Annotated in this window: 61 protein-coding genes (2 of these 61 cut by a window edge); 43 read left to right on the top strand and 18 right to left on the bottom strand. The window is 69.0% G+C overall.

Annotation, left to right across the window (positions count from 1 at the left end; genetic code table 11):
- Window positions 1-350: the start of an O-acetylhomoserine aminocarboxypropyltransferase/cysteine synthase family protein gene (locus KE274_RS13200; RefSeq protein ID WP_211544440.1), read on the bottom strand. 946 nt of this gene lie to the left of the window's left edge; the window shows 350 of its 1,296 coding nt (coding positions 1-350); the start codon lies at window positions 348-350; its stop codon lies off the left edge, out of view.
- A 187-nt stretch (window positions 351-537) separates the two neighbouring features.
- Here KE274_RS13200 and leuC point away from each other — a divergent pair, with 187 nt between their 5' ends.
- The 6 genes from leuC to KE274_RS13170 all read left to right on the top strand — a co-directional run bounded on the left by leuC (window position 538) and on the right by KE274_RS13170 (window position 6,883).
- Complete coding sequence (gene leuC, locus KE274_RS13195) at window positions 538-1,983, top strand: 3-isopropylmalate dehydratase large subunit (RefSeq protein ID WP_211544438.1); 1,446 nt, start codon at window positions 538-540, stop codon at window positions 1,981-1,983.
- A gap of 2 nt (window positions 1,984-1,985) precedes the next feature.
- Window positions 1,986-2,582 carry a 3-isopropylmalate dehydratase small subunit gene (gene leuD / locus KE274_RS13190; RefSeq protein WP_211544436.1) on the top strand — a complete coding sequence of 199 codons (597 nt, stop codon included), beginning with the start codon at window positions 1,986-1,988 and terminating at the stop codon, window positions 2,580-2,582.
- A 61-nt stretch (window positions 2,583-2,643) separates the two neighbouring features.
- Window positions 2,644-4,011: a UDP-N-acetylglucosamine 1-carboxyvinyltransferase gene (murA, locus tag KE274_RS13185; RefSeq protein ID WP_211544434.1), complete on the top strand. Its 1,368-nt coding sequence runs from the start codon at window positions 2,644-2,646 to the stop codon at window positions 4,009-4,011.
- 5 nt (window positions 4,012-4,016) lie between these two features.
- The gene (locus tag KE274_RS13180) at window positions 4,017-4,772 is read left to right on the top strand and encodes a lysophospholipid acyltransferase family protein (RefSeq protein ID WP_211544432.1); all 756 of its coding nucleotides are present in this window, start codon (window positions 4,017-4,019) and stop codon (window positions 4,770-4,772) included.
- Window positions 4,762-5,895, top strand: a complete 1,134-nt coding sequence (locus KE274_RS13175) for an NAD(P)H-dependent glycerol-3-phosphate dehydrogenase (RefSeq protein WP_249186321.1) — start codon at window positions 4,762-4,764, stop codon at window positions 5,893-5,895. Before KE274_RS13180 ends, KE274_RS13175 begins: the two co-directional genes overlap by 11 nt.
- Window positions 5,801-6,883 carry a D-alanine--D-alanine ligase family protein gene (locus KE274_RS13170; protein ID WP_211544430.1) on the top strand — a complete coding sequence of 361 codons (1,083 nt, stop codon included), beginning with the start codon at window positions 5,801-5,803 and terminating at the stop codon, window positions 6,881-6,883. The genes KE274_RS13175 and KE274_RS13170 overlap by 95 nt, the downstream gene beginning before the upstream one ends.
- An 18-nt stretch (window positions 6,884-6,901) precedes the next feature.
- Here the strand turns inward: KE274_RS13170 and KE274_RS13165 are convergent, their stop codons facing one another.
- Complete coding sequence (locus KE274_RS13165) at window positions 6,902-7,384, bottom strand: DUF3515 family protein (RefSeq protein ID WP_211544428.1); 483 nt, start codon at window positions 7,382-7,384, stop codon at window positions 6,902-6,904.
- Between the two features lie 23 nt (window positions 7,385-7,407).
- Between KE274_RS13165 and thiL the strand changes: the two genes are divergently transcribed.
- The gene (gene thiL / locus KE274_RS13160; protein WP_211544427.1) at window positions 7,408-8,403 is read left to right on the top strand and encodes a thiamine-phosphate kinase; all 996 of its coding nucleotides are present in this window, start codon (window positions 7,408-7,410) and stop codon (window positions 8,401-8,403) included.
- Here the strand turns inward: thiL and rsmD are convergent.
- Window positions 8,373-8,987: a 16S rRNA (guanine(966)-N(2))-methyltransferase RsmD gene (gene rsmD, locus KE274_RS13155; RefSeq protein ID WP_211544425.1), complete on the bottom strand. Its 615-nt coding sequence runs from the start codon at window positions 8,985-8,987 to the stop codon at window positions 8,373-8,375. The two genes, thiL and rsmD, sit on opposite strands and share 31 nt — an antisense overlap.
- Window positions 8,988-9,048: 61 nt before the next feature.
- Here rsmD and KE274_RS13150 point away from each other — a divergent pair, with 61 nt between their 5' ends.
- The 6 genes from KE274_RS13150 to mutM all read left to right on the top strand — a co-directional run bounded on the left by KE274_RS13150 (window position 9,049) and on the right by mutM (window position 14,138).
- Window positions 9,049-11,223, top strand: a complete 2,175-nt coding sequence (locus KE274_RS13150; RefSeq protein ID WP_211544423.1) for an ATP-dependent DNA helicase RecG — start codon at window positions 9,049-9,051, stop codon at window positions 11,221-11,223.
- A 30-nt stretch (window positions 11,224-11,253) separates the two neighbouring features.
- Window positions 11,254-11,751 (top strand): pantetheine-phosphate adenylyltransferase, encoded by a 498-nt coding sequence (coaD, locus tag KE274_RS13145; RefSeq protein WP_211544421.1) that lies wholly within the window; start codon window positions 11,254-11,256, stop codon window positions 11,749-11,751.
- A 121-nt stretch (window positions 11,752-11,872) separates the two neighbouring features.
- Complete coding sequence (locus tag KE274_RS13140) at window positions 11,873-12,367, top strand: YceD family protein (RefSeq protein WP_211544966.1); 495 nt, start codon at window positions 11,873-11,875, stop codon at window positions 12,365-12,367.
- Between the two features lie 2 nt (window positions 12,368-12,369).
- Window positions 12,370-12,579, top strand: a complete 210-nt coding sequence (gene rpmF, locus KE274_RS13135) for a 50S ribosomal protein L32 (protein WP_013586329.1) — start codon at window positions 12,370-12,372, stop codon at window positions 12,577-12,579.
- 10 nt (window positions 12,580-12,589) lie between these two features.
- Window positions 12,590-13,282, top strand: coding sequence for a ribonuclease III (gene rnc, locus KE274_RS13130; protein ID WP_211544419.1), 693 nt, complete (start codon window positions 12,590-12,592; stop codon window positions 13,280-13,282).
- Window positions 13,275-14,138: a bifunctional DNA-formamidopyrimidine glycosylase/DNA-(apurinic or apyrimidinic site) lyase gene (mutM, locus tag KE274_RS13125; protein ID WP_211544417.1), complete on the top strand. Its 864-nt coding sequence runs from the start codon at window positions 13,275-13,277 to the stop codon at window positions 14,136-14,138. The genes rnc and mutM overlap by 8 nt, the downstream gene beginning before the upstream one ends.
- Window positions 14,139-14,147: 9 nt before the next feature.
- Here the strand turns inward: mutM and KE274_RS13120 are convergent, their stop codons facing one another.
- From KE274_RS13120 to KE274_RS13105, 4 genes are all read right to left on the bottom strand, one after another.
- The gene (locus KE274_RS13120; protein ID WP_211544415.1) at window positions 14,148-15,470 is read right to left on the bottom strand and encodes an FtsX-like permease family protein; all 1,323 of its coding nucleotides are present in this window, start codon (window positions 15,468-15,470) and stop codon (window positions 14,148-14,150) included.
- Window positions 15,467-16,162, bottom strand: coding sequence for an ABC transporter ATP-binding protein (locus KE274_RS13115; RefSeq protein ID WP_211544413.1), 696 nt, complete (start codon window positions 16,160-16,162; stop codon window positions 15,467-15,469). The genes KE274_RS13120 and KE274_RS13115 overlap by 4 nt, the downstream gene beginning before the upstream one ends.
- Window positions 16,163-16,260: 98 nt before the next feature.
- Entirely contained in the window at window positions 16,261-17,340 is a 1,080-nt protein-coding gene (locus KE274_RS13110) for a GNAT family N-acetyltransferase (protein ID WP_211544411.1), read from the bottom strand.
- A gap of 131 nt (window positions 17,341-17,471) precedes the next feature.
- Window positions 17,472-17,756 carry a hypothetical protein gene (locus KE274_RS13105; protein WP_211544409.1) on the bottom strand — a complete coding sequence of 95 codons (285 nt, stop codon included), beginning with the start codon at window positions 17,754-17,756 and terminating at the stop codon, window positions 17,472-17,474.
- 529 nt (window positions 17,757-18,285) lie between these two features.
- On the opposite strand from KE274_RS13105, the gene smc reads away from it, so the two are divergent.
- Window positions 18,286-21,831 carry a chromosome segregation protein SMC gene (smc, locus tag KE274_RS13100; protein WP_211544407.1) on the top strand — a complete coding sequence of 1,182 codons (3,546 nt, stop codon included), beginning with the start codon at window positions 18,286-18,288 and terminating at the stop codon, window positions 21,829-21,831.
- A gap of 7 nt (window positions 21,832-21,838) precedes the next feature.
- On the opposite strand, the gene KE274_RS13095 is transcribed toward smc, so the two are convergent.
- The gene (locus KE274_RS13095) at window positions 21,839-22,519 is read right to left on the bottom strand and encodes an alpha/beta hydrolase (protein ID WP_211544405.1); all 681 of its coding nucleotides are present in this window, start codon (window positions 22,517-22,519) and stop codon (window positions 21,839-21,841) included.
- A 28-nt stretch (window positions 22,520-22,547) separates the two neighbouring features.
- Between KE274_RS13095 and ftsY the strand changes: the two genes are divergently transcribed.
- Together ftsY and KE274_RS13085 are read left to right on the top strand one after the other, a co-directional pair.
- Window positions 22,548-23,420: a signal recognition particle-docking protein FtsY gene (gene ftsY, locus KE274_RS13090; protein ID WP_211544403.1), complete on the top strand. Its 873-nt coding sequence runs from the start codon at window positions 22,548-22,550 to the stop codon at window positions 23,418-23,420.
- 43 nt (window positions 23,421-23,463) lie between these two features.
- Entirely contained in the window at window positions 23,464-23,964 is a 501-nt protein-coding gene (locus KE274_RS13085) for a DUF2004 domain-containing protein (RefSeq protein WP_211544401.1), read from the top strand.
- Between the two features lie 21 nt (window positions 23,965-23,985).
- Here the strand turns inward: KE274_RS13085 and lipA are convergent, their stop codons facing one another.
- Both lipA and lipB read right to left on the bottom strand, forming a co-directional pair.
- On the bottom strand, window positions 23,986-24,975 hold the full coding sequence (gene lipA / locus KE274_RS13080) for a lipoyl synthase (protein ID WP_211544399.1): 990 nt from the start codon (window positions 24,973-24,975) through the stop codon (window positions 23,986-23,988).
- Complete coding sequence (lipB, locus tag KE274_RS13075) at window positions 24,972-25,625, bottom strand: lipoyl(octanoyl) transferase LipB (RefSeq protein WP_211544397.1); 654 nt, start codon at window positions 25,623-25,625, stop codon at window positions 24,972-24,974. Before lipB ends, lipA begins: the two co-directional genes overlap by 4 nt.
- Window positions 25,626-25,718: 93 nt before the next feature.
- Between lipB and KE274_RS13070 the strand changes: the two genes are divergently transcribed.
- Both KE274_RS13070 and ffh read left to right on the top strand, forming a co-directional pair.
- Window positions 25,719-26,306, top strand: a complete 588-nt coding sequence (locus KE274_RS13070; protein WP_211544395.1) for a TetR/AcrR family transcriptional regulator — start codon at window positions 25,719-25,721, stop codon at window positions 26,304-26,306.
- Window positions 26,307-26,342: 36 nt separating this feature from the next.
- The gene (gene ffh / locus KE274_RS13065; protein WP_211544393.1) at window positions 26,343-27,899 is read left to right on the top strand and encodes a signal recognition particle protein; all 1,557 of its coding nucleotides are present in this window, start codon (window positions 26,343-26,345) and stop codon (window positions 27,897-27,899) included.
- Between the two features lie 5 nt (window positions 27,900-27,904).
- Here ffh and KE274_RS13060 read toward each other — a convergent pair whose 3' ends face one another.
- Window positions 27,905-28,807: an EamA family transporter gene (locus tag KE274_RS13060; RefSeq protein ID WP_211544391.1), complete on the bottom strand. Its 903-nt coding sequence runs from the start codon at window positions 28,805-28,807 to the stop codon at window positions 27,905-27,907.
- A gap of 78 nt (window positions 28,808-28,885) precedes the next feature.
- On the opposite strand from KE274_RS13060, the gene KE274_RS13055 reads away from it, so the two are divergent.
- The gene (locus tag KE274_RS13055) at window positions 28,886-29,779 is read left to right on the top strand and encodes a LysR family transcriptional regulator (protein WP_211544389.1); all 894 of its coding nucleotides are present in this window, start codon (window positions 28,886-28,888) and stop codon (window positions 29,777-29,779) included.
- Window positions 29,780-29,830: 51 nt separating this feature from the next.
- Here KE274_RS13055 and glpK read toward each other — a convergent pair whose 3' ends face one another.
- The 3 genes from glpK to KE274_RS13040 form a co-directional block, all read right to left on the bottom strand.
- Window positions 29,831-31,345 (bottom strand): glycerol kinase GlpK, encoded by a 1,515-nt coding sequence (gene glpK / locus KE274_RS13050; RefSeq protein ID WP_211544387.1) that lies wholly within the window; start codon window positions 31,343-31,345, stop codon window positions 29,831-29,833.
- 33 nt (window positions 31,346-31,378) lie between these two features.
- Window positions 31,379-32,134, bottom strand: a complete 756-nt coding sequence (locus tag KE274_RS13045; protein WP_211544385.1) for an MIP/aquaporin family protein — start codon at window positions 32,132-32,134, stop codon at window positions 31,379-31,381.
- 90 nt (window positions 32,135-32,224) lie between these two features.
- Window positions 32,225-33,934 carry a glycerol-3-phosphate dehydrogenase/oxidase gene (locus KE274_RS13040; protein WP_211544383.1) on the bottom strand — a complete coding sequence of 570 codons (1,710 nt, stop codon included), beginning with the start codon at window positions 33,932-33,934 and terminating at the stop codon, window positions 32,225-32,227.
- Window positions 33,935-34,037: 103 nt separating this feature from the next.
- Between KE274_RS13040 and KE274_RS13035 the strand changes: the two genes are divergently transcribed.
- Window positions 34,038-35,009, top strand: a complete 972-nt coding sequence (locus KE274_RS13035; protein WP_211544381.1) for a sugar-binding transcriptional regulator — start codon at window positions 34,038-34,040, stop codon at window positions 35,007-35,009.
- A 15-nt stretch (window positions 35,010-35,024) separates the two neighbouring features.
- Here the strand turns inward: KE274_RS13035 and KE274_RS13030 are convergent, their stop codons facing one another.
- Window positions 35,025-36,176: a glutamate--cysteine ligase gene (locus tag KE274_RS13030; protein ID WP_211544379.1), complete on the bottom strand. Its 1,152-nt coding sequence runs from the start codon at window positions 36,174-36,176 to the stop codon at window positions 35,025-35,027.
- 207 nt (window positions 36,177-36,383) lie between these two features.
- Between KE274_RS13030 and rpsP the strand changes: the two genes are divergently transcribed.
- From rpsP to KE274_RS13005, 5 genes are read left to right on the top strand one after another with little or no spacing between them, the layout of a single operon-like run.
- Complete coding sequence (rpsP, locus tag KE274_RS13025) at window positions 36,384-36,818, top strand: 30S ribosomal protein S16 (RefSeq protein WP_211544377.1); 435 nt, start codon at window positions 36,384-36,386, stop codon at window positions 36,816-36,818.
- A 6-nt stretch (window positions 36,819-36,824) separates the two neighbouring features.
- On the top strand, window positions 36,825-37,055 hold the full coding sequence (locus KE274_RS13020) for an RNA-binding protein (RefSeq protein ID WP_136034588.1): 231 nt from the start codon (window positions 36,825-36,827) through the stop codon (window positions 37,053-37,055).
- Window positions 37,039-37,665: a ribosome maturation factor RimM gene (rimM, locus tag KE274_RS13015; RefSeq protein WP_249186318.1), complete on the top strand. Its 627-nt coding sequence runs from the start codon at window positions 37,039-37,041 to the stop codon at window positions 37,663-37,665. Before KE274_RS13020 ends, rimM begins: the two co-directional genes overlap by 17 nt.
- A gap of 12 nt (window positions 37,666-37,677) precedes the next feature.
- Window positions 37,678-38,385, top strand: a complete 708-nt coding sequence (gene trmD, locus KE274_RS13010; RefSeq protein WP_211544373.1) for a tRNA (guanosine(37)-N1)-methyltransferase TrmD — start codon at window positions 37,678-37,680, stop codon at window positions 38,383-38,385.
- 39 nt (window positions 38,386-38,424) lie between these two features.
- Complete coding sequence (locus tag KE274_RS13005; RefSeq protein ID WP_211544371.1) at window positions 38,425-39,159, top strand: class I SAM-dependent methyltransferase; 735 nt, start codon at window positions 38,425-38,427, stop codon at window positions 39,157-39,159.
- A 20-nt stretch (window positions 39,160-39,179) separates the two neighbouring features.
- Here KE274_RS13005 and map read toward each other — a convergent pair whose 3' ends face one another.
- Window positions 39,180-39,962 (bottom strand): type I methionyl aminopeptidase, encoded by a 783-nt coding sequence (gene map, locus KE274_RS13000; RefSeq protein WP_211544369.1) that lies wholly within the window; start codon window positions 39,960-39,962, stop codon window positions 39,180-39,182.
- Window positions 39,963-40,070: 108 nt separating this feature from the next.
- Here map and KE274_RS12995 point away from each other — a divergent pair, with 108 nt between their 5' ends.
- The 9 genes from KE274_RS12995 (at window position 40,071) to KE274_RS12955 (ending at window position 47,151) form a co-directional block, all read left to right on the top strand.
- Window positions 40,071-40,559 carry an MFS transporter permease gene (locus KE274_RS12995; RefSeq protein ID WP_211544367.1) on the top strand — a complete coding sequence of 163 codons (489 nt, stop codon included), beginning with the start codon at window positions 40,071-40,073 and terminating at the stop codon, window positions 40,557-40,559.
- 170 nt (window positions 40,560-40,729) lie between these two features.
- Window positions 40,730-41,077, top strand: coding sequence for a 50S ribosomal protein L19 (gene rplS / locus KE274_RS12990; RefSeq protein ID WP_136034604.1), 348 nt, complete (start codon window positions 40,730-40,732; stop codon window positions 41,075-41,077).
- A gap of 118 nt (window positions 41,078-41,195) precedes the next feature.
- The gene (lepB, locus tag KE274_RS12985; RefSeq protein ID WP_211544365.1) at window positions 41,196-41,921 is read left to right on the top strand and encodes a signal peptidase I; all 726 of its coding nucleotides are present in this window, start codon (window positions 41,196-41,198) and stop codon (window positions 41,919-41,921) included.
- Entirely contained in the window at window positions 41,918-42,577 is a 660-nt protein-coding gene (locus tag KE274_RS12980; protein WP_211544363.1) for a ribonuclease HII, read from the top strand. Before lepB ends, KE274_RS12980 begins: the two co-directional genes overlap by 4 nt.
- Window positions 42,578-42,631: 54 nt before the next feature.
- Window positions 42,632-42,958 carry a DUF2469 family protein gene (locus KE274_RS12975; protein WP_017204525.1) on the top strand — a complete coding sequence of 109 codons (327 nt, stop codon included), beginning with the start codon at window positions 42,632-42,634 and terminating at the stop codon, window positions 42,956-42,958.
- A 149-nt stretch (window positions 42,959-43,107) separates the two neighbouring features.
- A complete protein-coding gene (locus KE274_RS12970; protein WP_211544361.1) occupies window positions 43,108-43,470 on the top strand; it encodes a YraN family protein in 363 nt (120 codons plus the stop codon).
- Window positions 43,467-44,996, top strand: coding sequence for a YifB family Mg chelatase-like AAA ATPase (locus KE274_RS12965; RefSeq protein WP_211544359.1), 1,530 nt, complete (start codon window positions 43,467-43,469; stop codon window positions 44,994-44,996). The genes KE274_RS12970 and KE274_RS12965 overlap by 4 nt, the downstream gene beginning before the upstream one ends.
- Entirely contained in the window at window positions 44,993-46,171 is a 1,179-nt protein-coding gene (dprA, locus tag KE274_RS12960) for a DNA-processing protein DprA (RefSeq protein ID WP_211544357.1), read from the top strand. The genes KE274_RS12965 and dprA overlap by 4 nt, the downstream gene beginning before the upstream one ends.
- A 77-nt stretch (window positions 46,172-46,248) precedes the next feature.
- A complete protein-coding gene (locus KE274_RS12955; protein ID WP_211544965.1) occupies window positions 46,249-47,151 on the top strand; it encodes a tyrosine recombinase XerC in 903 nt (300 codons plus the stop codon).
- A 102-nt stretch (window positions 47,152-47,253) separates the two neighbouring features.
- Here KE274_RS12955 and KE274_RS12950 read toward each other — a convergent pair whose 3' ends face one another.
- The gene (locus tag KE274_RS12950; RefSeq protein ID WP_307872209.1) at window positions 47,254-47,883 is read right to left on the bottom strand and encodes a M23 family metallopeptidase; all 630 of its coding nucleotides are present in this window, start codon (window positions 47,881-47,883) and stop codon (window positions 47,254-47,256) included.
- Between the two features lie 306 nt (window positions 47,884-48,189).
- Here KE274_RS12950 and rpsB point away from each other — a divergent pair, with 306 nt between their 5' ends.
- The 9 genes from rpsB (at window position 48,190) to KE274_RS12905 (ending at window position 54,915) form a co-directional block, all read left to right on the top strand.
- Window positions 48,190-49,131 (top strand): 30S ribosomal protein S2, encoded by a 942-nt coding sequence (gene rpsB, locus KE274_RS12945; RefSeq protein WP_211544355.1) that lies wholly within the window; start codon window positions 48,190-48,192, stop codon window positions 49,129-49,131.
- 43 nt (window positions 49,132-49,174) lie between these two features.
- Window positions 49,175-50,002 (top strand): translation elongation factor Ts, encoded by an 828-nt coding sequence (gene tsf, locus KE274_RS12940; protein WP_211544353.1) that lies wholly within the window; start codon window positions 49,175-49,177, stop codon window positions 50,000-50,002.
- A gap of 90 nt (window positions 50,003-50,092) precedes the next feature.
- The gene (gene pyrH / locus KE274_RS12935; RefSeq protein WP_136031812.1) at window positions 50,093-50,809 is read left to right on the top strand and encodes a UMP kinase; all 717 of its coding nucleotides are present in this window, start codon (window positions 50,093-50,095) and stop codon (window positions 50,807-50,809) included.
- 66 nt (window positions 50,810-50,875) lie between these two features.
- A complete protein-coding gene (gene frr / locus KE274_RS12930; protein ID WP_211544351.1) occupies window positions 50,876-51,430 on the top strand; it encodes a ribosome recycling factor in 555 nt (184 codons plus the stop codon).
- Window positions 51,431-51,436: 6 nt separating this feature from the next.
- Window positions 51,437-52,579 (top strand): phosphatidate cytidylyltransferase, encoded by a 1,143-nt coding sequence (locus tag KE274_RS12925; RefSeq protein ID WP_211544349.1) that lies wholly within the window; start codon window positions 51,437-51,439, stop codon window positions 52,577-52,579.
- A complete protein-coding gene (locus KE274_RS12920) occupies window positions 52,579-53,160 on the top strand; it encodes a DivIVA domain-containing protein (protein ID WP_249186317.1) in 582 nt (193 codons plus the stop codon). Before KE274_RS12925 ends, KE274_RS12920 begins: the two co-directional genes overlap by 1 nt.
- Window positions 53,161-53,224: 64 nt before the next feature.
- Window positions 53,225-53,899, top strand: coding sequence for a transglycosylase SLT domain-containing protein (locus KE274_RS12915; RefSeq protein ID WP_211544347.1), 675 nt, complete (start codon window positions 53,225-53,227; stop codon window positions 53,897-53,899).
- A 9-nt stretch (window positions 53,900-53,908) separates the two neighbouring features.
- Window positions 53,909-54,196, top strand: coding sequence for a hypothetical protein (locus KE274_RS12910; protein ID WP_211544345.1), 288 nt, complete (start codon window positions 53,909-53,911; stop codon window positions 54,194-54,196).
- Window positions 54,193-54,915, top strand: coding sequence for an alpha/beta hydrolase (locus KE274_RS12905; RefSeq protein WP_211544343.1), 723 nt, complete (start codon window positions 54,193-54,195; stop codon window positions 54,913-54,915). The genes KE274_RS12910 and KE274_RS12905 overlap by 4 nt, the downstream gene beginning before the upstream one ends.
- Window positions 54,916-54,942: 27 nt before the next feature.
- Here the strand turns inward: KE274_RS12905 and KE274_RS12900 are convergent, their stop codons facing one another.
- A protein-coding gene (locus KE274_RS12900) for an AI-2E family transporter (protein WP_211544341.1) crosses the window boundary here: on the bottom strand, window positions 54,943-55,070 show its 3' portion. It continues 934 nt past the right edge of the window; only the last 128 of its 1,062 coding nucleotides appear in the window; the start codon falls outside the window, past its right edge; the stop codon is at window positions 54,943-54,945.

Below are 55,070 nucleotides of genomic sequence, written 5' to 3'. Positions count from 1 at the left end.
AACAGCCCGCGCGTGCCCTCGTAGATGTGCGTCGACGAGACGATGTGGTCGCCCGTGCCGACCACGGAGAGCACCGCGGCGGACACCGCGGCTTGACCGCTCGCCACGAGGACCGCGTCGGCCCCCGACTCGAGCGAGGCGAGCTGGCGCTCGACCGCGTGCACGGTCGGGTTGCCCGTGCGGGTGTAGCCGAAGCCCGTGCCGGTGCCGAAGTGGTCGGCGGCATGGTCGAAGTCGTCGAACTCGAAGCCGGCGGTGAGGTAGATCGGGGTCGCGCGCGACGCGGCGGTCTCGCGGCCGCGCGCGGCGTGGACGGCACGGGTGGCGAAGCGGGCGGTGTCGACGGTCATGCAGGGCCTCTCGATCGGGCGGGTGAGCAACAGAGTGTCACGGCGCGTCGCGGCGTGTCCGACCGGTGGTAACCTGACGTCATGCGGACCGTGCTCCTTCTTAGCGGCCGCGGCGAGACCTCGATCTGAGCCCCTCCTCGTCGCGGAGTCCATCGTGGGCCGAACCGCCAGCCACAGGAGACACGCCATGACCAGCCCCGCTTCCGGAGCCCCTTCCGCACGCCGCAGGACCCTCGCCGAGAAGGTCTGGGACGACCACCTCGTCGTGAAGGGCGAAGACGGCCAGCCCGACCTCATCTACATCGATCTGCACCTCGTGCACGAGGTCACCAGCCCCCAGGCCTTCGACGGCCTGCGCAGCGAGGGTCGCCCGCTGCGCCGCCTCGACCTCACGATCGCGACGGAGGACCACAACACCCCGACGTGGGAGATCGACAAGCCGATCGCCGATCTCACGAGCCGCACGCAGATCGAGACGCTGCGCCGCAACGCCGCCGAGTTCGGGGTGCGCCTGCACTCGCTGGGCGACGCCGAGCAGGGCATCGTGCACGTCGTCGGACCGCAGCTCGGCCTCACGATGCCGGGGATCACGGTCGTGTGCGGCGACTCGCACACCTCCACGCACGGCGCCTTCGGCGCGATGGCGTTCGGCATCGGCACGAGCGAGGTCGAGCACGTGATGGCCACGCAGACGCTGCCCCTCAAGCCGTTCAAGACCATGGCCATCAACGTGGAGGGCACGCTGCGCCCCGGTGTCACCGCGAAGGACATCATCCTCGCCGTGATCGCGAAGATCGGCACCGGAGGCGGCCAGGGGTACGTGCTCGAGTACCGCGGCAGTGCGATCCGTGCGCTGTCGATGGAGGGGCGCATGACGATCTGCAACATGTCGATCGAGGCCGGAGCCCGTGCGGGCATGGTGGCCCCGGACGAGACGACGTTCGCATACCTGGAGGGGCGTCCGCACGCGCCGAAGGGCCAGGACTGGGAGGATGCGGTCGCCTACTGGCGCACGCTGCCGACCGACGAGGGGGCGGAGTTCGACGCGGAGGTCTTCATCGACGCCGACGAGCTGGAGCCGTTCGTCACGTGGGGCACCAACCCGGGGCAGGGCAGCTCCCTGTCGGCCGCGGTGCCCGACCCCGCACAGATCGCCGACCCCAACGAGCGGGCGGCGGCCGAGCGGGCGCTGGAGTACATGGACCTCACCCCGGGCACTCCGCTGAAGGAGGTCCCGGTCGACGCCGTGTTCATGGGGTCGTGCACCAACAGCCGGATCGAGGATCTGCGCGCGTTCGCGTCGATCATCCAGGGCAAGAAGAAGGCCGACGGTGTGCGCGTCATGGTCGTGCCCGGGTCCGCACGCGTGCGCCTGGAGGCGGAGGCCGAGGGGCTCGACAAGGTCATCACCGACTTCGGGGCCGAGTGGCGCTTCGCCGGCTGCTCCATGTGTCTGGGCATGAACCCCGATCAGCTCGCACCCGGCGAGCGGTGTGCCTCCACGTCCAACCGCAACTTCGAGGGACGACAGGGCAAGGGCGGGCGCACACATCTCGTGTCTCCGCTCGTCGCGGCCGCCACGGCGATCCGCGGCACCCTGTCCAGCCCGAGCGACCTGACGGAAGAGGCCTGACCATGGAGAAGTTCACGACCCACACGGGCATCGCCGCTCCGCTGCGCCGCTCGAACGTCGACACCGATCAGATCATCCCGGCGGTGTTCCTCAAGCGCGTGACCAAGACCGGTTTCGAGGATGCGCTGTTCCACGGCTGGCGCCAGGATCCGGAGTTCGTGCTGAACCAGGCGCCGTACCAGGGGGCGTCGATCCTCGTCGCGGGTCCCGACTTCGGCACCGGGTCGAGCCGCGAGCACGCCGTGTGGGCGCTGCGCGACTTCGGCTTCAAGGTCGTGCTGAGCCCGCGGTTCGCCGACATCTTCCGGGGCAACTCCGGCAAGCAGGGACTGCTCGCCGCGACGATCTCCGAGGACGACCTGGAGCGGTTCTGGGCCGAGATCGAGCGGGATCCCGGGGCGCAGATGACGGTGGACCTCGAGGCGCGGACCGCGTCCATCGCTGGCTTCCAGGCCGACATCGGTATCGACGATTACACTAGATGGCGGCTCCTCGAAGGGCTCGACGACATCGGGCTCACGCTGCGCAACGAAGAGAAGATCGCGCAGTTCGAGGCCCGTCGCGAGTCGTGGCGGCCGCGGACCCTCCCCGTTCAGTGAGACGGAGGGGGCGGGGGAGCCAGGGGTAACCCCGCCCCCGATGAACGAAGTGAGGCCCCGAATGACGACACCCGTGCGCGACGCTCTCCCCGACGCAGTCCCTGCGCTCACCGGAGACGTCCTCGCCATTCGAGGAGGTCGGCCCCTGCGGGGTCGGGTCGACGTGAAGGGCGCGAAGAACCTCGCCACCAAGGCGATGGTCGCCTCCCTCCTCGGTGAGACCACGAGCGTCCTGCGCGATGTGCCCGCGATCAGCGATGTCGCGGTCGTGCGCTCGCTCCTCGAGGTGCACGGTGTGCGCGTGTCCGACGGCGATGAGCCGGGTGCGCTGGTGTTCGACCCGAGCGACGTGGAGTCCGCGCACTTCGAGGAGATCGACGCGCACGCCGGTGCGTCTCGCATCCCGATCCTGTTCTGCGGCCCGCTGCTGCACCGTCTCGGCCAGGCCTTCATCCCCGACCTCGGCGGCTGCCGCATCGGCGACCGTCCCATCGACTTCCACCTCGACGCGCTGCGCAAGTTCGGTGCGATCGTCGAGAAGCTGCCGAGCGGCATCCGTCTCTCCACCGGCGGCACGCGACTGCACGGCGCGAACATCCACCTGCCGTACCCGAGCGTCGGGGCCACCGAGCAGGTGCTGCTGACGGCGGTGCGCGCCGAGGGTGTCACGGAGCTGCGCAACGCGGCCATCGAGCCCGAGATCATGGACCTGATCGCGGTCCTGCAGAAGATGGGCGCGATCATCTCCTACGAGCCGAACCGCGTCATCCTGATCGAGGGCGTCGAGAAGCTGCGCGGATACGACCACCGGTCGATCTTCGACCGGAACGAGGCGGCCTCCTGGGCGTCGGCGGCCCTGGCGACCGACGGTGAGATCTTCGTCGGCGGCGCCAAGCAGCAGGAGATGCTCACGTTCCTCAACGTGTTCCGCAAGGCCGGCGGCTGGTTCGACGTGAAGGAGGACGGCATCCTGTTCCGTCGCGACGGCGAGATCAAGCCGGTCGTGGTGGAGACCGACGTGCACCCCGGCTTCATGACGGACTGGCAGCAGCCGCTCGTGGTCGCGCTGACCCAGGCGCACGGTCGTTCGGTGGTGCACGAGACGGTGTACGAGAACCGCATGGGCTTCACGGATGCTCTCGTGAAGATGGGTGCCGACATCGTCGTGCACCCGCGGGGGCTGCAGGACGGTCCGCGTCGCGTGCCGCGTCGCGATCTGGAGCAGGCGGCCGTCATCACGGGCCCCACTCCGCTGCACGGAGCGGACATCGTCGTTCCCGACCTCCGTGGCGGCTACAGCCACGTGATCGCGGCCCTCACCGCCTCCGGCGAGTCGAAGGTGTCGGGTGTCGACATCCTCGCCCGTGGCTACGAGAAGTTCCTCGCCAAGCTCGACGCGCTCGGCGCCGACTTCGACGTCCTCCGGTGAGCCCGATGGCTTCCCGGTCGCCGGAGAAGACGCGTCCGAGTCTCTTCTGGCCGCTCGCGGTGATTGTCATCCCTCTGGTGTCGCTGCTCGCGAAGATCCGCGTCAGCGGTGGCGAGAAGCTCCCGCGTGAGGGGGCGTTCGTGCTCGCCCCGAACCACTACTCGGAGTTCGATCCACTGATCGTGGCAGTCGCGGTGTGGCGGATCGGCCGGGCGCCGCGGTTCATGGCGAAGGAGAGCCTGTTCCGGGTGCCTGTGCTGGGGTGGGTGCTGCGTCGCACGGGCATGGTCCCGGTTGCGCGCACCTCTTCGGCCACCGCGGCGAAGCAGACGATGGCGCAGTCCGCCGAACTCGTCGAGCACGGCCGCGGGGTCATCGTGTATCCGGAGGGCACGCTCACGCGTGACCCCGACCTGTGGCCGATGCGCGGCAAGTCCGGTGCGGTCCGTCTCGCGCTGGCCGACGGTATCCCGCTCATCCCGATGGCACAGTGGGGCACGCAGGAGATCATGGGGCGGTACCAGAAGGGCCTGAGCCTGTGGCCGCTGCGCAAGCCCGTCCGCGTGCTGGTGGGAGACCCGGTCGATGTGGCCGACCTGCGGGGGCGTGCGAATGAGCCGGCTGCGCTGACGGAGGCGACGAACCGACTGATGAACGCGATCACGGCGCTGCTCGAGGAGCTGCGCGAGGAGAAGGCACCTGCGGAGCGGTGGAACCCCGCGAGCCACGGCCAGAAGGAGACCGGTCGACTTGACTCCTAAGAGGAACACACCCGCGGGCCCGCGGGTCGCAGTGATCGGTGCGGGCAGCTGGGGCACGACGTTCGGCAAGATCCTGGCCGATGGTGGCGCCCAGGTCACGATGTGGGCGCGTCGCGCCGAGCTCGCGCACGAGATCGACGAGGCCAAGCGCAACTCGCGCTATCTTCCCGGCATCAACCTCCCGCGCACGATGGCCGCCACGCACGAGCTGTCGTCGGCGCTCGACGGCGCTGAGCAGGTGTACCTCTCCGTGCCCAGCCAGTCGCTGCGCGAGAACCTGAAGGCGCTGAGGCCGTTGATCGCTTCGGGCGACGCGAAGATCGTCAGCCTGATGAAGGGCGTCGAGCGGGGCAGCGGCCTGCGCATGAGCCAGGTGATCCAGCAGGAACTGCGCTGTGATCCCGAACGCATCGCGGTCGCCTCCGGCCCGAACCTGGCGCTGGAGATCGCGCGCGAGCAGCCGACGGCGGCCGTCATCTCGTCGCTCAGCCGGGAGACCGCGGAGGTCGTGGCCCGCGCGGCGCGCAACAGCTACTTCCGCACGTTCGTGAACACCGACGTGATCGGCACGGAGTTCGGCGGTGTGCTGAAGAACCTCATCGCGGTCGCGATCGGCATCGTCGACGGTGTGGGGTACGGCGAGAACACCAAGGCGTCGATCATCACGCGCGGCCTGGTCGAGATGACCGACTTCGCGGTCGCGAACGGCGCGCAACCCGAGACGCTTCAGGGACTCGCCGGCCTCGGCGACCTGATCGCGACGTGCCAGTCGCCGCTGAGCCGCAACAACACGGCCGGGCGCCTCCTCGGGCAGGGCTACTCGTTCCAGGACGTCGTGAAGCAGATGCAGCAGACGGCGGAGGGGCTCGCCTCGGTCGCCCCGGTGCTGCAGCTCGCGCGCGAGGCCGACATCGACATGCCCATCGTCGAGCAGGTGAAGATGGTGCTCGACGGCAAGATGGATCCCCGGGATATCGCCCCGCATCTCACGACGGACGACGACACCCCGCAGGGGGAGAGGACCAACCATGGACAAGCAGACGGTGGTGGTGCTCTTCGGCGGGCGCTCCAGCGAGCATTCGATCAGTTCCGCAACGGCGGGGGGAGTGCTCGGCGCGATTGATCGCGAACGGTACGCGGTGATCCCGGTGGGGATCACGCGCGAGGGCGCTTTCGTGCTGGAGGATGACGACCCTGCGAAGTTCCCGCTCGATGCGGCGCACCTTCCGGAGGTCGTCGACAACGGCACGCGGGTGCTGTGGCCGGAGCCGGGCGGTGACCGCACGCTCCGCGTGGTGCGTCCCGACGGCACCGTGGACGGGTTCGGCGAGATCGACGTGGTGCTGCCGATCCTGCACGGCCCGCATGGGGAGGACGGCACGATCCAGGGCTACTTCGACACGCTCGAGGTGCCGTATGCCGGCGGCGGCGTGCTCGATTCGGCGCTGTGCATGGACAAGCACTTCATGAAGATCGCTCTGCAGGCCGCCGGGCTCGCGGTGGCGCCCTGGGTGACGGTGCGGCGTGCGGCGTGGGACGGGGACCCGTCCGCGGTGCGGGATCAGGCGGCGGCGCTGGGTCTGCCGGTGTTCGTGAAGCCGGCGCGAGCCGGGTCGAGCGTCGGGGTGTCGAAGGTGAGTGCCCCGGAGGAGCTGGATGCGGCACTCGCGGTCGCTTTCGCGGAAGACGACAAGGTGCTCATCGAGTCGGGTGTCACCGGTCGCGAGATCGAGGTTGCGGTGCTGGAGGCCGCGGAGGGAGTGCGCGCATCGCTGCCGGGCGAGATCGTCCTCACGTCGCGCGGGTTCTACGACTTCGAGGGCAAGTACCTCGGCGGTGACGGCGTCGACGTCGTGTGCCCGGCGGAACTGAGCAAGGCCGAGGTGGCTGCGGTGCAGGCGGCCGGGGTTCGCGCGTTCGAGGCCGTGGACGGACGCGGTCTGGCCAGGGTCGACATGTTCCTCACGCCCTCGGGCGATCTCGTCGTGAATGAGCTCAACACGATGCCGGGCTTCACGCCGATCTCGATGTTCCCCAAGTGCTGGGTGGCCTCGGGCCTGAGCTACCGCGACCTCATCACGGAGCTCGTGGAAGCGGGGCTGCGGCGCTGACGCGGGTTCGCCGTGGGCTCAGCCCGCGGGGAACTCGACGCGGTCGGTGCACTGCGCGGTTGCGGGTGCCAGACCCGACTGGATGCTCGACGACAGGGTGTTCACGATCGACTGGAAGTCGATCTGCTCACCGCGCCGGATGATGAGCTCGACGGCGGGCTCGCGGCCGTACGTCACGAGGCGCTGTCGCTCCTCCTCCTGGTCGAGCACGAGCCAGTCGACGCCGCCGAGGGTGGTGCACACGAGGGCGGACGGGGCGGGAGGCTCCACACCGCAACGCAGCACGATCGTGGGGTCGCCCCATGCGCCGGTGGCCTGCGCGTCGGTCCACACCCGGTCGAACCCGTCGACGCTGTCGGGCAGCAGCACCGAGACGGCCGCGCAACCCGGATCGTTGGCGTCGTCCGCAGGTTCCAGGTGCACGGTGGTCGAGCATCCGGTGACGGCGGTGGCGAGGACGATCGCCCCGGCGGCGGCAGCGAGACGGCGGGAACGGGGCATGTATCCAGGCTACCTTTGACGACATGCACTCCCGACCCGATGCCGACGACCCGCGCCTGGCAGACCTCTCGGAGGGGCGCATCCTTCGGGCGATCCTCAGCCGCACGGAGCCCGGGGCGCACACCCTGCTCGGCCCTGGCGATGACGCGGCCGTGATCGCGGCGCCGTCCGGTTCGGTCGTCGCGACGACGGACACGCTCGTGCACGGTCCGGACTTCCGACTGGCGTGGTCGAGCGGCTACGACCTGGGCTGGAAGGCCGCCGCCGTGAACCTGGCCGACGTCGCGGCGATGGGGGCGCGTCCGACAGCGCTGCTGGTGGCGCTCGCGGTGCCGCGGGACCTGCGGCTGTCCTTCGTGGAGCGGCTGGCCGACGGGTTCCGGGACGCGTGCGCCGCGCTCGCGCCGGGGTGCGCGGTCGTCGGCGGCGACCTGACCGTGTCCGATGTGCTCACCGTGGCGGTGACGGCGCTCGGCGATCTCGAGGGGCGGCCGCCCGTGACCAGGGCGGGGGCACGACCGGGGGATGTGGTCGCGGTGGCGGGTGAACTCGGTCATGCCGCCCATGGCCTGGCCGTGCTCTTCGGCCGCTTCCGCGACGGCGACGTGCCGATCCCGGTCGATCAGACCGCGCTCGGGCCGGGCGAGAGTGCCGCGGTGGCGGCGCAGCTGCGGCCGTCGCCCCCGATCGGGCTCGGCGTGGTCGCCGCGGCCGCCGGTGCGACGGCGATGATGGACGTGTCCGACGGACTCGCTCTGGACGCTCGGCGCCTGGCCGATGCCTCGGGGGTCACGATCGCCCTGGAGCGGGCGGCGCTCGGCGACTCCCCGGAGCGGGCGCTTGCGGGTGGGGAGGACCACGCGCTGCTCGCGACGTTCCCGGAGGGCATCCTCCCGCCGGGCTTCCGGGCGATCGGGACGGTCCGGCCGCGAGGGGACGACGACCTGCTGTGCGACGACCTGCCGGTCGATCTCAGCGGGTGGGACCCCTACCGCGACTGGGATTCCGTGGCAGGCTGAGGCCCCTCCCCGGAGGCGGCATCGGGGTCGCGCTCACACCACCACAGGGCGGTGTCTCCGTAGGTCTTCTGACGAAACACCCGCAGCCCGGCGGCCTCGACGTCCGGCGGCGTGGAGCGGCGGGCGCGTTCGACGATCAGGACCGCATCGTCGCTCAGCAGGCGTGCCACGGCGCTCAGGTCGGCGGTCATGGCGGCGTCGTCGAGGTCGTACGGCGGGTCGGTGAAGACGAGGTCGTACGGTCCTGTGGCGCGGGTCAGGAAGGAGTGCACGCTCGCCTCGTGCACCCGGGCCGGGGGCAGCCCGCTCGACTTCGCGACGGCCCCCGCGTTGCGGCGCACGACGGCAGCGGCGGGGCGACCGCGCTCGACGAGGTCGGCGGTGGCCGCGCCGCGGCTGAGCGCCTCGAGCCCGAGTGCCCCGGAGCCGGCGTAGAGGTCGAGCACCCGGGCGCCGTCGATGGCGTCGAGCGACTCGAGCGCGGCGAACAACGACTCTCGCACGCGATCGCTCGTGGGCCGCGTTCCTGCTCCAGGAACCTCGAGGCGGGTGCCGCGCGCGCGGCCGGCGATGATCCTGGTCACCCGTTCACGATACGACAGGCGGTGACCGCGCCGTGTCGGTCGGGTTCCCTAGACTCGGAGCATGTCGCTCACGCTCGAATCCTCGTTGGAGGAGGCCATCGGCGCGGCGTCGGCCAAGACGCTCGGCCGCGCTTTCGGCATGAAGACCGTGGGCGATCTGCTCGGTCACTATCCGCGCCGCTACGCCGATCCGGGCGAGCTCACGCCGATCCGCGACCTTCCGATCGGCGAGACGGTGACGATCGTCGCCGAGGTCCTGTCGTCGAGCTTCCGGCGTATGCGCAACCGTCCCGGCGCGATGGTCGACGTGGTGATCGGCGACGGTGTCGGCCGCATGTCGCTCACGTTTTTCGCGAAGAACATCGGGGCCGCCGAGTGGCGGTCGAACGATCTGGCGGTGGGCCGGCGCGGTGTCTTCTCCGGCAAGGTGGGGGAGTTCAACGGGGTCACGCAGTTCGCACACCCCGAGTACGAGCTGTTCGACGATGAGGATGCGGCGCGGCGTCGGGCGGACGCCCGGGCGGCGGTGCCGATCCCGATCTACCCCGCCACGTCGGCCATCCAGACGTGGCAGATCGCGCGCCTCGTCGGCCGTGTGCTCGATGGGCTCACCGAGGTGCCCGAGCCGCTGCCGGAAGAGGTGCGTCGCAGTGAGGAGCTGCTCACGGCCCGGGAGGCACTGGAGCACATCCACCGTCCGCGCACGCGCAACGACATCGATCCCGCGGTGCGCACCTTGCGCATGCACGAGGCGCTCACCCTGCAGACCGCCCTGCTCCAGCAGCGCGAGGCGGTGCGGGCGCTGGCGGCCACGTCGCGCCCCGCACGCCCCGGCGGTCTGCTGGAGCGGTTCGACGCGGCGCTTCCGTACACCCTGACGCCCGATCAGGAGTCGGTGGGACGGCAGATTGCACAGGATCTGGTCGGCGCGTGGCCGATGAATCGCCTGGTGCAGGGTGAGGTGGGTTCGGGCAAGACGCTGGTCGCCCTGCGGGCGATGCTGCAGGTGGCGGAGAGCGGTGGGCAGGCGGCGCTGATCGCCCCGACCGAGGTGCTCGCAGCGCAGCATCTGCGCTCCATCACCAAGATGCTGGGTCCTCAGCTTGCGCCATTGCTCATGCCGACGCTGCTCACCGGGCAGCTCCCGGCCGCGGAGCGCCGCAAGGCCGCGCTTCGGGTCGCGTCCGGGCAGTCGCTCATCGTGGTGGGCACGCACGCGCTGCTGGGGGAGAAGACCACGTTCGCCGACCTCGGGCTCGTGGTCGTCGACGAGCAGCACCGCTTCGGCGTGGAGCAGCGGGAGGCGCTGCGCGCCAAGGGATCGAGTCCACACGCGCTCGTCCTCACCGCGACGCCGATCCCGCGCACGGTCGCGATGACCGTGTTCGGCGACCTCGACACGTCGGTCATCCGCACGATGCCCGCCGGTCGTGCGGGCATCGAGTCGTACGTCGCGCCGCTCGCGGAACATCCCGGCTGGTTCAACCGCGTGTGGGAACGCGCGGCAGAGGAGATCGCACAGGGCCGCCAGGTGTTCGCAGTGTGCGCGGCGATCGACACGGCTGCGAAGACCGCGGAGGCAGGGGAGCAGGAGCTGTTGGCGCCGGAGGGCGGCAAGGGTCCGCGCTGGGGTGTCGTGCAGCTCGACGAGGCGCTGGCCACGCATCCGACCCTCGGCGGGCTGCGGCGCGCGGTGCTGCACGGCCGGATGCCGTCCGAGGAGAAGGACGCGGTGATGCAGTCCTTCGCCCGCGGCGACATCGATCTGCTGCTGGCGACCACGGTGATCGAGGTCGGGGTGGATGTGCCCAACGCGTCGACCATGATCGTGCTCGACGCCGACCGCTTCGGCGTCTCCCAGCTCCACCAGTTGCGCGGACGTGTTGGTCGTGGTGGCGTGCCGGGTCTGTGCCTGCTCGTCACCGAGGCGGAGGCCGGTTCGGTCGCACGGGAGCGGGTGGAGGCGGTCGCCGCGACGCTCGACGGCTTCGCGCTGGCCGAAGTCGACCTGGAACTGCGGGGCGAGGGGGACGTGCTCGGCGCGGCGCAGGCCGGGGTGCGGTCGTCGCTCAAGCTGCTGCGCGTGGTCAAGGACGCGGGGCTGATCACGCGGGCGCGGGAACTGGCCGAGGCGATCCTGTCCGATGACCCGGAGCTGGCGCGACACCCGGGGCTCCGCGATGCCATCGGGCGCCGCGTGACGGACGAGGACAGGGCCGCGCTGGCGAAGAACTGACGCCGTTCTGGCGTGCCCTAGGCTGGAGACATGAGCAGCAGGATCGCCGTCGTCCCGGGTTCGTTCGATCCGCCGACGCTGGGTCACCTCGACGTGATCCGCCGTGCGGCCGCCCTGTACGACGAGCTGCACGTGCTCGTGGTGCACAACCCGGGCAAGGAGGCGATGCTGCCGATCGCTCAGCGCTTGTCGCTGCTCGAGCGCTCGATCGCCGAGGATGGCATGCAGGGCAACATCGTGATCGGCTCGTGGAGCATGGGCCTGCTCGTCGATTACGCGCGCGATGTCAACGCGGGTGTGCTGGTGAAGGGCATCCGCTCGCAGGTCGACGTGGCGTATGAGTCGCCGATGGCGATCGTGAACCGCCACCTCGCCGACATCGAGACCGTGTTCCTTCTTCCCGATCCGGCCCATGCGATGGTGTCCAGTTCGCTGGTGCGGCAGGTCGCCTCGCTGGGTGGCGATGTGTCGCCGTTCGTCCCGCCCGCGGTGGCGTCTTTCCTCGACACGGGTGCGCGCGGCATCTGAGGTCCCCGAGCCCCCGTCCGGCCCGGTCGCAGGGAGACCCCGGTAGCATTGTGGGGTGCGTTCCCGACTCAACAGCCCCTTCGTGCTCCCTGTTCGTGACATCGTCCGGCGTCCGGGTGAGATGCGTGAGCACTCCTTCACGGTGACGCTGCCGGAGCAGTGGGGTGAGGGAATCGTGACTTTCGAATCGGGCTCGGAGCTCGATCTCGACGTGCGTCTGGAGTCGGTCCACGAGGGGATTCTGGTGTCGGGGTCGGCTGATGGGGAGTACGTCGGCGTCTGCGGACGGTGCCTCACCGACATCTCCGAGCCTGTCGAAGTCGAGTTCCAGGAGCTTTTCGCGTATCCTGGTGAGGAAGAAACTGACTTCGAGGTTCAAGACGACCACGTGGATCTTGAAACTCTCGTCAGGGATGCGGCCGTATTGTCGCTTCCATTTCAGCCGGTGTGTCAGCCGGATTGCCTCGGGCTCGACCCGGTCACAGGCGAGAGGCTGACCGAGAGCACCGGGACGGAGCAGGCCGCTCCCATCGATCCTCGATGGAGTGCGCTCCAGCAGATCACAGACCAAGACGGCACGGCAGAGAGTCGCGCCGCCGAGAAAGAAGAGAGCTAGTCATGGCTGGTAACCCCCCGAAGCGCAAGGTCTCCCGTTCGAACACCCGCTCGCGCCGCGCGCAGTGGAAGGCGGAGGCTCCGGCCCTCGTCAAGACCATCGAGAACGGCAAGGTCGTCTACAGCCGTCCGCACCAGGCGAAGGTCGTCACCGACTCGCAGGGCACCGAGCTCTTCCTGGAGTACAAGGGCCGCAAGGTCGCCGACGTCTGAGTCTCGTACCGTGACGGAGGTCCCCGGGGGGACGAGACCTCTCCCAGCCAAGCTCCGCGTCGATATCGACGCGGAGCTTCTGGAGTTGGCGCTCACTCACCGCTCGTACGCGTATGAGCACGGCGGCATCCCGCACAATGAGCGCTTGGAGTTCCTCGGCGACTCGGTACTCGGGCAGGCCGTCACCGTCATGCTCTTCACGACGCACCCCGACCTCGACGAGGGCGAGCTGGCCAAGCGTCGGGCGAGTGTCGTCTCGACGGTGGCGCTGGCGGAGGTGGCTCGCAGCATCGATCTGGGCAGTCACCTGCTGCTCGGTCGTGGCGAGGAGCAGACCGGTGGACGCGACAAGGATTCGATCCTCGCCGACACCATGGAGGCCGTCATCGGCGCCACGTACCTCTCGGCGGGGCCGGAGGCGGCGACGGAGCTCGTGCTGCGTCTGACCGAGCCCCTGCTCGCCGATCCGGAGCGGTACGGCGCGGCCATGGATCCGAAGACGAGTCTGCAGGAGCTCGCGGCTCGCGTCGGGGCGACCCCGCCGCAATACTCGGTGGAGGCCGCCGGTCCCGATCACGATCGTCGCTTCACCGCCACGGTCGCCGTCGGAGACGTCGAGATGACCGGCACGGGGAGCAGCAAGAAGACCGCGGAGATGGCGGCTGCGCTCAGCGCGTGGCGCGTGCTCAACGAGCGTGCCTGAGCTTCCCGAGGTCGAGGTCGTCCGGGCCGGACTGGCTCCGGCGGTGGTGGGGGCCACGATCGCCTCCGTCAGCGTGCTCGACGATCGTGCCCTCACGCGCCATCTCGCGGGCCCGACGGATTTCGTGGCGCGCCTGGAGGGGCGGACCGTCACGGCGGCGTCTCGCCGTGGCAAGTTCCTGTGGCTTCCGCTGGACGACGATGCGTCGGCGCTGATGGCACACCTCGGCATGAGCGGGCAGCTCCTGCTGCGCGCCCCGGGGTCGGTGCCTGAGCGCCACGAGCGCGTGCGTATCGCCATCGAGCATCCGCAGCACGGCGAGTTGGCGGTGGTCTTCGCGGATCAGCGCACGTTCGGATCTCTCGCGGTCGATGGCCTGGTCGACGATGGGCCGACCCGCATTCCCACGCAGGCCGCCCACATCGCGCGGGACCCGATGGACGAGCTGTTCGACGACGTCCTGTTTCTCGACTCCTTGCGCCGCCGGGGCAGTGCGATCAAGCGCGCGCTGCTCGACCAGACCCTGGTGAGTGGCATCGGCAACATCTACGCCGATGAGGCGCTGTGGGCAGCGCGAGTCCACCCTGAGACGCCGGCCTCCCGGCTGGGCCGTCCCACCGCGGAACGTCTGCTCGCGGAGGTACGGCTCGTGCTGGCGAAAGCACTGGCCGAGGGCGGCACGAGCTTCGATGCGCAGTACGTCAACGTCAACGGTCAGGCGGGCTACTTCGCGCACTCCCTCAATGCGTACGGTCGCGGCGGCGAACCATGCCCGCGGTGCGGGGGACCGATCACCCGCGTGTCGTTCATGAACCGCTCGTCGCACTACTGCCCGCGGTGTCAGCGCCGCCGCTGAGCCTCCGACTCACGCCGGTGCGAACGCCTTCTTCAACAGCGGTGTCGTCGACCACGTGCTGGCCCAGACGAGGACGACCCCGAGCACGAGCACACCGAGGATGGTTGCCATGGACAGTGGTGCGAACAGCAGGCTCAGCCCCACCAGCGGCAGCACGAGCGCAGCACCGCAGGCGGCGGAGCCGATCGAGGCGACGAGCAGAGGTGACATGACGGCGCGTCGCCGTGCCCGCTGCACCGCGTCCATGGGCACGCCGAGGTAGTGCAGGCTGCGGTGCAGCGCCGTGTTGTCGATGACGTCTGACGCCTGGTTGATGCTGACGGAGACGGCGACCATCACGAACGAGGCGACGAGTGTGATGATCAGCCCGGTCCGGATGTCCGCGAACAGCTCACGGTCTCGGGACGCCAGGTCCGCTCCGCTGGCGAGGCCGAGCAGGGCGACGCCGCTCCCGGCGATCACCGCCATGAAGCTCGTCATGGCCACGCCGCCGACGTGGCGCCAGGCGGTCTTCGGCGACTCGAGGATCATGCGGGCGGCGAGCAGCTTCTCGGTCCTGTCGGCACGGCGGAGTTGCGTGTTGGCTGCCACCCGCACCGCCCACGGGCCGACCAGGTTGAGGACGGCGAGACCGGCACCGAACACGCCGGCGATCGCGATGACGAGGAAGGCGATGCCGCCGCCGGCCGGAAGGAACTGGAGGACCAGGACCCCCGCGCCGACGACCACCACCGCGATGACGCCCCGCAGCCAGTGCACCCGGGGCGCTTCTGTGCGTGTGCGGACGCCGAGGGGCGAGATGACGACCTTGCGCAGCGCGACGGTCGCGCTCACCGCGGCGAGGAGTACGACTCCTGCGCCCACCAGGGCGATCTGCCCCGGTGGGAGGACGACCGAGGCGGTGCCGAGGGGCGCACCTCGGAAGGGGATGAGGCCGATCAGCGGACTGGTGACGAGGTGGACGATCACACCGGCGGCAGCGCCCACGAAGGCGAGCATCGTGGACTCCGCGATCGTGACGCCGGCGACGCCGGCGGGGGAGACACCGAGGAGTCTCAGGGTCGAGAGGCGCTCATCGCGGCGGCGTGCCGAGAGTCGCGCCGCCGCGCCGCCGAGTGTCGCGAGCGGGAGAACGAGGAGCACGAGGGCGATGGCCGCGAACAGCTGATAGAAGCCGGCGTACTCGTCCGTCCATGCCCAGAACGACTGTGCGCCGCCGATCACCGTCAGGATCAGCGCGGTCACGGCGGCGAAGGCGGTGACCGGGAGGACGACGGTGCTCAGCTGTCCGCGCGACGGGCGCAGCAGGACCGCGAGGACGGAGGCGTTCACGCGTTCACCGTCGCCGAGATGAACTGACCGTCGCGCACCATGATGGTCCGCGTGCAGCGTGCGGCGACTCCGGCGTCATGGGTGACCACGACGAGGGTTCGCCCCTGACCCGTCGTCGACCACAGCAGCGCGTCCATGACCTCGACCGACGTGTGAGAGTCGACCGACCCGGTGGGCTCGTCGGCGAACACCAGCTCCGCCTCGTTCATCTGTGCACGGGCGATCGCGACGCGCTGCGCCTGACCTCCGGACAGTTCGCCGATGCGACGCTCCTCCATGCCGCCGAGGCCGAGAGCCTGCAGGCAGGCGGCAGCCCGGTTCTGCGCATCCGGACGCCGGACTCCGTTGATCATCGCTGCCAGCGCGACGTTCTCGACAGCGGTGAGCTCGGGGATGAGCAGTCCCTGCTGGAAGACGAAACCGAACCGCTCCCGTCGGAGCCGTGACCGCGCCGTCTCGCCGAGCCCCGTGACGTCGACCTGCTCGCCGGTCGCGCTGTGGAACGTGACCTGTCCGCTGTCGGGGGCGGCGATACCCGCCAGGACATGCAGGAGCGTGCTCTTCCCGGAACCAGAGGGGCCCATGATGGCGAGGGACTCGCCGCGATGGATCGAGAGACTGACGCCGTCGAGTGCGTGCGCGGAGCCGTAGCTCTTGCGCAGCTGGGCGGCGGTGAGGACTGCGGAATTCATGATTCCATCCTTCGCTCGCGATGCGGCGGACGCGTCGGGCGCACGAACGAGATCGGAGCGCCTTCCGTCATCCTTCAGGATGACGGAAGGCGCCTCGCTCACACGCGCTTCTGCCAGGCGCCCGCATATGAGACGGGACGGAACCCCACTGCCTCGTTGATGTCGAGCATCGGGCGGTTCTCCTCGGCGTTGAACGTGGACACCGCGGGGGAGTCCGGCATCAACTCCCGCCAGCGCAGCAGGTTGGCGCACTTGACGATCGTCCCGAGGCGGTGGCCGCGGTGCGCGGACGACACCAGTGTGCCGAACTGATGTGTGACCCCCGTGCGGTCGGCGCCGATGAGCAGTTCGTTGTACGCGACGAGGTCTCCGCTCGGCACGTGCTCGACGGCGACGACCGAGACGGCCTGACCGGCGGCGGTGAGCCGAGCGTCTCGTCGCTCCACGCGGTCTGCATCCCACACCTCTGCGACGAAGTCCATGTCGCCACTGGGTGCGTCGGTCGAGAGCCGCGCGAGCACGGCTGCATAGCCGGCCCGCAGTTCCGGCGGCGTCGGGAACATCCACTCCCGCACGCGGTAGTCCGGTCCGGCGTGCTCGAGAGCGCTCTCGAGCATGGCGCGCACTGGAGCGGGGTCGGCACGAAGGTCGAACTCGCTGTTGCGCTCGACCTGCTCCAGGGTGAAGCCACGCGCCTCGAGCAGGTCGCTGACCGCCGTGGCGGGGATGCGCCCCCAGCCGGTGCGGGGCACCAGCATGCGGTCGGACTCCTGCGGGCGGTGCAGGCTCCAGAACTGGAGTGTGTCGCGCCCGCGCGCACGCGCCTCGTTCTCCGCGCGTTCCAGCAGGGCGTCCTCGATGCCGCGGCCCCAGTGCTCCTCGGGGACCAGGAGGTCGATCTCGACGGCGCGAGCGTCGGCCTCCTGTGCGAACGCGAGAGAGACCATCCCGGCGATGTCCTCGCCGTCTCGTGCCACGAAGCCGAGGTTGAGCGTGTCGGAGTCGTCCTGCCAGGCCGGCAGCATCTGCGCGGCATCCGGGGCGAGGTCGGGAAGCCCGACCTGTTCGTCGCAGATTCGGCGGTTGAGGTCGCCGAAGACGCGGAACTCCTCGGCGTCGTCGGCGTCGAGCGAAGCCGGAACGATCAGAGGAGAGATGGTCAGTTCCGTGATGGTCATGTCTGGTCCTAGATCAAGGGATGGTCACAGGCGTGGAGGAGAGAACGGGTGGGTGCCCACCGGGGTGTCCCTCCGCTGCGGCGAGCGGAGGGACACCGGGAGCGAGACGTGGTGAGGGAGACACGGTCCCCTCAGCGCATGCCGCGCTGCATGTCGAACATCAACATGGCGTGCGACTCTGCGACCGAGCGGTGGCGCTGCTCGCCGGCCAAGAAGAAGCCGGCGGGGGCGAGCGTCGTGCTCCGGCGCGGGCGGTGGGGTCGCTGTGCCCGCTGGAACAGCCAGAGGCCGATCCGGAGGGAGAGGCGATCCGCGAGTCCGAGCCGACGCAGTTCGTCGTCGCGGGGGATCTGCAGGACCTCGCGGTCCTGGATATCGGGCGGGTGGGAGGTGCTGCGGTACAGCGTGGTGTTCACGATGATTCCTTCGAGGTTGCGTGAGTGGGTGCTGCGGAAGCACCGGCGCAGGCCGAGGATCCGGCCGAGACGGTGCGGACGGAGAGAAGCCGTCGGGCCGCGGAACGCGGACGCCGGTGACGGCGGGAAGGAGCCGTGACCCGGTCGGGTCAGAGGGAGGTGGCACGGACGAACCGGCGCAGAACGGGGCCTCTCAGAGAGGCGCGGTATCTGGCTGCGGTTCTAGCAGGTCGTGCTCAGGCGGACGCCGGCGGTTACCGAGTACGCACGGCGAGACGCAGAGTGCGCTGGCGCGACGAGGCCGTTGGCCTTCGCGGTGTGCTGGGTGATCATCATCGGTAACCTCCTTTCGTGTGGCGATCCGGAGGCCAACCGTAGCGAAACTCACAGCAGATCGTCAAGCATCACGTGCTAGCACCGGCGTGTCGCAGGTCGATGATGTTGGCGTCGTCCCCGCGCGGGATGCCCGCCGATCCGCGGGATTCCGGTAGCGTAGCGGCGTGAATCTCCCCCGACGAGCGGCCACCGCATGCATCTGAAGAGCCTGACGCTCAAGGGGTTCAAGTCGTTCGCGCAGCCGACGAGTTTCGTGTTCGAACCCGGCGTCACGTGCATCGTGGGGCCCAACGGGTCCGGCAAGTCGAACGTGGTCGACGCGCTCGCGTGGGTCATGGGCGAGCAGGGGGCCAAGACGCTTCGCGGCGGCAAGATGGAGGACGTCATCTTCGCCGGCACGTCCACTCGCGGGCCGCTGGGCCGCGCCGAGGTGCAGCTGACGATCGACAACGCCGACGGTGCCCTTCCCATCGAGTACGCCGAGGTCACGATCAGCCGGACGCTGTTCCGCAACGGCTCCAGCGAGTACGCCATCAACGGAGAGAGCTGTCGGCTGCTGGATGTGCAGGAGTTGTTGAGCGACTCGGGCCTGGGCCGGGAGATGCACGTGATCGTGGGCCAGGGCCGCCTCGATACCGTGCTGCAGGCATCTCCGGAGGACCGACGCGGCTTCATCGAGGAAGCGGCAGGGATCCTCAAGCACCGTCGTCGCAAGGAGAAGACGCTCCGCAAGCTCGACGCGATGGAGGCGAACCTCACGCGGCTCAGTGACCTGGCGGGCGAGATCCGCCGGCAGCTGAAGCCGCTCGGGCGGCAGGCCGAGATCGCCAGAGAGGCGCAGACCATTGCGGCGGTGGTCCGGGACGCGAAGGCGCGACTCTTCGCGGACGACGTCGTGGCGTTGCGCACGGCGCTCGCGGACCACACCCGCACCGAGCAGGAGCGTCACACGGAGCGGCTGGTCCTGTCGGATCAGGCGGAGGCCGTGCGCGCGAGCATCGCCCGGCTCGAGAAGGACCAGAACTCGGTCGCGGTCGATGCCGCCCGTGGGGTGGCGTTCGGCCTGGAGCAGGTGCAGGAGCGCATGCGCGGCCTGTATACCCTCGCGAATCAGCGTCTGGCGCTGCTCGGGTCCGAGGAGGATGACGCAGCGGTGACCGCGGTCACGGTGACGCAGGCGACCATCGATGAGGCGAAGGAGGAGATCGAGTCCATCTCCTCCGGCCTCGGTGATGCGCAGGACGCGGCGGTGGCGGCGAGTCGGGAGGTTGTTCACGCCAGGGCCGAGCTCGACACGCTGGACGTCGACATCGCAGAGCAGAGCGCGCTCGTGTCGGAATACGACATGAGGCTGACGGCGCTGCGGGGAGCCGCAGACGCAGCGGCCTCTGCGCTGGCGGCGGTCCGGGGCGCGGTGCTCCGGCAGGAGAACGCGCTGGAGGCGGCCAACGAGCGTCGCAGGGAAGCCGCCGAGGCTTTGGAGGCGATCGAGGACGCGGAGGCGCCGCAGGGCACGGCCGTGGAGCATGTGGCCGCGTACGAGAGCGCCCAGCGCGCAGCGACCGCCGCGGAGGCCGAGCGTGAGACCCTGCGTGAGCGCCTGCATGCGGCCGAGCGTGAGGTCGATTCGCTCACGGCGAAGGCTGCTGCGCTCAGCAGCGCGCTGTCGCTGTCTGGCGGCGCGGCGGAGATCGTGAAGGCGGGCGGCGCCGGCGTGCGCGGCCTGGTCGGCGATGCAGTCCAGGTCCGCCCGGGGTTCGAGGCGGCGATCGCCGCTGTGCTCGGGCCGCTCGCCGAGGGCGTGCTCATCGATACCACCGACGACGCGTTCGCCCTGGCGTCCGAAGCCGCGGAACACCGCCGCGGTGTCGTCGACTTCGTCATCGCTCAGGCGCAGCCTCCGGAGGCCGTGCGTGCACCCGTCGAAGGCGTCACGGCGGCGGTGGACGTGGTCACCGCTCCGGACGGTGTGCTCGGCGTCCTGTCGCATGTCCTTATCGCGGACGACCTCGATGCGGCGCGCGCGGCGAGGGCTGCTCTCGACGCCCTGTCCGACACGGCCACCACGATCGTCACGACCGCGGGCGATGTTGTGACCGCGCAGACGCTGCGCACGGGGTCGGGCGGCGAGCGCTCACGACTCGAGCTCGCGGCGGAGCGCGATGCGGCGACGGAGCGGCTCAGCGAGATCCAGATCGTGGTCGACTCGCTGCGTGAGGCTCGAATCGATGCCGACGAGCTGGTCGAGACGACGCGCCGACAGGCGAAGGAGGCGCTGCGGGCGCTGCGTGAGCACGACGCCGCCCTGGCGACGCACGCCGAGCAGGTCAACCGCGTCACGGTGCGACACGAGTCCGCGGTCGCGGAGTGTGAGCGTCTGGAAGCGGGGCTCGCCCAGGCGCAGTCCGCTGTCGCGGACGCTGAAGCCAAGGCCGAGTCCGCCCGCGCGGAACTCGACGAGGCGGTCGCGGCGCCCCGCCCGGTGCTCGACGCGTCCGCGCGCGACGGCCTGCTGGAGGCGCTGGAGCTCGCGCGTGAGGGCGAGGTGCGAGCGCGGCTCGAGGTCGAGACGTTGCGGGAGCGCGTCCGTGCGGCCCAGGCGCGTGTCACGGCCCTCGAGCGGCAGCGGGAGCAGGAGCGCGACGCTGCTGCGGAGGCCGCTCGCCGTGCCGTGATCCGCCGGGCACAGCGCGAGGCGGCGTCCGGCGTGGCCGCGGAGTTGCCGCGCATCCTCGACTCCCTCGACCGTTCTGTCACGGAGGCTCGGGTGGCGCTGGCCGAGGCGGAGGCAGCGCGGGCGGCACAGAACGAGGAGTTGGGGGAGCTGCGGCGACAGGAGACCTCGCTGCGGGAGCGCCTCGCGGGACTCACCGAGAGCGTGCACGGCCTGGAGCTGCAGATCCACGAGAAGAAGCTGCATCTGCACAGCCTGCTGGAGCGGGTGTCGTCCGAGCTCTCTCTCGACGAAGATATTCTTGTTGCGGAATATGGCCCTGACCAGCTCGTTCCGCGCGATCTCGGCGCGGATCCCGCACCCGACGAGCTTCTCGACGACACGGCGATCCCGTTCGATCGCCGCATCCAGCAGCGTCGTCTCGCGGATGCGGAGCGCAAACTGGCTCAGCTCGGTCGGGTGAATCCTCTCGCGCTGGAGGAGTTCGCGGCGCTGGAGCAGCGGCACGCGTTCCTCACTGAGCAGCTCGCCGATCTGACCCAGACGCGTCAGGATCTGCTCACGATCATCGCCGATCTCGATGAGCGCATGCAGACGATCTTCGCGAGCGCCTTCGAGGACACGAAGGAGGCCTTCGGACAGGTCTTCCCGCTTCTGTTCCCCGGCGGCGCTGGAAGCATCTCGCTCACCGACCCCGACAACATGCTCACCACCGGCATCGAGGTCTCGGTGCGTCCGGTGGGCAAGAAGATCGAGCGGCTGTCGCTCCTGTCGGGCGGCGAGCGCTCTCTGGCGGCGGTCGCGCTTCTCGTCGCGATCTTCAAGGCGCGACCGAGTCCGTTCTACATCTTGGACGAGGTCGAGGCGGCGCTCGACGACGCGAACCTCGGTCGTCTGCTGACGGTGTTCGAGCAGCTGCGGGAGAGTTCGCAGCTCCTCGTGATCACGCACCAGAAGCGGACGATGGAGATCGCCGACGCCCTGTACGGGGTGTCGATGCGTCAGGACGGGGTCTCGGCGGTCGTGGGCCAGCGGGTCGGAGATCGCGCCGCCGCGGCGAGCTGAGTTCGCGTCACGTGGTCGCGTCACCGAGTTCGCGCTCGAACTCGTCGACCACCCGCTGGAAGCTCGGCGTGTCCTGCACGCGGTGACCGGCCCCGGGGAGGACGCGGTGCCGTGCCCCGTGGCGTGTGAGCGCGCTCGCGATCGCTTCGTACTCGTCGTTCCATCCTCCGGTGACGACGAGGGTCGGTATGCCTGCTGCCTCGTCGCCGCGCAGGCCGTGACCCCACGGGAGGTTGATGGTGGACCACCGTTCCGCCGTGGCGCGCTCGTCGTCCCAGTGCTCGCGTTGGATCGGGCCGCCGAACATGAGGGGGCGCAGGATGGCCCAGAAGCCGTAGAGGTCGCCGGCCAGCGCTCGTTCCCGCGCCTCGGTGACGATGCTGATGTGGCGTTCGACAGCGCTGTTTCCTCTGGCGATGTCGTAGAGAGCCGGTTCGACGAGGACCAGGCCGGATAGCTTGAGCCCGCGGGCGGCTGCCAGGACCGCGGGTACCGCGCCGATGGAGTGGGCGAACACGACGGGGGCGACCGCCATCCCGATCAGCGTTCTCGTCTGTTCCTCGATGGTGGAGTCCCGAGCGAAGCTGACGAACTCACCCGTGTCTTCACCGATCGATGGCCACGCGGCGGTCCCGCGGCGTCCAGAGCCGTGGATGAGCAGTCGATGGGGGTGATGGGCGCCGGTCATCCGTGGATGCTACCCGTAGGCTGGAGTCATGGCAGAGAAGTCCTGGTCTCTCGGTCGCGCGCTGCGCGGCATGTTCGTCAAGCCCACGATCGATGAGACGACGTGGGAGGACTTGGAGACCGCTCTGATCACGGCCGACTTCGGGCCCGACATCAGCGAGCGCATCGTCGAGGAGCTGCGCGACAAGGTCGCGAAGTACCGGACGACCGACCCCCGCGATCTGCAGCGTATGCTCCGCGAGACGCTCGAGGAGCACTTCGCGAAGTTCGACACGACTCTGAAGCTGACCGAGCGCCCGGCGGTCGTGCTGGTCGTGGGCGTGAACGGCGTCGGCAAGACGACGACGATCGGCAAGTTCACCAAGTTCCTTCGCGGCTATCAGCGCAGCGTGGTGGTCGGAGCGGCTGACACGTTCCGCGCTGCCGCCGTCGACCAGCTCGCCACGTGGGCCCAGCGCGGAGGCGCGGCGATCGTCCGTCCGCAGCACGAGGGCCAGGATCCGGCGTCCGTGGCGTTCCAGACGGTCGAGTATGCGAAGCGCGAGGGCATGGAGATCGCGATCATCGACACCGCGGGCCGGCTGCACACCAAGGGCGGCCTGATGGACGAGCTCGGCAAGATCCGCCGCGTCGTGGAGAAGCAGGCCCCGATCAGCGAGGTCCTGCTGGTGCTCGATGCGACGACCGGGCAGAACGGCGTGATGCAGGCCGAGACGTTCCTGCAGCATGCGGGGGTGACGGGGCTGGTCTTGACGAAGCTCGACGGCTCCGCGAAGGGTGGCTTCGTGCTGGCCGTTCAGGAGCGCACGGGTATCCCCGTCAAGCTGCTCGGACAGGGTGAGGGCATCGACGATCTGACCGGTTTCACGCCGCACGTCTTCGTTCAGGCGCTGGTCGGCTGACACAGGACTACCGCCCTGGGCACGAGGCTGGTTTCATAGCGTTATGGCGATCGAACACGACTACTTCGGACTCCTGTCGTCGGGCCCCGACGGCTCGATCTTCTGGTCGGAGACGGTCGAGCTCGGCGACCAGAGCGTCACGGTCGACCTGACCGCCCCCGATCAGGACGACGTGTCCGCGGACGCTCTCGACATCGCCGCGGCGCTGATCGCGGGCCTCGAGAACGTCGACGCCACTGCCCGGCGCGGGATGCTGTCGGAGGTCGACGACCGCACCAGCGAGGTGACCGAGTACATCCTGCAGCAGCAGGAGGCGTTCGGTGACGATCTGCCCGACGTGCTGGTCGACGTCTCGGGCGACGCCGCGGTCGACATCATCCGTTCCTTGCGCCTGATGAGCATGACGATCCTGGCGGACGAGCACGGGGGATCGGAGCCGTTCGCCGTGCTGGAGTATGCGCTCGACGACAGCACCACGGACGACGTTCTGCTGGTGAACCTCGGCTCGGACGGCAGCGTGCAGTCCGTGATGAGCGCCGACTGAGCCGGCGCTCACCACGGCGTTTCAGACCGCCTGGGCGAACCCGAGCTCAGCGCCTTCGGCGATGTGCGCGAGGTGCGGCGGGATCTCCCGCCCCTTGGACGCCATGGACTGAGCCCACAGTCGCCCGGCGCGGTACGACGAGCGCACGAGTGGGCCGGCGAGCACGCCGAGGAAGCCGATCCGCTCTGCTTCCTCCTTGAACTCCACGAACTCTGCGGGCTTGACCCATCGGGCCACCGGAAGGTGACGCGGGGACGGCCGGAGGTACTGCGTGATGGTGATGATGTCGCACCCGGCGTCGTGGAGGTCCTGCAGTGCCTGCACGACCTCTTCCGGCTCTTCGCCCATCCCGAGGATCAGGTTGGACTTCGTGATGAGTCCGGCGTCCCGCGCCTGGGTCAGCACGCCGAGCGAACGCTCGTAGCGGAACGCCGGCCGGATGCGCTTGAAGATGCGCGGCACCGTCTCCACGTTGTGCGCGAACACCTCCGGGCGGGACTCGAACACCACGCCCAGCTGCGCGGGGTCGCCGTTGAAGTCGGTCGCGAGCAGCTCGACGCCGGTGTTCGGGTTGAGACGGTGGATCTGGCGGACGGTCTCGGCATTGAGCCACGCGCCGCCGTCGGGGAGGTCGTCGCGGGCGACGCACGTCACGGTCGCGTAGCGGAGGTTCATGCGCACGACGCTCTCCGCCACGCGTCGTGGTTCGTCGGTGTCGTAGTCCGCGGGCTTGCCCGTGTCGATCTGGCAGAAGTCGCAGCGCCGCGTGCACTGGGAGCCGCCGATCAGGAACGTCGCCTCGCGGTCCTCCCAGCACTCGAAGATGTTGGGGCATCCTGCTTCCTGACACACGGTGTGCAGGTCCTCGCTCTTCACCAGGGAGTGGAGGGCGGTGTACTCCGGGCCCATCTTCGCCTTGGTCCTGATCCACTCGGGCTTGCGCTCGATCGGGGTCTCCGCGTTGCGGATCTCGAGGCGGAGGAGCTTACGGCCCTCGGGGGCGGCGGTCATGCGGGAACTCCCGTCAGTGCGGTTTCAGTATCCGAGGCGAGGAAGGCATCGCGGACGGCGTCGACGAGGTCGAGCGGAGCGACCACGCTGCCGGATGCTTCGCTGACGGTGGTCACCCCGGCGTCGGTGATGCCGCACGGGATGATGTCGCGGAACGGCGCGAGGGAGTTGTCGCAGTTGATCGCGAAACCGTGCATGGTCACGCCCTGCTGTACGCGCACGCCGATGGCCGCCACCTTGTCTTCCGAGAGGGGGCGACGCACCCAGACGCCACTGCGACCGGGGACCTGGTAGCCGTCGACGCCGAACGGGCGGAGCACGTCGATCAGCAGCCGCTCCAACCGGCGCACGTGCGCGACGACGTCCATCGGCTCGGGGAGACGGACGATCGGGTAGCCGACGAGCTGCCCGGGCCCGTGCCAGGTGATCTTGCCACCGCGATCGACGTCGATCACCGGGGTTCCGTCCTGTGGGCGCTCGTGCGGCTCGGTGCGCTTGCCCGCGGTGTAGACCGCCTCGTGTTCGAGCAGGATGAGGGTGTCTGGCCGTGTGCCGGCGAGCACGTCGGCGTGCACCCGGCGCTGCAGTTCCCAGCCGTCGAGGTAGGGCACGGGGGTCGGGGTGAAACCGGGGGTGAGGATGTCGAGCATGGGGTCTCGCTTCCGGGATAGTTGGATTGCGTCTAAGAATACGCCCTCCCGGGACCTCGAAGCGCGACGCGCCGGGCGCGGTAGCGTGAGGGTATGACCTCCACCGGCCGCGCAGGCCGCCCCAAGGCGTCGTCGCGCGAGACGCTCGCCGAAGCGGCGTGCGAGCTGTTCCTGGAGCGTGGGTACGATGCCACGTCCGTCGCCGACATCACGCAGCGCGCCGGGGTCAGCCGCTCCAGCTTCTTCAACTACTTCACCTCCAAGAGCGACGTGCTCTGGTCCACGGTGGACGAGCGCATCGGTGAGGCTGTCGGGCGGTTGGACGCGCTGGGGGCTGCGGCGGAGGGTGGAGCCGTGCGTGACATCCTGCGTGCCATCGTCCGCGACTTCGCCCCGGACCCCCTCGCTCTGGCGCTGCGCAACGCCGCGGCCATGGGGTTGCAGGAAGAGCTCGTCCGCGACACCGGACTGCGTCAGGCACGGCTCGCCGGAGCGATCGCGACGGCGTCTCGCCGCGCGGGCGTCGACGTGATCCGCGCGGATGTGCTGGGGGCGGCGCACGCCGCCGCTGTGCTGTCGTCGCTGCGCGTGTGGGCGGAGCAGGGCGCCGGGCTCGGCACTCCCGAGACCGTGCTCGACGATGCTCTCGGCGCGATCTACGACCTCCCGTGGTCCGGCTGAGCGTGCACCCGGTGCTCGCGTAGAATCGGGAGCACCATGGCTACCTTTGGATCCCTCTCCGACCGTCTCACCGAGACCTTCCGCAACCTCCGCACGAAGGGGAAGCTCACCGCCGCCGACGTCGACGGCACGGTGCGCGAGATCCGTCGGGCTCTGCTCGACGCCGACGTCGCCCTCGCGGTCGTGAAGGACTTCACGGCGAAGGTGCGTGAGCGCGCGCTCGGCGATGAGGTCAACAAGGCGCTGAACCCCGCCCAGCAGGTCGTGCAGATCGTGAACGAGGAGCTCGTGCAGATCCTCGGCGGTGAGCAGCGGCGCCTGCAGTTCGCCAAGACGGCGCCCACCGTCATCATGCTCGCCGGACTCCAGGGGTCGGGCAAGACCACGTTCGCCGGCAAGCTCGCGAAGCAGCTGGAGGGAGAGGGCCACACGCCCCTGCTGGTCGCGGCCGACCTCCAGCGCCCCAATGCCGTGAACCAGCTTCAGGTCGTCGCGGAGCAGGCCGGTGCGACCGTGTACGCGCCCGAGCCCGGCAACGGCGTCGGCGACCCGGTCAAGGTCTCGCGCGACGGTGTCGAGCACGCCCGTCGCCAGCAGCATGACGTCGTCATCATCGACACCGCCGGCCGCCTCGGCGTGGACGCCGAACTCATGAAGCAGGCCGCCGACATCCGCAAGGCGGTCGACCCCGACGAGGTGCTGTTCGTCATCGATGCGATGATCGGTCAGGACGCGGTCAACACCGCGAAGGCCTTCCAGGAGGGCGTCGACTTCACCGGCGTCGTGCTCTCGAAGCTCGACGGCGATGCTCGCGGTGGTGCCGCGCTCTCGGTCGCCTCGGTCACCGGCCGACCGATCATCTTCGCGTCGACGGGCGAGCGGCTGGAAGATCTCGAGCCGTTCCATCCGGATCGCATGGCGAGCCGCATCCTCGACCTCGGCGACATCCTCACGCTCATCGAGCAGGCGCAGCAGGCCTTCGACGAGGAAGAGGCGCTGAAGGTCGCGGAGAAGCTCGCGAACGAAGCCTTCACGCTCGAGGACTTCCTCGAGCAGCTGCAGCAGATGAAGAAGATGGGGTCCATGAAGAAGATGCTCGGCATGCTGCCGGGCATGGGCCAGATGAAGCAGCAGCTGGAGGACTTCGACGAGCGCGAGATCGACCGCACCGAGGCCATCATCCGCTCGATGACGCCGGGGGAGCGACGCAACCCGAAGATCCTCAACGGCTCGCGGCGGCTGCGCATCGCCCGTGGTTCTGGCATGACCGTGACCGACGTGAACCAGCTGGTGCAGCGCTTCGACCAGGCGGCCAAGATGATGAAGACCGTCGCCCGCGGCGGCACCCCGAACATTCCCGGCATGGGTCCGGTTCCCGGAATGGGTAAGCCGGGCGCGTCGTCCAAGCGCGGCAAGAAGGGCAAGGGTTCGCAGGGGCGCTCGCGTTCGGGCAACCCGGCCAAGCGCGCCGCGGAGAACGCCGGACTCGCCGCCTCCACGGCACCGACCGGCTCCGGCTTCGGTCTCGGCGGTGCCCCCGCTCCGACGGAAGCAGATCTCGCGGAGATCCAGAAGCTCTTCGGCAAGAACTGACGGTGTCAGGAGCGTAGAACCGGAACTCCGACAGTTCGGAGCGGCCTGGTGGGCTTCGCGCGCGCCGTGAACTGGCCGAACACGAGGGCACCGAGAGCGAGCACGACTCCGGCGACCTGGACCCCCGTGAAGCTCTCGCCCAGCACGACGACGCCGAGGATCGTCGCCACGACCGGGGAGAGCAGTGCGAGCAGTCCCGGTGCGACGACCGGGAGAAGCTGGATCCCCCGGAACCAGAGCGTGTACGCGATGATGCCGCCGGCGGTCCCCAGCCACACGTAACCGAGCGCCGCGCTCGCGTCGATGCGCGCGGGAACGCCCTCCATCATCACGGTGAGCGGAAGCAGGAGCAGTCCGCCCGCGCTCAGCTGCCAGCCGGCGTACACCACCGGGCCGACTCCCGCGGGACGTCCCCAGCGCTTCGTCAGGATCATGCCGAGGCCGGTCGCCGTGACGCCACCGAGAGCGGCGAGTACACCCCACAGGTCCAGGCGTGCGGCCGGCCCCAGCACCACGAGAGCAACCCCGGCTGCCCCCACCACGGCCGCGGCGGCGCTGGCGGCGCGGATGCGCTCGTGCAGCACCAGGGCGCCCATCGCCAGCACGATCAAGGGCTGCGCGCCGGCGACCGCCGCGGCGACACCACCGGGGAGCCGTTCGGCGGCGAGGAAGAGGAGCGGGAAGAACGCACCGATGTTGAGGGCCCCGAGCGCGAACATCTTCGCCCACCAGGTGCCTCGGGGCAGGCGGCGGGTGAGGAGCACGACCAGGAGTCCTGCGGGGAGGGAGCGAAGCAGTCCGGCGAACAGCGGGTGCCCGTCAGGCAGCAGTTCCGTGGTGACGAGGTAGGTGGTCCCCCAGGTCAGCGGGGCCACTGCGGTCAGCAGCAGGACGATGGCTCTGTTCATATGGCCAGCCTGCGATTACCGATCGCATGAGTCCAACGCACTCTTGTCACCGCAGCAATGAGCTCGGATCATGAATGGGTGGACCTTCAGCAACTGCGGTACGTCACGGCCGTCGCGGCGACCGGCAGCTTCACCCGCGCGGCCGAGCGCTGCTACGTCACCCAGTCGGCTCTGAGTCACCAGATCGCCGCCCTCGAACGCGAAGTCGGACACCGGCTCTTCGCGCGCACGAGCCGCAGTGTGCGTCTCACCGAGGCCGGTGAGGCCTTCGTCGTTCATGCGCGCACCGCGGTCCGAGCTGCCGAGCAGGCGAAGGAGGCCGCCGGTGCCGCGGCGGGGGAGGTGTCCGGAACGCTGCGTATCGGCGTCATCCCCACGGTCACCGCGGTGTCGGTGCCGGCGCTCCTGGAGGCTTTCCGGTCGGCGCATCCGGCTGTACGTGTCGAGTTGCGTGGCGGCAACAGCGACGCACTGATCACGGCGCTCCGCCGTGATGACCTCGACGTCGCACTGCTGGGCCTGCGCACTGAGGTGCGGCCGGAGGGCGTGGCGTCGCGCGAACTGCTGCGGCAGCCGCTCGTAGCGGTCCTGCCGAAGGGGCACGATCTCGCACAGCGGCGGCGGCTGCGACTCGCGGAGCTGGCTGATCGCACCTTCGCGGATTTCCCCGCCGGCACCTCAGGCCGTGCGCAGAGCGACGCCGCGTTCGCCGCCGCCGGGGTCGAACGCGACGTGGCCTTCGAGATCGACACGGCCCCGCTGCTGCTCGGCCTCGTGCGAGCCGGACTCGCGGTGACCCTGCTGGCCCCGGGGGTGCTTGACGGTGCGGACGACGTGGTGGCGGTGCCGCTCAGCGACGGCCCGGTGCGGACCGAGTACGTGGCGTGGGACTCCGTGGCGCCGAGGGCTGTCGCGCGTGCACTGCTGGCGGTACTCGACGGCATGCCGGAGCAGCGTCTGACTCGCGCCTGACGAGAAAGCGGGCCCGGGGGAGACCCCGGACCCGCTTGGTGATCACTCGGACTACTTCACGTCCTCGTCGACCCAGTCCATCGACTTGGTCACGGCCTTGCGCCACAGACGGAGCTGACGCTCGCGTTCCGCCTCGTCCATCGACGGCTCCCAGCGACGGTCCTCCTGCCAGTTGGCGGAGAGGTCGTCGAGCCCGCTCCAGAATCCGACCGCGAGCCCGGCCGCGTACGCGGCACCGAGTGCCGTGGTCTCGGCGACCACGGGACGCACGACCGGCACACCGAGCACGTCGGCCTGGAACTGCATGAGCGCGTCGTTGGCGACCATGCCGCCGTCCACCTTGAGCTCGCTCAGGTCGACCCCGGCGTCGGCGTTGACCGCGTCGAGCACATCGCGCGTCTGGAAGGCCACGGCCTCCAGTGCCGCGCGGGCGATGTGGTTCTTGTTGACGTACCGGGTGAGACCAACGATCGCGCCGCGGGCGTCGGGGCGCCAGTACGGGGCGAACAGACCGGAGAACGCGGGGACGATGTACACGCCGCCGTTGTCCTCGACCTGCTCGGCCAGCTTCTCGACCTCGGGCGCCGAGGAAATGATCCCCAGCTGGTCGCGGAGCCACTGGATGAGCGAACCGGTGACCGCGATCGATCCCTCGAGCGCATAGTGCGTCGGCTGGTCGCCGAGCTTGTACCCGACGGTCGTGAGCAGCCCGTTCTTCGAGTGGACGACCTCTTCGCCCGTGTTGAAGATCAGGAAGCAGCCGGTGCCGTAGGTGTTCTTGCTCTCGCCCTTCTGGAACGCGGCCTGCCCGAACGTCGCCGCCTGCTGGTCGCCGAGGATTCCGGCGATGGGAGTCTCGCGCAGCAGCGAGGAGCTCTCCGCGGTGCCGTAGACCTCGGAGGACGAGCGGATCTCCGGCATCATCGAGCGCGGCACGCCGAACACCTCGAGGATGTCGTCACGCCACTCGAGCGTCTCCAGGTCCATGAACAGCGTGCGCGAGGCGTTGGTCACGTCGGTGGCGTGCACGCCGCCGTCTACGCCACCGGTCAGGTTCCACAGCACCCAGCAGTCGGTCGTACCGAAGAGCAGGTCGCCGGCCTCGGCCTTCTCGCGAGCCCCCTCGACGTTCTCCAGGATCCACGCGATCTTGGTGCCGGAGAAGTAGGTCGCGAGCGGGAGACCGACGATCGGCTTGAACCGCTCGACGCCGCCGTCCGCTGCCAGACGGTCGACGATCTCCTGCGTGCGGGTGTCCTGCCAGACGATCGCGTTGTAGATCGGCTTACCGGTGGTCTTGTCCCACACGACGGCGGTCTCACGCTGGTTGGTGATGCCCACCGCGGCGATGTCGTGACGGGTCAGGTCGGCGCGTCCGAGCGCCAGCCCGATGACCTCCTGCACGTTGCGCCAGATCTCGGCCGCGTCGTGCTCGACCCAGCCGGCCTTGGGAAGGATCTGCTCGTGCTCCTTCTGACCGGTCGCGACGATGCTTCCCTTCTTGTCGAAGATGATCGCGCGGCTCGACGTCGTGCCCTGATCGATCGCGATGATGTAGTCAGCCATGTGTTCTCCTTTGAATTTCCGCGGGTTGACGGATCAACCGGCCAGGCCCAGCAGGACGGGTGCAGCGAGGGCGGCGATGACACCACCGATGAGGGGGCCGACGACCGGAACCCACGAGTAGCCCCAGTCGCTGGAACCCTTGCCCTTGATGGGCAGGATGGCGTGGGCGATGCGGGGGCCGAGGTCACGCGCCGGGTTGATCGCGTAACCGGTCGGACCACCCAGGGAAGCACCGATACCGACCACGAGCAGCGCGACGGGGAGGGCCGTAAGCGGGCCGAGGCCGCCGGGGGTGCCGATCTCGATGTCGCCGTAGTCCGCGAACGCGAAGATCACGAACACCAGCACGAACGTGCCGATGATCTCCGTGACGAGGTTCCACCCGTAGGAGCGGATGGCCGGGCCGGTCGAGAAGACGCCGAGCTTGTTGGCGGCTTCGGGCTCCTCGTCGAAGTGCTGCTTGTAGGCGAGCCACACCACGATCGCGCCGAGGATGCCACCGACGAGTTCAGCGGCAGTCGCCGTGAGGAACATCGCGACCGAGATCTTCCCGGCGACGAACAGGCCGATGCCGACGGCGGGGTTCAGGATGGCGCCGGAGTAGGCCGAGACGAGGACACCCGCGAACACCGCGAGACCCCAGCCCCAGTTGACCATCAGGAAGCCGCCGCCGAAGCCCTTGTTCTTCGCCAGGGCGACGTTCGCGACGACACCGCAGCCGAGCAGCACCAGCATCGCCGTGCCGACGAGCTCGGACAGGAAGTAAAGACCGAGATTGACGTCAGTCATGTCTTCATTGACCTTTCTTACGGGTCGAGGCCCCTCTGCCTCGACCCCCTATGGGATAGCACCGCGAGGAGGGCGGTGGTCGGACTCCCGTCAGCCGCGGGTGCGGGACGGGAGGTGGAGTCCGTGGCGTTCGTTCAGGAGGAGACGGGTCTGCTCGACTTCCGCGTCGTGCCGCTCCCGATCCCACCCGAGGAGCGGGGCGAGCGCATCGGCGATCTCATCGAGCACTTCGGCGTTCGCGCCACCCGTGAAGGCGATGCTGGTGCGACGCAGGATGACATCCTCCAGCCGCGCGACCATCTCATGCTCGACCATCCACTCGAGTTCCCGCGTGGACAGGTCGCCGCCCGCCAGGGGGGCGTCGGGGCCCTGCTCGACGTGCGCCCAGACCTCGGCCGCGCGCGTGCCGTAGCGGGCGAGGAGCTGGTCGGCCCGCGAGCCCGCACCGGCGAGGTTCTCCTGCACCCAGATGCGCTTGGCCTTCTCCGTGCGAGGGAACTCGCGGCCGCCACCGATCGCTCGACCTGCGGTCGACACGGTGCGCGTGCGACCCAGCAGGTCGAGCACCTGGTTGGACAGCGACTCGCCGAGCGCGCGGAACGTGGTCCACTTCCCGCCCACGAGGCTCACCAGCGGGACTGCTCCCTGCCGGTCGACCTCGACGCGGTAGTCGCGGGAGACGAAGCCGGGTGCCGTGTCCTCGTGGCGGGGGAGCGGGCGAATACCGGAGAAGTTGTAGACGATCTGCTCGCGGGTCACCGCGATGGTAGGGAACACGTGGTGGATGAGGTCGAAGAAGTAGTCGATCTCCTCCTCGGTGCACACCGGGACCTCGCGCGGATCCGCATCGATGTCGGTGGTGCCGACGAGCACGCGCCCCTTGAGCGGGTAGATGAGCACGATACGGCCGTCGGAGTGCTCGAAGAAGATCTCCCGACCGCGCGTGGCCTCGAGCAGCTGCGGGTGGTCCAGCACGATGTGCGAGCCCTTGGTGCCGCCCATGAATCGGCTCTCCAGTCCGAGCTCCTCGTTGGTGACGTCGGTCCACGGTCCCGAGGCGTTGACGATCACGTCGGCGGACACGGCGAACTCGGTGCCGCTCTCGCGGTCGCGCAGCAGCACGCTGTCGCCGTCGCGGCCGACCGCCTCGACGTAGTTGAGTGCCACGGCGCCCGGGTGGGCGGCACGGCCGTCCTGCAGCACGTCGAGAGCGAGACGCTCCGGGTCGTGCATCGAGGCGTCGTAGTACGTCGCGGTGTACTTGATGTTCGGGTCGAGCGAGGGCAGCTCCGCGAGCGACTTCTTGCGGCCGAGGAAGCGGTGACGGGGAACCGTGCCACCGTCGCGCGAGAACGTGTCGTAGATCGTGAGGCCGACCTTGATCAGGAACGCTCCGCGCTCCTTCGGCTTGCCGCTCTTGTGGGTGAGGAAGCGGAGCGGGGCGGAGAGGATCCCGGAGAACGTCGAGTAGATCGGGATCGTCGTCTGCAGAGGCTTGACGTAGTGGGGCGCGATCTTGAGCAGACCGTTGCGCTCCTCCACGGACTCCCGCACCAGGCGGAACTCGCCGTTCTCGAGGTAGCGGATACCTCCGTGGATCATGTGGCTGGAGGCGGCGGACGCACCGGAGGCGAAGTCGCCGCGCTCGACCAGGAGCACGTCGACACCCTGGAGTGCCAGATCGCGGAACGTGGAGATGCCGTTGATCCCACCGCCGATGACGAGGACGGTGGTGCGCCCGGATTCGCGGACAGCGCGGACCTCTGCGCGCTCGGGGGACGCGTGTGTGGAATCGATCATCGTCGACCCTCTCTTCCTTGCTTGCCACCAGCATCGACCCGTCTGACGTGGGCGCGCAAGTCCGCTGCACATATGTGCAAGGATCGAGGGACAGGAGGATGTCATGGCAGGTTCCGGCGCGCAATCCCGCGACGACAAGCTGATCGCGGCGCTCACCGCCGCGCAGCTCTACTACATGCAGGACAAGACCATGGAGGTCATCGCGAAGGAGCTGGGCACCTCCCGATCCTCGGTGTCTCGGCTGCTCAGCTTCGCCAGGGAGAGCGGGCTGGTGGACATCCGCATCAACTCCCCGCTCGAGCGCCTCGGCATGCTGGAGCAGCGGATCCGCGACCGCCATCGTGTCGTCGCGCACGTGGTTCCGATGGCGGAGATCGTGAGCGAGGTCGAGCGGTTGGAACGCGTGGCATTGACCGCCGGGCGACTCCTGTCCCAGTTCGTCGACTCGAACATGATCGTGGGCGTCGCGTGGGGTTCGACCATCAGTGCGGTGAGCCGAGGTCTCACGCAGAAGGAGACGCACAACACGACGTTCGTGCAGCTCAACGGCGCCGGCAACACGCAGACCAGTGGCGTGGAGTACTCGAGTGACATCCTGCAGCGCTTCGGCAGCGCGTTCGGGGCGCAGGTGCAGCAGTTCCCCGTTCCGGCCTTCTTCGACGACCCGGCCACGCGCGAGGCGATGTGGCGGGAGCGCAGCACGCGAAGGGTCCTCGACCTGCAGGCCAAGATGGACATCGCGGTGTTCAGTCTCGGCTCACCCGCCGCCGAGGTTCCCAGTCGCGTCTACGTCGGCGGGTACCTGGGCAGGGAGGACTACCGGAGCCTGCGCGAAGACCACGCGATCGGCGATGTTGCGACGGTGTTCTTCCGCGCGGACGGCTCGTGGCGAGACATCCGGGTCAACGCGAGGGCGACCGGTCCGGGACTCGACCGGCTGCGCCGGGTGCCGCGCCGTGTGTGCGTCGTGTCGGGGGTGCCGAAGCTGGCGAGCCTCCGCGCGGCCATCGCGGCGGACCTCATCACCGACGTGGTGCTCGACGAGGGACTCGCCCGCCGACTGGTGGAAGACTGATCCGGCTCGTCCCTGTCACTCGCCGTCTATCGACGACTGCGGCCCCGAGCGGAACTCGCGGATGAGGTGCTGCACGACCGCGCTGAGGTCGCCGCCCGTGGCATCGGCCACGGCGAGCTGACGCGCATAGCTCGCACCGCCGTCGAGGATGCCCGTGATGCTCGCGAACTCCCTCCCGCAGCCGAGTTCCACCGCGACCGGCGCGAGCTCCTCGATCTTCTCGGAGAGGTGATCGCCCACGAGGCGCTGCGTGCCGATCGCGTCGACGATCACGCGGGCGTCGAGACCGTAGCGCGCGGCGCGCCATTTGTTCTCGCGGTGGTACCAGGCGGGAAGCTCGGGGAGCGCTGCGCCCTCGTCGAGCAGCCGCGAGAAGTGCTCCACCAGCACCTGGACGAGAGCTGCCACGGCGGCCATCTCCGAGAGCGTGGAGAGACCGTCGCAGGCGCGAACCTCGATCGTGCCCCAGCGGGGCGCGGGACGGATGTCCCACCGCACCTCGGTCGCGTCGGCCATGACACCCGTGCGGACCATGTCGTCGAGGTAGCGCTCGAACTGACTCCAGTCGCGCAGCGGCCAGGGGAGCCCTGCGGTGGGCAGCTGCTGGAACACCAGGGCGCGGTTGGAGGCGTAGCCCGTTCTCTCGCCGGCCCAGAACGGACTCGAGGCCGACAGGGCCTGCAGGTGGGGGAGGTAGGCGGACAGGGCGTTGATGATCGGGAACACCTTGCGCTGATCCTCCACGCCGACGTGCACGTGTATGCCCCAGATCATCATGTTGCGCCCCCACCACTGCGTGCGCTCGATGAGCGTGTGGTAGCGGGTCTTGTCGGTCACCTGCTGATCGAACCACTGCGCGAAAGGATGGCTGCCGGCCGAGAGGAGCTCGATCCCCGCGGGATCTGTCGCCGTGCGGACCGCGGAGATGGCGTTGGCGATGTCGTCCACCGCGTGCGCGACCGAGTCGCCGATGCCGCTCGTGACCTCGATCGTGTTCGTCAGAAGCTCGCCGGTCACGGTGTGGCGCTCGTCTTCGCTCTCCGCTTCGAGCGCGGCGAGGAGTTCGGGTGCGCGGCCGACGAGGTCACCGCTTGCAGGGTCGGCGAGCATGATCTCCCATTCGAGACCGACGGTGGAGCGGGCCGAAGCGGCGAAGTCGAGCTGCACGACGACAGTCTGACACGGCACCATCCCGGTGCGGCCACGCCGTGTCGCCGCGTTTCGCGTGAGACCGATGCATCTGGCAGAATAGAGGGTCGGACGAGGTGCTCGACCCTCTATCCAGCATTCGTCCTCCCTATTGAGCTTCCGCCGGGTGTGCACCCCACTCTCCAGGCGATCAGTTCGTTTCCTTCCACACCATTCAGGAGAATCGTGGCTGTCAAGATTCGTCTCAAGCGCCTGGGCAAGATCCGCGCGCCTTACTACCGCATCGTCGTCGCCGACTCGCGCACCAAGCGCGACGGCCGCGTGATCGAGGAGATCGGCAAGTACCACCCCACCGAGGAGCCTTCGTTCATCGAGGTGAACTCCGAGCGTGCGCAGTACTGGCTCTCCGTCGGCGCCCAGCCGACCGAGCAGGTCACCGCCATCCTCAAGATCACGGGCGACTGGGGCATCTTCAAGGGCGACAAGGACGCGAAGTCCACCCTCAAGGTCGCCGAGGAGAAGACCGCGTTCGAGGCCGACGCCTCGAAGAAGTCGGTCATCAAGCCGAAGGCAGAGAAGAAGGAGGCTCCCGCTGAGGAGGCTCCCGCTGCCGACGCCGACGCGGAGGCCGCTGAGGCTCCCGCCGCCGACGCCGAGTAATTCGTCGTGCTTGCCGCCGCGCTCGAGCACATCGTCAAGGGGATCGTCGATCACCCGGAGGATGTGCGCATCACCGAATCCACCTCGCCGAGAGGCGATCTCCTCGAGGTGCGCGTGCACCCCGACGACCGTGGACGCGTGATCGGGCGCGGCGGCCGCACGGCCAAGGCTCTTCGCACCCTCGTCAGCGCTCTTGCGGATGGGCGTCGCGTTCGTGTCGATGTCGCGGACGACTGACGTGGTGGCGAAGGACCGCAGCCAGGGCAGGAACCAGCTCCGCGTCGGACGACTCGTCAAGGCGCATGGGCTGAAGGGTGCCCTGAAGCTGGAGCTGTACACCGACAACCCCGAGGGCCGCTTCACGCCCGGGGCAGTGTTCACGTTGCAGGTGCCTGAGGCATCCCCGTGGCACGGCAAGGACATCACCGTTCGCGAGTACCGGGTGATGAACGGCAACTCCGTGGTCTTCTTCGAGGATGTCGATGACCGCACAGCGGCGGAGAGCCTCGTGCGCGCCATCCTGTGGATCGACCAGGACGATGACGAGGTCGAAGAGAACGCCTGGTTCGATCACCAGTTGGTCGGCCTCGATGTCGTGCGCGATGACGTCGTCGTCGGCCGTGTCGTTCGTGTCGATCATTTTCCTGCGCAAGACCTCCTGATCGTGAAGTCGGGCGAGCAGGAGATCATGGTCCCGTTCGTCGAGGCGATCGTTCCGACGGTCGATGTCGCCGCGGGGCGCGTCATCGTGACGCCGCCTGCAGGTCTCTTCGAGGAGCTCCCGGAGCCGTCGGAGGTCGACGCGCAGGGTCCGACGGAGACGGACGACGCCTCCGAGCAGCACTGATACGGTGCCCCCGTGCGCATCGACGTCGTCTCCATCTTCCCGTCGTACTTCGACGGACTGACGCTCTCCCTGCTCGGTAAGGCGCAGCACACCGGTTTGCTCGACCTGCGCGTGCACGACCTCCGTGACTGGACCCATGATCGTCACCGCACGGTCGACGACACCCCCTACGGCGGGGGAGCGGGCATGGTCATGAAGCCCGAACCGTGGGGCCTCGCCCTGGATGAGCTCGCGTCACCGCGCGGCGGTGTGCGACCGACGATCGTGTTCCCGTCTCCTGCTGGGCAGGTGTTCACGCAGGCGACGGCTCGGGAGCTCTCGACCGCGGAGCACCTCGTGTTCGGCTGCGGACGGTATGAGGGGATCGACGAGCGGGTGTTCGAGTATGCGTCGGCACTCGGCGACGTGCGGCTCCTGAGTCTGGGCGACTACGTGCTCAACGGGGGCGAGGTGGCCACGATGGCCATGATCGAGGCGATCGGGCGGCTGATCCCCGGCGTTGTCGGCAACCCCGAGAGTCTCGTGGAGGAGTCGCACGAGGATGGTCTGCTCGAGTACCCGTCCTACACCAAGCCGTCGGTGTGGCGTGATCGCGCCGTTCCGGACGTGCTCCTCAGCGGCAACCACGGAGCGATCGCGCGCTGGCGCCGCGAGCAGCAGCTCGAGCGCACGCGCCGTCGGCGGCCGGACCTTCTCCCGGACGACGACGCCGGAGCCTGAGCGGGCGGTTCGCCGCGTCGCGGCTGTTAGCGTCGGAGTATGGCGCGCGAAGAGCTGGCTCGATCCTTCGAGAGCATCGGCGAGGAGTACGACCGGTATCGTCCGGGCTTCCCGGAGCGTGCGGTCCAGATCATCGTTCCCTCACGGGTCGATACGGCCCTCGATCTGGGTGCCGGTACCGGCAAGTTCACGTCGCTCCTGCGCGATCGAGCGCGGCGAGTCATCGCCGTGGAGCCGTCCCTCGCGATGCTCGACGTCCTCGCGGCACGGCTGCCGGATGTGGAAGCACAGCCCGGTAACGCGGAGGCCATTCCTCTTCGCGATGGAACGGTCGACGTCGTGAGTGTGGCGCAGGCCTTCCACTGGTTCGACCGCGACGCGGCCGCCGCGGAGATCGCCAGAGTGCTCGTGCCGGGTGGCGGGCTCGGGCTGCTCTGGAACCGCGCCGATCCCGCGTGCGCGTGGGATCTCGCCTGTCATCGGGTCGCGCACCCCGCGGTGCAGGACCACGATGCGACTACCGCCACGGCCGTCGAGCTCCCCGGGTTCGTGCTGGAGGTGCACGAGGAGGTCCGCTGGACCGAACGCATCACTCGCGCGCACTATCTCCGCCGGTGGGGCACCGTCAGCAGCTTCCTCGTGGCCGACGAGGACGGCTGCGAGGAGATGACCGCGGCGCTGGAGCGCGTGCTCGACCACGATCCCCAGACGAGGGGACGCCCCGCCTTCGAACTGCCGCACCTCACGGACGTGTTCCGCTACCGCCGCATTTGAAGCGGCTGCGCCTCGCGGGGTCAGTCGACTCCGAGGAACGAGCGGTCGGTGAGGATGATGGGGCCGTCCTCGGTGATCGCGACAGTGTGCTCCGAATGGGCACCGCGCGAGCCGTCGGCGCTGCGGAGAGTCCACCCGTCGGGGTCGGTGATCAGCTCGTCGGTCGTCGCGAGGAACCACGGCTCGAGTGCGAGGACGAGGCCGGCGCGCAGCGGGAAGCCACGGCCGGCGCGGCCGTCGTTGGCGACATGCGGGTCGCCGTGCATGGTGCGACCGACGCCGTGTCCACCGAAGTCCAGGTTGATGGAGTAGCCCTCGCCGTGCGCCACGTCGGCGATCGAGGCCGAGATGTCGCCGATACGGTTGCCGACGACGGCGCTGTCGATCGCCGCGGTGAGAGCACGCTCGGTGGTGTCGATCAGTCGCAGGTCCTCGTCGCGCGGTGTGCCGACGATGAACGACACCGCGGAATCGGCGACCCATCCGTCGACGGAGACCGCGAAGTCGAGCGTCACCAGATCACCGTCGCGCAGCGCGTAGTCGTGCGGGAGTCCGTGCAGGACCGCGTCGTTCACCGAGGTGCAGATGACCTTGCCGAACGGGCTCGCCCCGAACGAGGGGTGGTAGTCGATGTAGCAGGACTCGGCGCCGGCCCGGCGGATCATGCCGTGGGCACGACGATCGATCGCCAGGAGGTTCGTCCCCACGGTGGTCTCGTCGCGCAGGGTCGCCAGGGTCTCGGCGACGAACCGACCTGCCGCTCGCATCTCATCGATCTCGGCAGGGGTGCGCAGTTCGATCATGGGTGTCCTCTCGTTTCTTCCATTCTCCCCGATGAAGCGCGTGCCGGGAGCCGCGCGCTCAGAGCGAACACGGTGACCGCCGGCACGCGACCGACGTAGCATCGGAGCATGTGGGTGCGTCGGGCGTTCTTCCGGTGGCTGCTGCCGTCTGCCTTCGTGCTGCCGCTGTGGCTGTTGATCGGCTGGGGAGTGTTCCAGGGCGGCTGGGCCATCCTGTGGGTGCTGCTGATCGCCATGCCCTCCGTCTTCATCGGTCAGCTGCTGTTGACCCTCCTGACGCGTTCCCGCCCTTCCGTGCGGGTGGAGCGGGCGCTGTCCTGGTGGGACGTCGCCGGTTTCGCGCTGTGGCACGGTCTGACCATCGCGGTTGGTTTCTTCATCGACGGGGCCTTCGGTTGGCTGCTCGCGGCGGCGATCGTCGTCGGTATCGCGCTGGTGTGGCTGCAACTCTGGCAGCTCTGGAACGAGGCGCGCGGTAGCGGCGCCCGAATCCGCGAGACCATCACTTGGTCCACGATTCCGTCAGCGGATGAGCCGACGGTGCGCGCGCAGCCCCATGAGATCATCGTCGTGCGGGAGAGCGACCGACGCGACTGACTGACCGTTTTGGTCGCACCTCGCCATCCGTGGCAGAATAGATGTTTGTGCCGTGACCGGCTCTGCCACAGGGGAGCCCGCGGACGCGTCAGCGCCGTTCGGCACACACCCGTTCTTGTTCCTTCCGAATTCATGCATCCGACCTGTGGCGAGTGCAGAGAGAGACGATCATGCAGATCCTCGACGCCGTCGACGCGGCTTCGCTCCGTTCCGACATCCCCGAGTTCTTCCCCGGTGACACCGTCAAGGTGCACGTGAACATCACCGAGGGCAACCGTTCCCGTATCCAGGTCTTCCAGGGTGTCGTCATCGGCCGCCAGGGCGACAGCGTCCGTGAGACCTTCACGGTCCGCAAGATCAGCTTCCAGGTGGGCGTGGAGCGTACCTTCCCGGTGCACTCCCCGGTGATCGACCACATCGAGGTCGTCACTCGCGGTGACGTGCGTCGCGCGAAGCTCTACTACCTGCGCGAGCTGCGTGGCAAGAAGGCGAAGATCAAGGAGAAGCGCGACAACTGAGTCGCAGCTTTTTCATAGCACCCCGGGACACGATGTCCCGGGGTGCTTTGTTCTGGGCGGGGTGTGCGACCCTTGATACTGCCGTGCGCTCACGGTGCTCTTTTCGAGAAGGAACCAGATGACTGACTCTTCGTCCGCACGCCCGACGAGACGGCGCCGAGGGTTCCTGATCTTCCTTCGCGATGTTCTCGTGATCATCGTGATTGCGGCGCTCGTGTCCTTCGTCATCAAGACCTTCGTCGTTCGGTCCTTCTACATCCCATCGGCCTCCATGGAGCGCACCCTGCTCATCAACGACCGGATCCTCGTGGATGAGCTGACACCGAGATGGACCGGTTACGATCGCGGCGACGTCGTCGTCTTCAAGGACCCAGGCGGCTGGCTCGACGGGCAGCCGCAGACTCCGGCGCAGCCGCCGCTGATTCAAGCCGTGGACTGGGTGCTCAACTTCGTGGGGATCTCCGCGACGGACTCGCAGGATCATCTCGTCAAGCGTGTGATTGGTGTCGCCGGTGATCACGTGGTGTGTTGCAACGCTTTGGGGCAGATCACCATCAATGGTGCACCCATCGACGAACTGAGTTACCTGAACCTCCCGGAGGGAGACACGGCAGCGTCCAACGAGCCGTTCGACGTGGTCGTACCGGAGGACTCGGTGTGGCTTTTGGGCGACAATCGGGACCGCTCGCGAGATGCCCGCGCTCACCAGGACCTTCCCAGCGGTGGGTTCGTGCCGGTCGGCAACATCGTCGGCCGGGCTTTCCTGACGACGTGGCCGCTCGATCGCTTCGGCACGATCGACGGGCATCACGAGATCTTCAACGGGGTCCCGGAGCCGCAATGACCGTCGTCGCACCGCGCCTGACCCTCGAGCGTCGGCTGCTCGGCGAGTGCGATCTGATCATCGCGCTCGACGAGGTCGGCCGTGGTGCGCTCGCGGGTCCCGTGGCAGTGGGCGCCGCCGTCATGGACGCGAAGGGCGCACGACGTCGGGTGCCCGAAGGGTTGCGTGACTCGAAGCTCGTCACCGAGCGGCGGCGTCCCGAGGTGGCCGCCCGCGCGGCGGCCTGGGTACAGGCATCCGCGGTGGGATGGGCGACGGCACAAGAGGTGGACGACGTTGGCATCATGCGGGCTCTCGGGCTCGCGGCGTCCCGAGCCGTTCAGGCGGTCGTGGATCAGGGGGCCGCTCTCGACGACGCGCTGGTGTTGCTCGACGGTAATCACGACTACGTGTCGCGCGTTCATCCCGTCCCGCTGCGGGTGCGTCCGGTCGTCAAGGCTGATCGTGACTGTGCCTCGGTATCGGCCGCCTCGGTCATCGCCAAGGTGGCGCGCGACGGCCACATGGCGGAGCTGCACGAGGACCACAGCGCGTATCAGTGGGACAGGAACAAGGGGTATGCGAGCCCGGAGCACCGCGATGCCATTCGTTCCCTCGGCCTGTCGCCGTTCCACCGCGCATCGTGGGCCATCACTGACGCGCCGACGCTCTTCTGACTGCGGCAGCCGGATGCCGCTCGGTGCGGTTCGCCGCCCTAGGATGGATTCATCATGGATGAGGAAGCCTTCGACGACTACGACCGCGAGCTCGAGCTGGCGCTGTTCCGTGAGTACCGCGATGTCGTCTCCCAGTTCCAGTACGTGGTGGAGACCGAGCGGCGCTTCTACCTGGCCAACGAGGTCAACGTCGTCCGCCGCGATACCGAGCACGACTTCTATTTCGAGATCTCCATGAGCGATGTCTGGGTGTGGGACATCTACCGCGCCGATCGTTTCGTCAAGGCCGTGCGGGTCCTCACGTTCAAGGACGTGAACGTCGAAGAGCTCCAACGGCGGGAGTTCGAGCTTCCGCAGGAGCTGTCGCTCGACGGCGAGTGAGCTGACGCAGCGGACTGGGTGACGACCCGCCCGCGGGGCACTCTGGCCCGTTCTGCACAGGCTGGCTGCATGCGGCCGATCTCCGCCGTTCCGGAGCACATGGACCGCACGGGCTCCGGATCGCACGTCCGCCGAGCGATCCTGTCCGCATGGCAGCGAAAGATGAGCTCGGACGAGCGGGAGAGCAGCGGGCGGCGGAGTACCTCACGAGTCGCGGATACACCATTCTCGACCGGAACTGGCGGTGTGCGCAGGGCGAGATCGACATCGTGGCGCAGCGGGACGGGTGGATTTCCGTCGTCGAGGTGAAGACCCGTCGAAGCCCTGCATTCGGTCACCCTCTCGAGGCGATCGATGCGCGGAAGCGGCGTCGGCTCTGGCAGCTGGCCCACGCATGGCGCTCGGATCACGCCGAGCTGGCGCGCGGTCGGATGCTGCGAGTCGAGGCCATCGGCATCACGGGGCCGGATACGGCACATGGCGACATCGAACATCTCGAGGACATCGCGTGAGCACCGCGCGTACGTGGTCCGTCGCACTCAACGGTGCGGCAGGACATGTCGTCGAGGTGGAAGCCGACCTGTCCAACCAGACGCCCGAGTTCCGCATCATCGGCCTTCCGGACAAGTCCCTGGGTGAAGCCGTGCAGCGCGTGCACAACGCGTGCCAGAACTCCGGGCTCGACCTTCCCCGCCGTCGCCTCACGGTGAATCTGTCGCCGGCCAGCCTGCCGAAGCACGGCTCCGCGTTCGACCTCGCGATCGCGGTCTCCAGCCTCGCCGCAGGCGGCACACTCGACCGGCGCGGCGTGCGCAGCACTGTTCATCTGGGCGAGCTGGGGCTCGACGGGAGGATCCGCCCGGTGCTGGGCGTTCTCCCGGCCCTGTTCGCCGCGGTGCGCGCGGGCTTCACGCAGGTCATCGTGCCTCGTGGCAACGAGGCTGAGGCGCGCCTGGTCCCGGGGGTGTCGGTACGATCCGCCGCCTGTCTCGCCGAGGTGGCCGGTTGGCACGGGGCCGACGTGGAGGTCGCCGATGTCGAGCCGGTCTACCCTCCCGCCTCCGCACTCATGAGTCGGGACGATCTCGAGCTCGGCGATGTCATCGGGCAGGAGGAGGCGGTAGAGGCGCTGATCGTCGCCGCCGCCGGGGGCCATCACATGCTTCTCAGCGGCCCGCCGGGTGCGGGGAAGTCCATGCTGGCATCACGCTTGCCCGGGATTCTGCCGCCGCTGGATGAGGAACAGGCGCTCGAAGTGGCATCGATCCGGTCGCTCAGCGGCGAGTCCGTCACCTCACTGGATGCTCGACCGCCCCTGGAAGCGCCTCATCACACGGCCTCCGCGACAGCGCTGGTGGGCGGGGGCTCGCGTTCGGCGAGGCCAGGGGCGGTGGCTCGAGCACATCGAGGCGTGCTCTTCCTGGACGAAGCCGCGGAGTTCTCCCGCGTCGCACTCGATGCACTGCGGCAGCCGCTGGAATCAGGGTTCGTCGACGTGCACCGCGCGGGTTTCACGGCTCGGTTTCCGGCCCGGTTTCAGCTGGTGCTCGCGACCAACCCGTGTCCCTGCGGGAACTTCGGCGTGCGGAGCGCAGAGTGCACCTGCCCGCCGAGTGCGGTGCGGCGCTACGCCGCCCGAATCTCCGGGCCTTTGCGGGACCGGGTCGACATCGATCTCGGACTCACGAGGGTCTCGGCGTCCAGGGCGATCGCGCACGAGCAGGCACAGGTGACGACGAGGATAGCCGCACAGCGAGTCTGCGCAGCCAGGGAGCGCTCGGCAGCTCGCTGGCGCGGCACGCCCTGGCAGAAGAACGCCGAGATTCCGGGCGCTGTCCTTCGGCGGGTGCCGTTCCAAGTTGCCGCGAGTGACCGGGCGACTCTCGACCGCGCTCTCGAACGCGGTGCGCTGACGCTACGCGGCTACGACCGTGTCCTCCGGGTGGCGTGGACCATGGCCGATCTCGCGGGACGCGAGCGCCCTGGCGAAGAGGAGATCGGCCGTGCCCTGCATCTTCGCGGAAGGGCGGCGGCGTGATCGACGACCTTCTTGCCGACGATGCCATCCGTTCTGTTGCGCGACGTCTCCGCGGTGAGCGCTCCGAGAGCGTCGAGGAGGCTCTCGCGCGAGCCGCCTGGACGATCCTCGCCGAACCGGGCGACGCGGTCGCCGGAGTGCTCATCCAGGAGTTCGGGGCGATCGGAGGACTGCGCTATGCGTTTGATTCGCGCGCTCCCGCCACACCCGAACTGCGGAGCCAGGGAGCCGTCCGAACCCTTGACGAGGCGCGGCGCCGATGGCGTCCTCGAGCGTCTTCTGCGGCGGTCGGCCGGGCGCTCAGAGCAGCGCTATCGGCGCAGGCCAAGCTCGTGATACCAGGCGATGACGACTGGCCGGAGCAACTTTCCGACCTCGGCACACAGGCACCAGTGGCGCTGTGGGTGCGAGGGCGTAGCGAGCTTCTGGTCGCACGACCCCAGATCGCGGTGGTCGGTGCACGCGCCGCCAGCGGTTACGGCGAACGCGTTGCATCCGAGCTGTCGGGTGACCTCGCGATGACCGGAGCGACGATCGTTTCGGGAGGCGCGTACGGCATCGACGGAGCAGCTCACCGCGCGGCCCTCGGTGTGGGCGGGGCGACCATTGCCTTCCTCGCCGGGGGAGTGGATCGACCCTACCCGGCGGGGCACCACGATCTGCTGGACCGGATCGTCGCACACGGCGCGGTCGTCAGTGAGCCGCCATGCGGGGCGGCGCCGACCAAGTGGCGATTTCTCGCACGGAACCGACTCATCGCCGCATTGGGACAGGCCACGGTGGTTGTCGAGGCCGGATGGCGCAGCGGCTCGCTGAACACGGCCGGTCATGCGGCGGCCCTCGGGCGTCCGCTCGGGGCCGTGCCCGGGCCAGTGACCTCGGCGTCGTCGGCGGGATGCCATCGCCTCCTGCGCGAGTATGGGGCGACCTGCGTGACGTCTGCGGCCGAGGTGAGGGAACTCGTGGGCTGTGTCGACGGTCCGGCGGGGGAGCCCGTGGCGCTCGAGGGCGACCGAGCTCGCCTTCTCGATTCGATGAGTGCGAGGTCCTCGCGAACGATGAACGACCTCGCCGAACGGTCGGGAATGCGCACCGATCGAGTGAGAGCCATCTTGGGTCTTCTCGATGTGGAAGGGAGAGTGGTCCGCGACGATCGGGGGTGGCGGCGCCGCTGAGGCCCGGAGAGTCGGCGTCATGGTGGTGCCACGGCGGGGCGCGGAGAACTCGCGGTGGATGCGGGCAAGCTGGAGAAGTGGATTACGCGGTCGCGGTGGAGGCCTTCACCGACCACCTGGAGAAGGTGCGTCGGCTGTCTCCGGCGACCGTCCGCGCCTATCGAGCCGACCTGAGGGATCTCGGTTCGACTGTGGGCATCGGGTCGCTCACCGACGTCGATCTGGAGACACTGCGGGAGTGGCTGTGGCAGGCGACGCAGCGTGGAGACGCCAGGTCCACCCTGGCACGGCGAGCGGCCGCCGCTCGGTCGTTCTTCGGCTGGGCGCGCGAGCGCGAGTTGATCACCACCGACCCGAGCGTCCGCCTGATCGCCCCGAAGCGCGCGAAAACCCTTCCGACGGTGGCGTCGAAGGATGCGATGACGCAACTGCTCGACTCGTATCGGGCGGCCGCACGCGACGGAGACCCGGTGGCGCTCCGTGATCACGCGATCCTGGAACTCCTCTACGGTGCAGGCATCCGCGTCTCCGAGCTGTGCGGCCTCGATGTCGATGACGTCGACCTCGAGCGCGCGACAGTGCGTGTTCTCGGCAAGGGGGCGAAGGAACGTGTGGTGCCGTTCGGCACGCCGGCCGCAGACGCCGTCGGCGCCTACCTGACCCGCGCCCGTCCGACGCTCCTCGCACGGGCGACGAGTGCGGGCTCGGCGTTTTTCCTCGGGGCACGCGGTGCGCGGATGGGACCTCGGGCGGTATACAGCCTGGTGGCCAGCGCGTTGGCCCCGATCGTGGGTGCCGAGACGATCGGCCCGCACGCACTCCGTCACACTGCCGCGACTCACCTGCTCGACGGCGGTGCAGACCTCAGAGCCGTGCAGGAGATCCTGGGCCACGCGAGCCTCGGGACCACCCAGATCTACACCCACGTCTCGGCCGAGCGGCTGACGGCGACGTACCGGCTTGCCCACCCCCGCGCCTGACCCGGCCGGGGCCCCGGCCGCCGGAGCCCGGACCAACCCTCGTCCCCGACCTGTCGCGATACGCCACCGACCCCACATCGTTCGAACGCGGGTTCCGTCTTGTCACGCGCGGCAGCAGGGGAGCAGCACAGCGCGGCGGGCCTCTCCGAACAAGGTCAACGGATCGATGTACATCCCGTCCAGCCGAACGCCGAGGTGCACCGTTCCGTCGGGTGCGTGGCCGCCATGAGCCACCCTTCCGACCTCCTGGCCGCGCGTCACGTGATCGCCCGGTGAGAGCGAGGAGTCCAGCGGCTCGAAGGTCGTCACCAGACCGTCGCTGTGCGTGATGGTCAGCACGGGGCGATCGACCACGATGCCGCGGAAGGCGACCACGCCATCGGCTGGAGCCAGGACCGAGGTCTCGGGCGGTGCCGCGATGTCGATCCCGCGGTGCCCAGGGCCATAGGGTTTCGCAGGCGCCCGGAAGCGTGCGACGACGGTTCGCGCGCCGGCGACGGGCCAGCGCCACGCGGTGGCGGAAGGAAGTGCTCGACGAGGTGGCGTCGCTACGGGTGACACCGGTGCGAGTGCGGCGAGTGACAGCGTCGGCGTTCTGTCGACCGCGGAGACGCGCGATGGTGTGGCGAGCAGGATGGAAGCCCTCGTCTCAACCGCGGCGCCCGTGGCCACGGAAACCGCGGCAGCCATGAGGCTGACGACGAGGAGGAACGATCGGCGCACTGAGGTCACGGGGCGAGTCTGGTAGCGACAACTCAGGCATTCCGGGCTGTTCCGGGCGGGCCGCGCTGACGGGGGAGAAACGGCGGTGAGCGCCGATTGTGCAGTGCCGAGTGGACCGCTCTGATCCTGTATGCTGGGTGAGCACCTCGATCTCGGGGTGACTACGCGTGCCCACAGCGATTCTCTCGTGGCATCCATTCCCGCAGGTCCTGCTTCCGAGCAGGTGGGCGTGAGCCGGGCACCAGGGCGTCCGATCAACCGGTCGGCGTAATCAACCTCAACGGCGCAGCACTGCGCCAGAACCAGGAGACGACCATGGCTGTGGTCACCATCCGCCAGCTGCTCGACAGCGGCGTGCACTTCGGACACCAGACGCGTCGGTGGAACCCGAAGGTCAAGCGCTTCATCCTCACGGAGCGCAGCGGCATCCACATCATCGACCTCCAGCAGTCGCTCGGCTACATCGACAAGGCGTACGACTTCGTCAAGGAGACGGTCGCCCACGGCGGCACCATCCTGTTCGTCGGCACCAAGAAGCAGGCGCAGGAGATCCTCGCCGAGCAGGCCACCCGCGTCGGCCAGCCGTTCGTGAACCAGCGCTGGCTCGGCGGCCTCCTCACCAACTTCTCCACCATCGCGAAGCGTCTCGCCCGCATGAAGGAGCTCGAGGAGCTCGACTACGAGAACCCTGCCGCATCGGGCTTCACGAAGAAGGAGCTGCTCCTCAAGAAGCGCGAGCTCGACAAGCTCCACAAGTCGCTCGGCGGTATCCGCAACCTCACCAAGACGCCGTCCGCCCTCTGGGTCGTCGACGCCAAGCGTGAGCACCTCGCCATCGACGAGGCCAAGAAGCTGGGCATCCCGGTGATCGGAATCCTCGACACCAACGCTGACCCGGACGACTTCCAGTATCCGATCCCCGGCAACGACGACGCGATCCGCTCGGTCTCGCTGCTCACTCGCATCATCGCCGACGCCGCGGCCGAGGGCCTGCAGCAGAAGCACAACCCCGAGTCGGGCGACGCCGAGCCGCTGGCTGAGTGGGAGAAGGAGCTTCTTGAGGCTCCGGTCCAGGAGTCGGCCGACGCCGCCGAGGTGGTCACCGCCGCCGACGAGGCTGCTGTCGTCGAGACGCCCGCTGCTGACGCCACCGCCGCCGATGAGGCCGGTGCCGAGGCGCACGACGAGGCGATCGCCGCCGCTTCCGGCGAGGAGACCGCTGAGGTCGCCGCTGCCGAGGCTGCAGACAACAAGTAATCCCTCGTTCACACATACATCACGAAGCAAGGAGCCACCACACATGGCCAACTTCACCATCGCCGACCTCAAGGCGCTGCGTGAGCAGCTCGGCACGGGAATGGTCGACACCAAGAAGGCGCTCGAGGAGGCCGACGGCGACGTCGAGAAGGCCACCGAGATCCTGCGTCTCAAGGGTGCCAAGGGCAACGCGAAGCGCGCTGACCGCTCGACCAGCGAGGGGCTCGTCGTCGCCCGCGAGCAGGACGGCGCCGTGACGCTCATCGAGCTCGCCTGCGAGACCGACTTCGTCGCGAAGAACGACCGATTCATCGCGCTGGCCGACAAGGTCGCCGACGCGGTCGCCGCTGTCAAGGCGGACTCCGTCGAGGCAGCGCTGGCCGCTCAGGCCGGCGACAAGACCGTCGAGCAGCTCATCTCGGAGGAGGCTGCGATCATCGGCGAGAAGGTCGAGCTCCGTCGCGTGCGCACGGTGACCGGCGACAACGTCGAGGTCTACCTGCACCGCACGAGCAAGGACCTCCCGCCGCAGATCGGCGTCGTCGTCGCCTACACGGGTGACGACGCGGCGACCGCCCGCAGCATCGCCCAGCACATCTCGTTCGCGAACCCGTCGTACCTGTCCCGCGAGGACGTGCCGGCGGAGGCCGTCGAGAAGGAGCGCGAGATCGTCACCGAGATCTCCCGCAACGAGGGCAAGCCTGAGGCCGCCCTGCCGAAGATCGTCGAGGGCCGTGTCGCGGCGTTCATCAAGCAGGTCGCCCTGCTCGAGCAGGACTACGCGAAGGACAACAAGCTCTCCGTCGCCCAGGTGGCGAAGGACGCCGGTATCACCGTGACGGACTTCGCGCGCTTCAAGGTCGGCGCGTAACACCGTCGAAGGGGTTCGGATCGCATGATCCGGACCCCTTCTTCATGCCCACGAGGCACTATCTTGAATCGGGACGAGAGGACACCATCCATGACTGAACGCACCGGACGCCGCCGCGTCCTGCTCAAGCTCTCCGGAGAGGCCTTCGGCGCCGGGCAGCTGGGGGTCAACCCCGACGTGGTGAGCCAGATGGCGCGGGAGATCGCCGCAGCCGTCGACCGGGTCGAGGTCGCTGTCGTGGTGGGCGGTGGCAACTTCTTCCGCGGAGCAGAGCTCAGCCAGCGCGGAATGGACCGGGGTCGCGCGGACTACATGGGCATGCTCGGCACCGTCATGAACGCTCTCGCGCTGCAGGACTTCCTCGAGCAGGCCGGGGCCGCCACCCGCGTGCAGTCCGCCATCGCGATGACGCAGGTTGCGGAGCCGTACATCCCGCGTCGCGCGGAGCGGCACATGGAGAAGGGCCGCGTCGTGATCTTCGGCGCCGGCGCCGGGCTGCCTTACTTCTCGACCGACACGGTCGCGGCGCAGCGGGCATTGGAGATCGGGGCGCAGGAGGTGCTCGTCGCCAAGAACGGTGTCGACGCGATCTACACCGCCGACCCGAACAAGCACGCCGATGCTGAGCGCATCGAGCGGGTGACGTACCGCGACGCGCTGCAGCAGGGCCTCAAGGTTGTCGACTCGACCGCCTTCAGCCTCTGCATGGACAACAACATGGACATGCGGGTCTTCGGGATGGAACCCGCCGGGAACGTCACGCGTGCGCTCCTGGGCGAGACCATCGGCACGCTCGTCACCGCCTGACCACCTGCGCGGCTCGGGCGAGCTCGACCGATAGAATTTCTGAACACCCCGACGATAGGAGTCACCGTGATCGCGGATGTCCTCGCTGAAACCACCACCCGTATGTCTCGGGCTGTCGAGGCTGCCAAGGAGGACTTCTCCACGGTGCGCACGGGCCGCGCGAACCCGCAGCTGTTCCAGAAGGTCCTGGTCGACTACTACGGCACGCCGACTCCGCTGGCGCAGCTGGCCTCTCTGGCCAATCAGGAGGCGCGCACGCTGATCATCACGCCGTATGACAAGTCGGCGCTGAAGGCGATCGAGCAGGCGATCCGTGAGATGCCGAACCTGGGCGCGAACCCGACGAACGACGGCAACCTGGTGCGCGTCACCATGCCGGAGCTCACGGCCGAACGCCGCAAGGAGTACGTGAAGCTCGTGAAGTCGAAGGCCGAGGACGCGAAGGTGCACGTCCGCGGTATCCGGCGCAAGGCGAAGGACGAGCTCGACGCGCTCAAGACGGAGCTCGGCGAGGACGAGATCGCGCGGGGCGAGAAGGAGCTCGACGTGCTGACGCGTCAGCACGTCGACCTCATCGACGACGCGCTCAAGCGCAAAGAGGCCGAACTTCTCGAGGTGTAAGCCCGCATGACCGACGAAACGCGAGACGCCGAGGAGGGCAAGCCGCTCACGCGCCGTGACGCGCGCGAAGAGGGCCTGCCCGAGGCCGGCGCCCCGCTCGCCGATGCAGCCTTCCCCGCGTTCGACGTCGCGGCGGTTCCGCCACGCCCGCCGCTCCCTGAGTCGACCATGCCGTCGGGTCCCGCCCGGCGTCTGGACACGGCGGATCACAACGCGATCCGTGAGCAGTGGCGCGCTGCTCGTGACGAGTTCGGCACCCACGTGTCGCATGCGCGGGATCAGTTCGATCAAGCCAACGAGCGGATCAAGCAGCGCACGGGCCGCGACCTCATGCTGGCGATCGTGATCGGCCTCGCCTTCGGTGGCGCTCTGCTCGCATCGTTGCTGTTCATCAAGGCGCTGTTCGTCCCGTTCGCCCTCGCGGCCGCTCTGCTCGGCGTGTACGAGTTGTCTCGCGCACTGCGTGCTGCCGGACGTCGCGTCGACGTCGTTCCGCAACTGATCGCTGCGACGTTCCTCGTTCTCGGTGCGTACTTCGCCGCGCCGTGGCTGTCGTGGGTCATGTTGTTCGTCTCCGTCGCATTCGTGATCGTGTGGCGCCTCGTGGCGCAGATGGTCGCCAAGGACGGGCGCACGTACGGCGACGTGCTCACAGACGCCGTGATCGGTGGGTTCGTCCAGGTGTACGTGCCGTTTCTCGCCGGGGTGGCGCTGATCCTCCTCGAGCAGGAGGGCGGTCAGTGGTGGGTGCTGAGCTTCATCGCGATCGCCGTCGCCGCCGACACGGGTGCCTATGCCGCGGGTCTGGCTTTCGGCCGTCACCCGATGGCACCGCGGATCAGCCCCAAGAAGACGTGGGAGGGGTTCGGCGGCGCTGTCGTCGCCTCGCTCGTCGCCGGTGTGCTGCTCGCGCTCTTCCTGCTGGACCTGCCCTGGTGGGGCGGGCTCATCTTCGGGGCGGCGATCCTGCTGTCCGCGACGCTGGGTGACCTCGGCGAGTCGATGCTCAAGCGGGATCTGGGCATCAAGGACATGAGTTCCTGGCTCCCTGGCCACGGGGGTCTGCTCGATCGGCTGGACAGCATCCTGCCGTCCACCATCCCTGCGCTGTGCCTCTACTTCCTCCTCTCTCCCTGGGTGGTGCTGTGATGACCGACAACCGGACCGACGAGAACATGCGATCGTCCGCGCCGCCGGCGTTCGCCGTGACCACGGGCCGGACGCGCGGTTACCACCGTGCGGCGGTCGACACCTTCCTGGCCTCGGCCCGGCGCGCGTTCGAGACCGGCAGCGATGAGCTCACCGCGGAGGGCGTTCGAACCGCATCCTTCCCGCTGGTCAAGGAAGGCTACGTCGTCGCGGACGTGGACGCGGCGCTCGGAAGGGTGGAGGACGCCTTCGCAGCGCGGGAGCGGGAGCGTGCGGTTCGTGCGCGCGGCGCGGGTGCCTGGGTCGAGCAGGCGCGAGCCGACGCCCAGGTGATCCTCGACCACCTCGCTCGCCCGGCGCGCCACCGCTTCGGCCGAGCGGGCATCCTCACGTTCGGTTACCGCGTCGACGAGGTGGACCACGTCATGTCGCGCATCGTCCGCTACCTCCGGGACGGCGAACCCCTGTCGGCCGAGCAGCTTCGCTCCGCCGCCTTCCGCATGCAGCGCGGGGGGTACCTGGAGGAGCAGGTCGATGCTCTGCTGGACGCGACGATCGATGTGATTCTGGCGGTTCGCTGACCATAGATGGCCTGTGCAGGCTCGTGTGCGTAAACTGTCTTCCATCGTGTACACCCGAAATGACATGAATCTCGAACGAACCGATGCTTCGGCGGCGCCTGTGGTGCCGACGACGTCGGCTGCTCGGGGTACCGGTCGGTGGACGCGGCGACGCGGCGTCGCCGGGGCCTTCAGCGGGCTCGCGGTGGTCGGACTTGCGGCCGCACTGGTCGCGCCGACGGGTGTTGCCCTCGCGGAGCCGGCACCCGAGGAGTCACCCGAGTCGGTCTACGCCGCCGCGCTCGCGGACACCCAGGATCTGACGGTGACCGTGCAGGGGGCAGAGATCAAGCCGCTCGCGCGTGGCACCTTCGAGATCTACGTCAAGCCGAAGCCTCCGCCCCCGCCGCCCGCCCCGACCGCGACCAGCGGGTCGAAGGGCAAGTCTTCCGGTGGCGGTTCCCTTCCTCCCTACACGGGGGGTGGCGCTCCGGCGGAGTGGATGGCCGCGGCCGGGATCGCTCAGAGCGACTGGCAGTACGTCGACTACATCGTGTCGCGCGAGAGCGGCTGGAACCCGAACGCGACCAACAAGTCGTCCGGCGCGTGCGGACTGGTTCAGGCGCTGCCGTGCAGCAAGGTTCCCGGAAACGGCTACAACCCGGTCGATAACCTGCGCTGGGCGACCGGTTACGCCACAGGCCGCTACGGCAGCTGGGCGGGCGCGTACAACTTCTGGACCACCAACCACTGGTGGTGAGCCGGCGTCATGCCCCGCTCACGTCGACGTCCTTCGGGGCGCCCTGATCCGGACGCGTCTCTCGACCGCCTTCTCGCGGGCTGGAAGCGCACGGAGACCCGCCGCGGCGTGGAGTGGACCGTGCAGCCGGTGTCCAGCGCGCAGGCGCAGAAGGAGTACGTGTGCCCCGGCTGCGGGCGCGTGATCGACATCGGCACCGCGCACGTCGTGGCCTGGCGCGCTGATGGCGTGCTCGGAGACGCCGCCGCCCTGGCCGACCGCAGGCACTGGCACAACCACTGTTGGAGGATTGCATGACCATCGAGATCCGGGGACCCCGGGAGCTCCCGGCACGGCGTGAGGACATCGAGCTCACGACGGCCGACGGCCTGACCCTGGTCGGGGAACTCGCGCTACCGGAGGAGAAGATGCCGGTCGCGACGCTGGTCACGCTGCACCCGCTTCCCACCGCCGGTGGATTCATGGATTCTCACATCCTCCGGAAGGCAGCCGCACGTCTCCCCGCGTTGGCCGACCTCGCCGTCCTCCGGTTCAACACCCGCGGCACGAGCTCACCGCGTGGCACGAGTGATGGCGCCTTCGACGGGGGTGCCCTGGAGCAGTTCGACGTCGCAGCGGCGATGCAGTTCGTTCACGATCGTGCGCTTCCACGTCCGTGGCTGCTGGGCTGGTCCTTCGGCACCGAGCTGGCGCTCAAGTACGGCCGCGACCACGAGGTCGAGGGCATCATCCTGTTGTCGCCACCGCTGCATCGAGCCACGGACGAGGAGGTGGCCGCGTGGGCTGAGGCCGACCGTGAGGTCGTGATCCTCGTCCCGGAGTTCGACGACTACCTCCGTCCCGCCGAGGCGCAGCAGCGCTTCGCCTCGATACCGCACGCTCGTCTCATCCCGGTCGAGGGCGGGAAGCACTTGTGGGTGGGGGAGACGCAGACCCGCAGGGTGCTCACCGAGGTCGTCGCCGCCGTGAACCCCTCGGCGCTCCCGCTGCCGACGCACTGGCCCAGCGACGACTGAGCGCGGGCGGTGCTCGCCGCGGCCGCGTCAGAGATCGTTCATTCGGGGGATCAGCACCTGACGGTAGATGATCAGGATGCTCGCCGCGACCGGAATCGCGATGAGGGCTCCCAGCAGTCCGAGCAGGCTGCCGCCCGCGAGAGCGGCGACGACGA

It is taken from the genome of Microbacterium paraoxydans (assembly GCF_018224615.1).
Taxonomy (GTDB): domain Bacteria; phylum Actinomycetota; class Actinomycetes; order Actinomycetales; family Microbacteriaceae; genus Microbacterium; species Microbacterium paraoxydans_B.
The sequence above is the reverse complement of the archived record's forward strand: the minus strand, read 5'-3'. Positions and strand labels throughout refer to the sequence as shown.

Coding starts and splice junctions, on each gene's coding strand:
- coaD (WP_211544421.1), top strand. CDS start 11,254: ATGAGCAGCAGGATCGCCGTCGTCCCGGGTTCGTTCGATCCGCCGACG.
- leuC (WP_211544438.1), top strand. CDS start 538: ATGACCAGCCCCGCTTCCGGAGCCCCTTCCGCACGCCGCAGGACCCTC.
- map (WP_211544369.1), bottom strand. CDS start 39,962: ATGATCGAACTGCGCACCCCTGCCGAGATCGATGAGATGCGAGCGGCA.
- leuD (WP_211544436.1), top strand. CDS start 1,986: ATGGAGAAGTTCACGACCCACACGGGCATCGCCGCTCCGCTGCGCCGC.
- KE274_RS13165 (WP_211544428.1), bottom strand. CDS start 7,384: ATGCCCCGTTCCCGCCGTCTCGCTGCCGCCGCCGGGGCGATCGTCCTC.
- lepB (WP_211544365.1), top strand. CDS start 41,196: ATGACTGACTCTTCGTCCGCACGCCCGACGAGACGGCGCCGAGGGTTC.
- KE274_RS13180 (WP_211544432.1), top strand. CDS start 4,017: ATGGCTTCCCGGTCGCCGGAGAAGACGCGTCCGAGTCTCTTCTGGCCG.
- rpmF (WP_013586329.1), top strand. CDS start 12,370: ATGGCTGGTAACCCCCCGAAGCGCAAGGTCTCCCGTTCGAACACCCGC.
- KE274_RS12915 (WP_211544347.1), top strand. CDS start 53,225: ATGAATCTCGAACGAACCGATGCTTCGGCGGCGCCTGTGGTGCCGACG.
- KE274_RS13040 (WP_211544383.1), bottom strand. CDS start 33,934: ATGATCGATTCCACACACGCGTCCCCCGAGCGCGCAGAGGTCCGCGCT.
- KE274_RS13035 (WP_211544381.1), top strand. CDS start 34,038: ATGGCAGGTTCCGGCGCGCAATCCCGCGACGACAAGCTGATCGCGGCG.
- murA (WP_211544434.1), top strand. CDS start 2,644: ATGACGACACCCGTGCGCGACGCTCTCCCCGACGCAGTCCCTGCGCTC.
- KE274_RS13095 (WP_211544405.1), bottom strand. CDS start 22,519: ATGACCGGCGCCCATCACCCCCATCGACTGCTCATCCACGGCTCTGGA.
- KE274_RS13140 (WP_211544966.1), top strand. CDS start 11,873: ATGCGTGAGCACTCCTTCACGGTGACGCTGCCGGAGCAGTGGGGTGAG.
- thiL (WP_211544427.1), top strand. CDS start 7,408: ATGCACTCCCGACCCGATGCCGACGACCCGCGCCTGGCAGACCTCTCG.
- KE274_RS13005 (WP_211544371.1), top strand. CDS start 38,425: ATGGCGCGCGAAGAGCTGGCTCGATCCTTCGAGAGCATCGGCGAGGAG.
- glpK (WP_211544387.1), bottom strand. CDS start 31,345: ATGGCTGACTACATCATCGCGATCGATCAGGGCACGACGTCGAGCCGC.
- ffh (WP_211544393.1), top strand. CDS start 26,343: ATGGCTACCTTTGGATCCCTCTCCGACCGTCTCACCGAGACCTTCCGC.
- KE274_RS13115 (WP_211544413.1), bottom strand. CDS start 16,162: ATGAATTCCGCAGTCCTCACCGCCGCCCAGCTGCGCAAGAGCTACGGC.
- KE274_RS13170 (WP_211544430.1), top strand. CDS start 5,801: ATGGACAAGCAGACGGTGGTGGTGCTCTTCGGCGGGCGCTCCAGCGAG.
- KE274_RS12980 (WP_211544363.1), top strand. CDS start 41,918: ATGACCGTCGTCGCACCGCGCCTGACCCTCGAGCGTCGGCTGCTCGGC.
- KE274_RS13070 (WP_211544395.1), top strand. CDS start 25,719: ATGACCTCCACCGGCCGCGCAGGCCGCCCCAAGGCGTCGTCGCGCGAG.
- lipA (WP_211544399.1), bottom strand. CDS start 24,975: ATGACCGCCGCCCCCGAGGGCCGTAAGCTCCTCCGCCTCGAGATCCGC.
- KE274_RS12975 (WP_017204525.1), top strand. CDS start 42,632: ATGGATGAGGAAGCCTTCGACGACTACGACCGCGAGCTCGAGCTGGCG.
- KE274_RS13045 (WP_211544385.1), bottom strand. CDS start 32,134: ATGACTGACGTCAATCTCGGTCTTTACTTCCTGTCCGAGCTCGTCGGC.
- ftsY (WP_211544403.1), top strand. CDS start 22,548: ATGGCAGAGAAGTCCTGGTCTCTCGGTCGCGCGCTGCGCGGCATGTTC.
- rplS (WP_136034604.1), top strand. CDS start 40,730: ATGCAGATCCTCGACGCCGTCGACGCGGCTTCGCTCCGTTCCGACATC.
- tsf (WP_211544353.1), top strand. CDS start 49,175: ATGGCCAACTTCACCATCGCCGACCTCAAGGCGCTGCGTGAGCAGCTC.
- KE274_RS13110 (WP_211544411.1), bottom strand. CDS start 17,340: ATGACCATCACGGAACTGACCATCTCTCCTCTGATCGTTCCGGCTTCG.
- KE274_RS13085 (WP_211544401.1), top strand. CDS start 23,464: ATGGCGATCGAACACGACTACTTCGGACTCCTGTCGTCGGGCCCCGAC.
- KE274_RS12905 (WP_211544343.1), top strand. CDS start 54,193: ATGACCATCGAGATCCGGGGACCCCGGGAGCTCCCGGCACGGCGTGAG.
- smc (WP_211544407.1), top strand. CDS start 18,286: ATGCATCTGAAGAGCCTGACGCTCAAGGGGTTCAAGTCGTTCGCGCAG.
- rpsB (WP_211544355.1), top strand. CDS start 48,190: ATGGCTGTGGTCACCATCCGCCAGCTGCTCGACAGCGGCGTGCACTTC.
- KE274_RS13060 (WP_211544391.1), bottom strand. CDS start 28,807: ATGAACAGAGCCATCGTCCTGCTGCTGACCGCAGTGGCCCCGCTGACC.
- KE274_RS12995 (WP_211544367.1), top strand. CDS start 40,071: ATGTGGGTGCGTCGGGCGTTCTTCCGGTGGCTGCTGCCGTCTGCCTTC.
- lipB (WP_211544397.1), bottom strand. CDS start 25,625: ATGCTCGACATCCTCACCCCCGGTTTCACCCCGACCCCCGTGCCCTAC.
- KE274_RS12925 (WP_211544349.1), top strand. CDS start 51,437: ATGACCGACGAAACGCGAGACGCCGAGGAGGGCAAGCCGCTCACGCGC.
- pyrH (WP_136031812.1), top strand. CDS start 50,093: ATGACTGAACGCACCGGACGCCGCCGCGTCCTGCTCAAGCTCTCCGGA.
- KE274_RS13150 (WP_211544423.1), top strand. CDS start 9,049: ATGTCGCTCACGCTCGAATCCTCGTTGGAGGAGGCCATCGGCGCGGCG.
- KE274_RS12910 (WP_211544345.1), top strand. CDS start 53,909: ATGCCCCGCTCACGTCGACGTCCTTCGGGGCGCCCTGATCCGGACGCG.
- KE274_RS12970 (WP_211544361.1), top strand. CDS start 43,108: ATGGCAGCGAAAGATGAGCTCGGACGAGCGGGAGAGCAGCGGGCGGCG.
- rimM (WP_249186318.1), top strand. CDS start 37,039: ATGTCGCGGACGACTGACGTGGTGGCGAAGGACCGCAGCCAGGGCAGG.
- KE274_RS12920 (WP_249186317.1), top strand. CDS start 52,579: ATGACCGACAACCGGACCGACGAGAACATGCGATCGTCCGCGCCGCCG.